Annotated in this window: 57 protein-coding genes, 4 tRNA genes and 1 riboswitch (1 of these 62 cut by a window edge); of the genes, 21 read left to right on the forward strand and 40 right to left on the reverse strand. The window is 60.6% G+C overall.

Annotated features, from left to right (window positions below):
* Positions 1-549: 549 nt before the first annotated feature.
* The 9 genes from rplA to CHU71_RS11375 all read right to left on the reverse strand — a co-directional run bounded on the left by rplA (position 550) and on the right by CHU71_RS11375 (position 5266).
* Positions 550-1254, reverse strand: coding sequence for a 50S ribosomal protein L1 (rplA, locus tag CHU71_RS11335; RefSeq protein WP_005527671.1), 705 nt, complete (start codon positions 1252-1254; stop codon positions 550-552).
* Between the two features lie 103 nt (positions 1255-1357).
* Positions 1358-1801: a 50S ribosomal protein L11 gene (rplK, locus tag CHU71_RS11340; RefSeq protein WP_005527670.1), complete on the reverse strand. Its 444-nt coding sequence runs from the start codon at positions 1799-1801 to the stop codon at positions 1358-1360.
* A 206-nt stretch (positions 1802-2007) separates the two neighbouring features.
* A complete protein-coding gene (gene nusG / locus CHU71_RS11345) occupies positions 2008-2853 on the reverse strand; it encodes a transcription termination/antitermination protein NusG (protein ID WP_147761120.1) in 846 nt (281 codons plus the stop codon).
* 194 nt (positions 2854-3047) lie between these two features.
* Positions 3048-3380 carry a preprotein translocase subunit SecE gene (gene secE / locus CHU71_RS11350; protein WP_100088040.1) on the reverse strand — a complete coding sequence of 111 codons (333 nt, stop codon included), beginning with the start codon at positions 3378-3380 and terminating at the stop codon, positions 3048-3050.
* Between the two features lie 25 nt (positions 3381-3405).
* Positions 3406-3481: transfer RNA gene (locus tag CHU71_RS11355), tRNA-Trp, on the reverse strand.
* 132 nt (positions 3482-3613) lie between these two features.
* Positions 3614-3685, reverse strand: a tRNA-Met gene (locus CHU71_RS11360).
* A gap of 31 nt (positions 3686-3716) precedes the next feature.
* Positions 3717-3792: transfer RNA gene (locus CHU71_RS11365), tRNA-Thr, on the reverse strand.
* A gap of 289 nt (positions 3793-4081) precedes the next feature.
* Positions 4082-4163: transfer RNA gene (locus tag CHU71_RS11370), tRNA-Tyr, on the reverse strand.
* 98 nt (positions 4164-4261) lie between these two features.
* The gene (locus tag CHU71_RS11375; RefSeq protein ID WP_147761121.1) at positions 4262-5266 is read right to left on the reverse strand and encodes a polyprenyl synthetase family protein; all 1005 of its coding nucleotides are present in this window, start codon (positions 5264-5266) and stop codon (positions 4262-4264) included.
* 99 nt (positions 5267-5365) lie between these two features.
* Here CHU71_RS11375 and CHU71_RS11380 point away from each other — a divergent pair, with 99 nt between their 5' ends.
* Positions 5366-6625, forward strand: coding sequence for a geranylgeranyl reductase family protein (locus tag CHU71_RS11380; protein WP_147761122.1), 1260 nt, complete (start codon positions 5366-5368; stop codon positions 6623-6625).
* Between the two features lie 205 nt (positions 6626-6830).
* Here CHU71_RS11380 and CHU71_RS11385 read toward each other — a convergent pair whose 3' ends face one another.
* The 7 genes from CHU71_RS11385 to CHU71_RS11415 form a co-directional block, all read right to left on the reverse strand.
* A complete protein-coding gene (locus CHU71_RS11385) occupies positions 6831-7523 on the reverse strand; it encodes a demethylmenaquinone methyltransferase (RefSeq protein ID WP_005527665.1) in 693 nt (230 codons plus the stop codon).
* An 11-nt stretch (positions 7524-7534) separates the two neighbouring features.
* Positions 7535-8731: a glycosyltransferase family 1 protein gene (locus CHU71_RS11390; protein WP_147761123.1), complete on the reverse strand. Its 1197-nt coding sequence runs from the start codon at positions 8729-8731 to the stop codon at positions 7535-7537.
* A gap of 15 nt (positions 8732-8746) precedes the next feature.
* A complete protein-coding gene (locus CHU71_RS11395) occupies positions 8747-9268 on the reverse strand; it encodes a DUF3592 domain-containing protein (RefSeq protein WP_147761124.1) in 522 nt (173 codons plus the stop codon).
* A 27-nt stretch (positions 9269-9295) separates the two neighbouring features.
* Positions 9296-10921 carry a 2-succinyl-5-enolpyruvyl-6-hydroxy-3-cyclohexene-1-carboxylic-acid synthase gene (gene menD / locus CHU71_RS11400; protein ID WP_147761125.1) on the reverse strand — a complete coding sequence of 542 codons (1626 nt, stop codon included), beginning with the start codon at positions 10919-10921 and terminating at the stop codon, positions 9296-9298.
* A gap of 31 nt (positions 10922-10952) precedes the next feature.
* Complete coding sequence (locus CHU71_RS11405; protein WP_049151528.1) at positions 10953-11582, reverse strand: hypothetical protein; 630 nt, start codon at positions 11580-11582, stop codon at positions 10953-10955.
* Positions 11583-11640: 58 nt separating this feature from the next.
* A complete protein-coding gene (locus CHU71_RS11410; protein WP_147761126.1) occupies positions 11641-14067 on the reverse strand; it encodes an excinuclease ABC subunit UvrA in 2427 nt (808 codons plus the stop codon).
* Between the two features lie 162 nt (positions 14068-14229).
* On the reverse strand, positions 14230-15249 hold the full coding sequence (locus CHU71_RS11415) for an o-succinylbenzoate synthase (protein WP_147761127.1): 1020 nt from the start codon (positions 15247-15249) through the stop codon (positions 14230-14232).
* Positions 15250-15420: 171 nt separating this feature from the next.
* Here CHU71_RS11415 and dcuC point away from each other — a divergent pair, with 171 nt between their 5' ends.
* The 9 genes from dcuC to menE all read left to right on the forward strand — a co-directional run bounded on the left by dcuC (position 15421) and on the right by menE (position 23295).
* On the forward strand, positions 15421-16839 hold the full coding sequence (gene dcuC, locus CHU71_RS11420) for a C4-dicarboxylate transporter DcuC (protein WP_147761128.1): 1419 nt from the start codon (positions 15421-15423) through the stop codon (positions 16837-16839).
* 60 nt (positions 16840-16899) lie between these two features.
* Entirely contained in the window at positions 16900-17880 is a 981-nt protein-coding gene (locus CHU71_RS11425; RefSeq protein ID WP_101504655.1) for a 1,4-dihydroxy-2-naphthoyl-CoA synthase, read from the forward strand.
* Between the two features lie 15 nt (positions 17881-17895).
* Positions 17896-18045 carry a hypothetical protein gene (locus CHU71_RS12890; protein ID WP_187272082.1) on the forward strand — a complete coding sequence of 50 codons (150 nt, stop codon included), beginning with the start codon at positions 17896-17898 and terminating at the stop codon, positions 18043-18045.
* 90 nt (positions 18046-18135) lie between these two features.
* Positions 18136-18474: a DoxX family protein gene (locus CHU71_RS11430; RefSeq protein ID WP_147761129.1), complete on the forward strand. Its 339-nt coding sequence runs from the start codon at positions 18136-18138 to the stop codon at positions 18472-18474.
* A gap of 114 nt (positions 18475-18588) precedes the next feature.
* Positions 18589-19755, forward strand: coding sequence for a metal ABC transporter substrate-binding protein (locus tag CHU71_RS11435; RefSeq protein ID WP_147761156.1), 1167 nt, complete (start codon positions 18589-18591; stop codon positions 19753-19755).
* Between the two features lie 6 nt (positions 19756-19761).
* Positions 19762-20448 carry a metal ABC transporter ATP-binding protein gene (locus CHU71_RS11440; protein ID WP_147761130.1) on the forward strand — a complete coding sequence of 229 codons (687 nt, stop codon included), beginning with the start codon at positions 19762-19764 and terminating at the stop codon, positions 20446-20448.
* Positions 20445-21278, forward strand: coding sequence for a metal ABC transporter permease (locus tag CHU71_RS11445; protein ID WP_255456444.1), 834 nt, complete (start codon positions 20445-20447; stop codon positions 21276-21278). The genes CHU71_RS11440 and CHU71_RS11445 overlap by 4 nt, the downstream gene beginning before the upstream one ends.
* Positions 21278-22105 carry a metal ABC transporter permease gene (locus CHU71_RS11450; protein WP_049062513.1) on the forward strand — a complete coding sequence of 276 codons (828 nt, stop codon included), beginning with the start codon at positions 21278-21280 and terminating at the stop codon, positions 22103-22105. Before CHU71_RS11445 ends, CHU71_RS11450 begins: the two co-directional genes overlap by 1 nt.
* Positions 22106-22161: 56 nt before the next feature.
* Complete coding sequence (gene menE, locus CHU71_RS11455) at positions 22162-23295, forward strand: o-succinylbenzoate--CoA ligase (protein ID WP_147761131.1); 1134 nt, start codon at positions 22162-22164, stop codon at positions 23293-23295.
* Here menE and CHU71_RS11460 read toward each other — a convergent pair whose 3' ends face one another.
* A complete protein-coding gene (locus CHU71_RS11460; protein WP_147761158.1) occupies positions 23296-23967 on the reverse strand; it encodes a metal-dependent transcriptional regulator in 672 nt (223 codons plus the stop codon).
* Between the two features lie 215 nt (positions 23968-24182).
* Between CHU71_RS11460 and CHU71_RS11465 the strand changes: the two genes are divergently transcribed.
* Positions 24183-25073 carry a 1,4-dihydroxy-2-naphthoate polyprenyltransferase gene (locus tag CHU71_RS11465; protein ID WP_147761132.1) on the forward strand — a complete coding sequence of 297 codons (891 nt, stop codon included), beginning with the start codon at positions 24183-24185 and terminating at the stop codon, positions 25071-25073.
* Between the two features lie 576 nt (positions 25074-25649).
* Positions 25650-26879, forward strand: a complete 1230-nt coding sequence (locus CHU71_RS11475; protein ID WP_049146071.1) for an MFS transporter — start codon at positions 25650-25652, stop codon at positions 26877-26879.
* 17 nt (positions 26880-26896) lie between these two features.
* On the opposite strand, the gene CHU71_RS11480 is transcribed toward CHU71_RS11475, so the two are convergent.
* A complete protein-coding gene (locus CHU71_RS11480; protein ID WP_005527641.1) occupies positions 26897-27226 on the reverse strand; it encodes a DUF4229 domain-containing protein in 330 nt (109 codons plus the stop codon).
* A 41-nt stretch (positions 27227-27267) separates the two neighbouring features.
* Between CHU71_RS11480 and CHU71_RS11485 the strand changes: the two genes are divergently transcribed.
* A complete protein-coding gene (locus CHU71_RS11485; protein WP_147761133.1) occupies positions 27268-27552 on the forward strand; it encodes a hypothetical protein in 285 nt (94 codons plus the stop codon).
* Between the two features lie 162 nt (positions 27553-27714).
* Here CHU71_RS11485 and CHU71_RS11490 read toward each other — a convergent pair whose 3' ends face one another.
* The 7 genes from CHU71_RS11490 to hemL all read right to left on the reverse strand — a co-directional run bounded on the left by CHU71_RS11490 (position 27715) and on the right by hemL (position 34189).
* Complete coding sequence (locus CHU71_RS11490; protein ID WP_005527639.1) at positions 27715-27972, reverse strand: helix-turn-helix domain-containing protein; 258 nt, start codon at positions 27970-27972, stop codon at positions 27715-27717.
* The gene (gene ccsB, locus CHU71_RS11495) at positions 27972-29012 is read right to left on the reverse strand and encodes a c-type cytochrome biogenesis protein CcsB (RefSeq protein WP_147761134.1); all 1041 of its coding nucleotides are present in this window, start codon (positions 29010-29012) and stop codon (positions 27972-27974) included. The genes CHU71_RS11490 and ccsB overlap by 1 nt, the downstream gene beginning before the upstream one ends.
* Before the next feature lie 84 nt (positions 29013-29096).
* On the reverse strand, positions 29097-30740 hold the full coding sequence (locus tag CHU71_RS11500; protein WP_187272083.1) for a cytochrome c biogenesis protein ResB: 1644 nt from the start codon (positions 30738-30740) through the stop codon (positions 29097-29099).
* 33 nt (positions 30741-30773) lie between these two features.
* Positions 30774-31583, reverse strand: coding sequence for a cytochrome c biogenesis CcdA family protein (locus CHU71_RS11505; RefSeq protein WP_070420083.1), 810 nt, complete (start codon positions 31581-31583; stop codon positions 30774-30776).
* Entirely contained in the window at positions 31584-32186 is a 603-nt protein-coding gene (locus CHU71_RS11510) for a TlpA disulfide reductase family protein (RefSeq protein WP_070420082.1), read from the reverse strand. It lies immediately after the preceding gene.
* A gap of 9 nt (positions 32187-32195) precedes the next feature.
* Positions 32196-32804: a histidine phosphatase family protein gene (locus tag CHU71_RS11515; RefSeq protein WP_049146043.1), complete on the reverse strand. Its 609-nt coding sequence runs from the start codon at positions 32802-32804 to the stop codon at positions 32196-32198.
* A gap of 59 nt (positions 32805-32863) precedes the next feature.
* Entirely contained in the window at positions 32864-34189 is a 1326-nt protein-coding gene (hemL, locus tag CHU71_RS11520; RefSeq protein WP_147761135.1) for a glutamate-1-semialdehyde 2,1-aminomutase, read from the reverse strand.
* A 164-nt stretch (positions 34190-34353) separates the two neighbouring features.
* On the opposite strand from hemL, the gene CHU71_RS11525 reads away from it, so the two are divergent.
* Complete coding sequence (locus CHU71_RS11525; protein ID WP_147761136.1) at positions 34354-34890, forward strand: cell envelope integrity protein TolA; 537 nt, start codon at positions 34354-34356, stop codon at positions 34888-34890.
* Between the two features lie 74 nt (positions 34891-34964).
* Here CHU71_RS11525 and CHU71_RS11530 read toward each other — a convergent pair whose 3' ends face one another.
* Positions 34965-35279 carry a multidrug efflux SMR transporter gene (locus tag CHU71_RS11530; protein ID WP_147761137.1) on the reverse strand — a complete coding sequence of 105 codons (315 nt, stop codon included), beginning with the start codon at positions 35277-35279 and terminating at the stop codon, positions 34965-34967.
* Between the two features lie 10 nt (positions 35280-35289).
* Positions 35290-35355, reverse strand: a riboswitch (guanidine-III (ykkC-III) riboswitch).
* Between the two features lie 46 nt (positions 35356-35401).
* On the opposite strand from CHU71_RS11530, the gene CHU71_RS11535 reads away from it, so the two are divergent.
* From CHU71_RS11535 to CHU71_RS11560, 6 genes are all read left to right on the forward strand, one after another.
* The gene (locus CHU71_RS11535; RefSeq protein WP_147761138.1) at positions 35402-36241 is read left to right on the forward strand and encodes an NAD(P)-dependent oxidoreductase; all 840 of its coding nucleotides are present in this window, start codon (positions 35402-35404) and stop codon (positions 36239-36241) included.
* Between the two features lie 107 nt (positions 36242-36348).
* Positions 36349-36924 (forward strand): ATP-binding cassette domain-containing protein, encoded by a 576-nt coding sequence (locus CHU71_RS11540; RefSeq protein ID WP_070420076.1) that lies wholly within the window; start codon positions 36349-36351, stop codon positions 36922-36924.
* On the forward strand, positions 36921-37970 hold the full coding sequence (locus CHU71_RS11545; protein ID WP_147761139.1) for an ABC transporter permease: 1050 nt from the start codon (positions 36921-36923) through the stop codon (positions 37968-37970). Before CHU71_RS11540 ends, CHU71_RS11545 begins: the two co-directional genes overlap by 4 nt.
* 120 nt (positions 37971-38090) lie before the next feature.
* Entirely contained in the window at positions 38091-39596 is a 1506-nt protein-coding gene (locus CHU71_RS11550; protein ID WP_147761140.1) for an ABC-F family ATP-binding cassette domain-containing protein, read from the forward strand.
* Positions 39597-39702: 106 nt separating this feature from the next.
* The gene (locus CHU71_RS11555; protein WP_147761141.1) at positions 39703-40071 is read left to right on the forward strand and encodes a GntR family transcriptional regulator; all 369 of its coding nucleotides are present in this window, start codon (positions 39703-39705) and stop codon (positions 40069-40071) included.
* The gene (locus tag CHU71_RS11560) at positions 40068-41186 is read left to right on the forward strand and encodes a DUF5808 domain-containing protein (protein ID WP_147761142.1); all 1119 of its coding nucleotides are present in this window, start codon (positions 40068-40070) and stop codon (positions 41184-41186) included. The genes CHU71_RS11555 and CHU71_RS11560 overlap by 4 nt, the downstream gene beginning before the upstream one ends.
* 69 nt (positions 41187-41255) lie before the next feature.
* On the opposite strand, the gene CHU71_RS11565 is transcribed toward CHU71_RS11560, so the two are convergent.
* The 9 genes from CHU71_RS11565 to CHU71_RS11605 all read right to left on the reverse strand — a co-directional run bounded on the left by CHU71_RS11565 (position 41256) and on the right by CHU71_RS11605 (position 50744).
* Positions 41256-42647 (reverse strand): protoporphyrinogen oxidase, encoded by a 1392-nt coding sequence (locus tag CHU71_RS11565; protein ID WP_147761143.1) that lies wholly within the window; start codon positions 42645-42647, stop codon positions 41256-41258.
* The gene (gene hemE / locus CHU71_RS11570; protein ID WP_147761144.1) at positions 42647-43687 is read right to left on the reverse strand and encodes a uroporphyrinogen decarboxylase; all 1041 of its coding nucleotides are present in this window, start codon (positions 43685-43687) and stop codon (positions 42647-42649) included. The genes CHU71_RS11565 and hemE overlap by 1 nt, the downstream gene beginning before the upstream one ends.
* An 87-nt stretch (positions 43688-43774) precedes the next feature.
* Positions 43775-44326 carry a tellurium resistance protein TerC gene (locus CHU71_RS11575; RefSeq protein WP_147761145.1) on the reverse strand — a complete coding sequence of 184 codons (552 nt, stop codon included), beginning with the start codon at positions 44324-44326 and terminating at the stop codon, positions 43775-43777.
* The gene (locus tag CHU71_RS11580; protein WP_147761146.1) at positions 44323-45084 is read right to left on the reverse strand and encodes an MFS transporter; all 762 of its coding nucleotides are present in this window, start codon (positions 45082-45084) and stop codon (positions 44323-44325) included. The genes CHU71_RS11575 and CHU71_RS11580 overlap by 4 nt, the downstream gene beginning before the upstream one ends.
* Before the next feature lie 73 nt (positions 45085-45157).
* Positions 45158-46135: a porphobilinogen synthase gene (gene hemB, locus CHU71_RS11585; RefSeq protein WP_147761147.1), complete on the reverse strand. Its 978-nt coding sequence runs from the start codon at positions 46133-46135 to the stop codon at positions 45158-45160.
* A gap of 89 nt (positions 46136-46224) precedes the next feature.
* Positions 46225-47904, reverse strand: a complete 1680-nt coding sequence (locus CHU71_RS11590) for a uroporphyrinogen-III synthase (RefSeq protein WP_147761148.1) — start codon at positions 47902-47904, stop codon at positions 46225-46227.
* 215 nt (positions 47905-48119) lie between these two features.
* Positions 48120-49007, reverse strand: coding sequence for a hydroxymethylbilane synthase (gene hemC / locus CHU71_RS11595; protein WP_147761149.1), 888 nt, complete (start codon positions 49005-49007; stop codon positions 48120-48122).
* A gap of 15 nt (positions 49008-49022) precedes the next feature.
* Positions 49023-50390 carry a glutamyl-tRNA reductase gene (locus tag CHU71_RS11600; protein ID WP_147761150.1) on the reverse strand — a complete coding sequence of 456 codons (1368 nt, stop codon included), beginning with the start codon at positions 50388-50390 and terminating at the stop codon, positions 49023-49025.
* Between the two features lie 111 nt (positions 50391-50501).
* Positions 50502-50744, reverse strand: a complete 243-nt coding sequence (locus CHU71_RS11605) for a glutaredoxin family protein (RefSeq protein WP_147761151.1) — start codon at positions 50742-50744, stop codon at positions 50502-50504.
* A gap of 153 nt (positions 50745-50897) precedes the next feature.
* Between CHU71_RS11605 and CHU71_RS11610 the strand changes: the two genes are divergently transcribed.
* Positions 50898-51914 (forward strand): HAD-IB family hydrolase, encoded by a 1017-nt coding sequence (locus CHU71_RS11610; protein WP_174775838.1) that lies wholly within the window; start codon positions 50898-50900, stop codon positions 51912-51914.
* Between the two features lie 69 nt (positions 51915-51983).
* Here CHU71_RS11610 and CHU71_RS11615 read toward each other — a convergent pair whose 3' ends face one another.
* From CHU71_RS11615 to CHU71_RS11635, 5 genes are all read right to left on the reverse strand, one after another.
* On the reverse strand, positions 51984-52085 hold the full coding sequence (locus tag CHU71_RS11615; RefSeq protein ID WP_003855542.1) for a 30S ribosomal protein bS22: 102 nt from the start codon (positions 52083-52085) through the stop codon (positions 51984-51986).
* A 255-nt stretch (positions 52086-52340) separates the two neighbouring features.
* Positions 52341-52529 carry a helix-turn-helix domain-containing protein gene (locus tag CHU71_RS11620; RefSeq protein ID WP_005527601.1) on the reverse strand — a complete coding sequence of 63 codons (189 nt, stop codon included), beginning with the start codon at positions 52527-52529 and terminating at the stop codon, positions 52341-52343.
* Positions 52530-52789: 260 nt separating this feature from the next.
* Positions 52790-53581, reverse strand: a complete 792-nt coding sequence (proC, locus tag CHU71_RS11625) for a pyrroline-5-carboxylate reductase (protein ID WP_005527600.1) — start codon at positions 53579-53581, stop codon at positions 52790-52792.
* Between the two features lie 141 nt (positions 53582-53722).
* Positions 53723-54673 (reverse strand): cytochrome d ubiquinol oxidase subunit II, encoded by a 951-nt coding sequence (locus CHU71_RS11630; RefSeq protein WP_147761152.1) that lies wholly within the window; start codon positions 54671-54673, stop codon positions 53723-53725.
* 9 nt (positions 54674-54682) lie between these two features.
* On the reverse strand, positions 54683-55273 hold the 3' portion of the coding sequence (locus tag CHU71_RS11635) for a Ppx/GppA phosphatase family protein (protein WP_080548581.1). It continues 339 nt past the right edge of the window; only the last 591 of its 930 coding nucleotides appear in the window; its start codon lies beyond the right edge, outside the window; the stop codon is at positions 54683-54685.

The following is a 55273-nucleotide window of genomic DNA, read 5'->3' on the forward strand; positions in this document are numbered from 1 at the left end:
CAAAAGGCATTCCAGATGGTGTCTACTTGAGATTTTACAGAGCCAGTAATCATGTTCACGAGTCTAAAACGAGGACCATACGTTCTTGGGTTCCCGCTCCGGCGAAGCCTCGAACGGACATGCTAGGTCCTGGTTGGTCCTGGCGGGCGCTGGAACGGGCGGGACTAGTCTGGGCAGTGGGCTAAATGGCGCACCTCGTCACCAGCCCGGCTTACAAAACCACGAAAACACCGTGGGCCCCGACCTTCTGGTCGGGGCCCACGGTGTCTCTCTATGCGCTTTGGCTATCGCAACGGTTTCTCAGGCCGTCGCGCCCTGCAAAGCTCAGGGTGTTCTCTCTATCTCTCATGCGCCTCTCTCAAACGCACAACATAAGTATGGGGCATGGAACTTGCTAGACAATAAAATAAACCTGTAAGTCGCCTGAGTGTTCCTGCGAGTTTCCTGGCATCTGGGACTCATAAGGGAAAATAAAGAAGGCTCCGACCAAGAGTCGGAGCCTTCGGCAGTCAGCGTCTCGCACAGTGGCGAGTGCTATTCACGCAAGAATTACTCTGCGTAGTTCTTCTGAACAGAAGCGTCAACCGGGATACCAGGACCAGAGGTGGTGGAGATGGTTACCTTCTTGACGTAAACACCCTTGGAGGAGGACGGCTTCAGACGCAGGATCTCGTCGTACAGAGCGCCGTAGTTCTCAGCGATCTTCTCTGCGTCGAAGGAAGCCTTACCCAGAATTGCGTGCAGGTTGGAAGCCTTGTCAACGCGGAAGGAGATCTTGCCGCCCTTGACGTCGGAAATAGCCTTTGCAACGTCAGCGGTGACGGTGCCGGTCTTCGGGTTCGGCATCAGACCACGCGGGCCGAGGACGCGAGCAACGCGGCCAACCTTAGCCATCTGGTCCGGGGTAGCGATAGCAACGTCAAAGTCGATATTGCCCTCGTTGATAGCAGCGATCAGCTCGTCAGTGCCGACGATGTCAGCGCCTGCAGCCTTAGCGGCCTCAGCCTTTTCGCCCTCAGCGAAAACTGCGACGCGAACGTCCTTACCGGTGCCGTTAGGCAGGGAAACGGTGCCGCGAACCAGCTGGTCAGCCTTACGTGGGTCAACGCCCAGGCGGAAGACGACGTCGACGGTAGCGTCGAAGTTCTTGGAGGAGGTCTCCTTGGCCAGCTTGGAGGCCTCGAGCGGAGTGTACAGACGGGACTTGTCGACGAGCTCTGCTGCTGCCTTGTAAGCCTTAGACTTGGTGCTCATTTAAGCAATTCCTTTTCTTGGATTGATGTGGTGTTGGCGGGCCGTAGCTGGCCCTACCACGAGCGACCACACGAGATGGCCGCTCACTTTTTGATGAAGTTGTTTACTTGGCCGGGATGCCATCAACGGTGATGCCCATGGAGCGAGCAGTACCGGCGATGATGCGTGCACCGTTGTCGATGTCGCGTGCGTTCAGATCCTCGAACTTGGTCTGTGCAATCTCCTTGCACTGTTCCCAGGTCACAGAGCCGACCTTGTCGGTGTGAGGAACGCCGGAGCCCTTCTTGATGCCAGCAGCCTTGAGCAGCAGCTTTGCAGCAGGCGGGGTCTTCAGCTTGAAATCGAAGGAGCGATCCTCGTAAACGGTGATCTCAACAGGCACAACGTTGCCGCGCTGGGACTCAGTCGCAGCGTTGTAAGCCTTGCAGAACTCCATGATGTTAACGCCGTGGGCACCCAGTGCCGGACCAACCGGCGGAGCCGGGTTAGCAGCACCAGCCTCGATCTGCAGCTTGATGAAGCCAGAAACCTTCTTCTTCGGAGCCATCGAATTACCTCTTTCCTGTGTTACCGGTGCGCTGCCACGATGAATAACAGCGCCCGTCCGGATGCTCACCTGCAGTGGGCCACCGGGGAGAAACGTTTAATTGGTCGTGCACGCAAAAGGCGCACGGCGTTTCATCTTAGAACACCGTGCGCCCTGCTACCAAATCGCGTAGCATGCCATTTTCCCAGGCTACGCGGCAACTGGTTTTAGGAGATGCGCTCGATCTCGGTCGGGGAAAGCTCTACCGGAGTCTCACGGCCGAAGATGGAAACCAGGCCCTGCATCTTGCCAGTCTCTGGGTCGATCTCGGAGATGGTTGCGGAAACGGATGCGAGCGGGCCAGACAGGATGGTGACTGCCTCGCCGACCTCGAAGTCGTGCGCGTAAGCCTTCGCAGCAGCCTTCTCCGGCATTGCGACGACCTGCTCGCCGTCTTGGTCGCCCGCGGAAGACTTTGCCTCCGGTGCAGCCTCGTTAGGCATGAGGAACTTTGCGACGTCGCGGATCTTGACCGGGGTGGCATTGCCCTCGTTGCCCACGAAGGAGGTAACGCCGGGGGTTTCGCGGACGACGGACCAGGCGGCGTCGTTAAGCTCCATGCGGACCAGGACGTAGCCCGGCAGCAGCTTGCGCTTGACGATCTTCTTTTTGCCGTCCTTGTTTTCTAGGATCTGCTCGACCGGAACAACAACCTCGAAGATGGAGTCCTCAACCTCGAGCGTCTGCGCACGCATGTCGAGGTTGGTCTTCACCTTGTTCTCGTAGCCGGAGTAGCACTGGATGATGTACCACTGGCCCGGCTGCTTCTTCAGCTCGCGGGTGAACTGGCGTAGGCGACGGCGGTAGTCATCGTCCTCGGCAGAAACGGCCTCGGTGGCCTCAGCAGATGCAGCTTCCTCCGCCGGAGCGGACTGATCCTCGGCCTCTGCGTATGTCTCTTCGGTAGCAGTCTCAGACTCAGCCACTGCTTCTGCTGCCTGCTCCTGGACGCTGCCGATAAGAGCAGCTTCGAGGGAGGTCTCTGGGGTTTCGACGTTGTTCTCGTCGCTCATGGTCTCTACTCCATCTTGTCGCGCGCGAGCTTGAAGCAAGCAAGCGCTCTCAATTTTCTGCGCCCCAGCCTACCTGTGGAATGCCGGCGTGACCGCCAGCACCCCGCAAGCACACGAGGGCAAAAAGTATCCCGCCGTTTCCCTCGCCCTTGCGAGTGAAATCAGCGGGATAAAAGCTTCTGCTAAGCAGGTTACTAAGGAGTGAGGATCTTCTCAACTCCGAGGCCTGCCAGCGTGTCGACGCCCCACACAAGGGCAGTCAGGATGATGAGGAAGGCGAAGGTAATGAGGGTGTACTGCACCATTTCCTTTGTGGTTGGCCAGACAACCTTCTTCATTTCGGATGCGACTTCACTCGGGAAAGCGGCCACGCCGCCGCCAACGGTGGCGTCATCTTTTTTGCCCTCTACGCGTACAACTCGCTTATCGGCATACGACTGGGAAGAGGTGGTAGCTACACCGGAGAGCTGACGCTTACCGGTGGGGCGTGCAGCGCCAGACTTAATCGGCTGCTGTTCATCGCTCACAGCTGGTTCCTCCTTGGAAAAGTTTTGGCAGGGGCGACAGGACTCGAACCTGCAACCTACGGTTTTGGAGACCGTTGCGCTACCAATTGCGCCACGCCCCTATGCATTTGTCTACCAAAGACAGCATGCACAACCCTACCAGAACGGCGATTTACTTAAGAAACCGCCAGCCCTTGGGCCGGAGTCGGTAGTAAAAAAGCACCCGCACAATCACGGGCGCCTTTCTTTCCCGGTAGCGATGGCGAGAATTGAACTCGCGACACAGCGATTATGAGTCGCTTGCTCTACCACTGAGCTACACCGCCATAATCATGTGCACCAAGGTGCAGAAATGATTGGAGCCCCCTGACAGAATCGAACTGTCGACCTTTTCCTTACCATGGAAACGCTCTGCCGACTGAGCTAAGGGGGCACAGCCTCTTTGAGTAACGAAGTTTTCTTCGCTGCGCTCTCGTTGAAGCCTTGAAAAGATTAACCCGATTTACTCTAGTTACACAAATCGCCAGCTTAATCCACAAAAAATGGGGCTTTTTAAAGCTTTAGATTGCACACTTTTCGCGCTTTCCATAGGCCTTGAACGAGCACTACGCTTGACGACGCCGCGACGGAAGAAGGCGCGGTCCCTGGATTCTGCTCCCTGGAATCTGCCCAGCGCTAGCAAAACCACGAAACCCCGTGGTCGAAACCACGGGGTTTATCTGTGCCAGGTAGAAGATTCGAACTTCTGAAGGCAATGCCGGCGGATTTACAGTCCGCTCCCTTTGGCCGCTCGGGCAACCTGGCGTGCACTTGAGGTGCGATTAGGTACTTTACTACGAAGCCCCCGTTGTCGTGCAAATCGGCAGGACACGGGGGCTTTCGTAGCGTTAATACGAAGGCAGCTAGCCGACGCGGCGCACGGTGTAGTCAGCCAGCTGACGCAAAGCTTCGCTAGCTGCGCATTCCGGCAAGACGGAGAGCTGTTCCTCGACCACTCGCAGGTAACCGTGGACGTCGTTCATAGCCTTCTCACGGCCACCAGACTGACGCAGCAGTTCAATGGCACGTGTGACGGAAGCGTCGTCGCCAAGCGGGCCCGTAAGCAGGCCGCGCAGCTCGTCACCCACGGCGCCCTCTTCCTCCAGCGCGTAGAGGACTGGGAGGGTAAAGACGCCCTCGCGCAGGTCAGTCCCCGGAGTCTTTCCCGATTCCTTGGAATCAGAGAAGATGTCGATGATATCGTCGACAATCTGGAAGATCATGCCGATGGCGCCGCCAATCTGGCGCAAAGCCGCAGCCTGCTCCGGCGTAGCACCTGCATGATAGGCACCCAGATAACCCGCGGAAGCAATGAGAACCGCAGTCTTCTCACGGATAACCGCCATGTAGTGATCCACGGCGTTGGCCTCACCCGCACCGATGGTTTCACGCATCTGACCGGTCACGAGTTCCTCGAAGGTTTCAGAGAAATGCTCGACGGTATGTGTGTCCAGCTGGGACATCAAGCGTGAAGCGTGGGCGAGCAGGACGTCGCCAGCCAAGATGGCCACCGAGTTAGTCCAGCGGAAGTTTGCGGATTCCACGCCGCGGCGACGCTCGGCTTCATCCATGACGTCGTCGTGATAGAGGGTTGCAACGTGCACCATCTCCACCACCGTGGCGGCCTTAACCACCTCGGGGGAGCCCGGACGCGCGCCAAATTCCGAGGCGAGCAGCGCCATCATGGGGCGGAAGCGCTTTCCGCCGGCGCTCGAAAGGTGGCTGACCTTCTCTTTGACGAAGTCCTGCCCACGATCGATCTCGTGGTGCAGCAGTTCCTCGACGGCAGCTATTCCAGCACTAATGCGCTCGCTTAGCTGCGGGTCACCCAAGTCCACATGCGTGGCATGAGTTTGGCCGTGAGACATTAACAGCGTTCCTTTAACTCAAAAATGCGAGTGATAATCGATTACTTACCGTAGTCCATACCACGGCCCTAAACACACTCAAGGTGGATAACCCGTGCAATGATAGTGCGTATGTCGGAGCATATCGATAACACAAAACTCGTAGATGTGGCGATCATTGGCGCAGGGCCAGCAGGTTCCGCGGCCGCGATCCACGCGACCAACGCAGGCTACGACGCCTTGCTTATCGACGCCTCCCCCTTCCCCCGCGACAAAACCTGCGGCGACGGCCTGACCCCGCGCGCTATGCATCAGCTGGATCTATTGGGCTTGGACATCAATTCGTCTTATCGCAATAAGGGTTTGAAGCTCCATGGCTATGGCGGGTCCGTCACTGCCCCTTGGCCGTCCAGCTACCCCACCGCTGTGGGAATGGCACTGCCGCGCCACGAGTTCGACAACCTGCTTTTCGAAGCCGCTCGCACGGCCGGGGCCACGGTATGGACGGGCACCCCCGCGACTGCCCCTGAGCTCGCAGGAAATCGCGTGACGAGTTTCCGCGTGGGTGAGCAGACCGTGCGCGCAAAGTGGGTCATCGTGGCAGACGGCGTGCGCTCGACGTTTGGCAAGTTGTTGGGCCGCAAGTGGCATCAGGATGAGGTCTACGGAATCGCGGCGCGCAGCTACGCCACGTCCACCTCTGCGGGCGAGCCGTGGATGCACTCCCACGTAGAACTCAAGGATCAGGACGGAAATGTGCAGCCGGGCTATGGCTGGATATTCCCGCTTGGCGAAGAATTGGGTCAGGTCAACATTGGTTTGGGAGCTTTGTCTACCGCGCAGCGCCCGGCCCGCATCAATACGAAGAAGCTTCTTACCCACTACGCCGAGAGCCAGCGCGCCGACTGGGGCTTGGGCGACATCGAGAAGGTGGCCTCTGCCCTGCTTCCGATGGGTGGCGCGGTGTCCAACGTGGCCGGCGCCAACTGGATGCTCATTGGCGACGCCGCCGCCTGCGTCAATCCCCTCAACGGCGAGGGCATCGATTATGGCTTGGAGACAGCCCAGCTAGCCGTCTCCTTGCTGGGTACCAAGGATTTCACGCTGGCGTGGCCGGATCTTTTGCGAGCCCACTACGGCGAGGCCTTCGTCCTGGCGCGCACCGCGGCGCGGCTTTTGACCTATCCACAGTTCCTGCCCTTCGCGGGGCCGGTGGCGCTGCGCGGTCCGGTGGGCCGAATGCTCATGCCTGCCGCGGCGCGACTGATGGGCAACCTAGTCACGGACGAGGACCGCGACGTCATCGCGCGCGCGTGGCGCCTGGTTGGCCGCGGCGTAGCGGCAGCGCGGCGCGATACGCCGCTGTGGAACTCGCTCTAGGCCCGCGCTCCTTTCCAGATGGTCCCTTTGATCGGGTCCGTTTAGGGGGTAAAGAAACCATTTGGCGGCATTTTTAGCGCCTAAAACCGCCAAAGGGACCACCCCAAAGGGACCTTTTGCGGGGGAGCCTGGCGAAAGCTCAGCAGAGGGCTCAGTGAGTGCTCGGCAGAGAGCTCGGCGGGGCCGGAGCCAGCGTTGCTGGGGCCTAGTGCAGCGGCTTCGTGGCCGAGTGCAGGGCCACGATTCCGAGGGTCATATTCTTCCAGCCGGCGCCTTCCCACCCATTGCGGTTGATGGCGGCGGCCAACTCTTCCTGGTCCGGCCAAGCGCGGATCGACTCAGCGAGGTAGACGTACGCCTCTGGGTTGGAGGAAACCAGCTTGGCAATCGGCGGCAGCAAGCGGGTCAGGTATTCCTTGTAGACGGTGCCAAAGACCGGGATGATCGGCTTGGAGAATTCCGCCACTGCCAGACGGCCGCCCGGCTTGGTCACGCGGGCCATCTCACGCAGGCCGAGCTCAAAGTCGTGAATATTGCGCAGACCATAGGAGATAGTCACCGCGTCAAAGGTATTGTCCGCGAAAGGCAGTTTCATGCCGTCGCCCGCCACCTTGGGCACGTCACGCGCAGCACCAGCCGCCAGCATTCCACGAGAGAAGTCGCAGGCCACGCACCATGCGCCGGACTTGGACAGCTCTTCGGTGGACACCGCAGTGCCTGCCGCTAGATCGAGGACCTTCTCCCCTGGCTTAAGGTCCAAGCGCTCACGGGTGCGTTTGCGCCAAATCCTATCCTGGCCGAAGGACAACACCGTGTTGGTGATGTCGTACTTGGCACCGACGGCGTCGAACATCTGCGCAACGTCGAACGGCTTCTTATCGAGATCTGCCTTTGACATAAATAGCTAGTTTAGGCTACTCGCGCACCGAGGGCACGCGCCGCCCACCGCGGCAGCTCGGGGCGCTGGCCCAGGATGGTCAGCGGCACGCGGCGGGTGTCTTCCAAGACTTCCTCGTAGTAGCCAACAAGCTGCTCGCACAGTGCCTTCCACGTTTTATTTGAGATGGACTGCCGGGCGTTTTCGCGCAGCTCCTCGTGAATTTCTGGATTCAGCAGCGCATCGACGGCGTTGGGTAGATCCTCGACAAAGGTCGCGACGTCGAGAAGCAGCCCGTTGTAGCCCTCTTCAATGAGATCGACTGGGCCGCCCGCGCGCGGGCCGATGGTCGGAACGCCGGAAGCCTGCGCCTCCTGAATGGCCTGGCAGAAGGTCTCGAACTCACCCGCGTGTACAAAGACGTCGAGGGAAGCATAGGCCGCGGCGAGTTCCTCGCCACCCAGCGCACCGGTAAAAACTGCGCTGGGCAGCTGCACCTCGAGTAGCGGGCGCTCGGGACCATCGCCGACGATGACCAGCTGGATATCTTTTCTGTCGTTGAGCGAAGCCAAGCGGTGCACGCCCTTCTCCGCAGCCAGACGACCAACGAAGCCCACGACCAACTTGTCCCCCACGCCCCACTTCTGGCGCAGCGCTGCGGAGCGCTTCGACGGGTGGAAACGCTCGGAGTCCACGCCGCGACCCCAGTGGCGCACGTTCTTGATGTGGTGCTCTTCCAAGTCCTTGATGGTCAGGGAAGACGGGGCCAAGGTCATCTGGCACGCGTTATGAATGGTGCGCAGCCACTCCCATGTGGCATAGGCCAACGCGGAGGCGTGGTACTTGGTGGCGAAACCGGCAACGTCGGTTTGGTAGAGGGCCACAGAAGGAATGCGCAGCTGCCGCGCCGAGAAAGCTCCTGCCGCACCCAGCACAAAGGGGCTGGCCAGGTGGATGATGTCCGGCTTGAACTCGCGCAGGGCCTCATCCACCGCCGTGGTGGGCACGCCGACCGGGAGCGAGTCGATGAGAGGAATGCGCACGGTTGGCACGCGGACGATGGGGAACCCAAGGTAGTCTGCGATTTCTTCCTGGCCTTCACGGGCACCTGGAGCAATGACCAGAGCCTCATGGCCGGTGTCCGCTAAGTGCTCCAACACTCGCAAGACAGAATTTGTCACTCCATTGACGTTTGGAAGAAAAGACTCAGCCACGATCGCAACACGCATGCGTTCCATCATCCCCTATTCCACTGTAGATTCTGGTGAAGCGTGCGGAAAATCTTGGTTAACATTTTCGTTTACTTGCATCCGGCGCTCAGCTGCACGGGTGCTCACGCCCACCGTCCACCATGCACCGGCGGCGATGAGGCTAGCCACAAACATCGAGGACAGCGCGGGAATCAGTGAAAGCGTCCACTCGCGCCCCTCCACCTTCACTAGGTCGGGGTTCGCGCGGGAGTACAGCACCCACACCTGCTGGCCCTCGCCCAGTCCGGTGGGATACAGCAGCCCCGATTGAGGCGAATGATAGATGCCCTTGTTGTCTTGGAAGTCCACGGAGGTACGCGTGATTCCGACGTCAGTAACCGTGGCCAGCGCGCGCCCCGGGTTTGATTCAATGGAGCGGTCGTTGAGAAACGCGCCCACGATCATTCCAAGCATACCCACCAGCGAGGCCACATACAAAGCGATGATGAGCTGGTGCAGCCGGCGGCGATACACGGCTGGCGTATATCGCGGGACCACCGCCGCCTTGGGGGTCATCGGCGGCCTTGCGGGTGTAGCGCCCACCTACTTGCCGACCTTCGCGGTGATCTCAGCCTGCAGCTGGCGGCGCGTCTCACGGGTGGTGTGCGCCTCCACCAAGGTCACGCCCGCGGAGGTCTCCTTCAGCTCAGCCAGGGTATCCAGCAGCTCCTGCGCGGTATTAGCCTCGCGGTAGTCTGCGCCAAAGGCTTCCGCCAGCTTGGCGACGCCCACCCCATGCGGCGTTCCAAAAGCCTTCTCGAAGGAGGCGCGATAGGGCTCCGCACCCTGCTCGAGCAGCTCGAAGATGCCGCAGCCGTCGTCGTTTGCCACGACGATGGTGAGGTTCTCCGGGCGGGCCTCGTCCTGCGGGATGAGGAGGGAGGTGGCGTCGTGGAGGAAGGTGACGTCGCCAAGCAAGGCGACGACGCGCGGGGCACGCCAAGCGTCTGCGTCGCGGGACTGGGTGGCCAGTGCCACGCCCATTGCCTGTGCGACCGTGCCGTCGATGCCGGCGGCGCCGCGGGGCGAGTAGGTGTCCACGCCGTCGAAGGGCAGGCCTACCAGGGAGGCGTCGCGCACCGGATTGGAAGCGCCCAAGACCAGGGTGTCCTCGACAGACAACGTGTCTCCCACCGCTGCCGCGACGTGCAGTCCAGTAAAGCCCAGCTCGGGATTTTCGAGGGTCTCGCGGACGGCGTCGGAAGCCATCTGCGCTGCACCCTGGCAGATCTTCAGCCACTCGCGGGAAGGCTCACCGCTAACCTTGACTGTGGTTCCCAAGGTTGCGGCATCACCGCGTGGGTTGGTGAAGTCGGCGGTGCGGGAGAGCACGATGAGGTCGATGTCTGGATCGTTGATAAGGGCCAGCACGCTGCGGTGCAGCGTGGGGTGTCCGACCACGATGACCTGCACGACCTTGGTGTTGACCACGTAGTCGTTGGCGGAGACCTGGGCGCGGCGGAAGATGTGCGCCGCTGCCGGGTGCACCGGGTGATACGGTGCGGGCGCGGTCGGCTCAGCGATGGTGGGAACGTCCTCGAGGCCTTCGACCTCCCAGGCTTCGTCGCCGGCGATGACGAGGGTGTTCTTGCTCAAGTCCACGGCTACCTCGCCGTGGTTTAGCGGGCGCGGAAGCGGGGCTTTGTGTTGCGTGAAGTCGGTGGGGGTGGCGGGCAGTTCGGCGTCGAGAAGCGGCATGTCAAACGCCACGTTGATGTGAACCTGGTGGTCTTTGGTGAAACGCTCAGCCACCGACGGGATGTCCTCGACCTCGGTGACCTGGGTGGTCTCGGCGTAGACGCCGAAAATACCCTGCTGCTGAATAGTCTGGGAGGCGCCGGTGCCCACGAGGCGCGCAGGGCGGTCCGCGCTAATTACGGCCAACGGTGTGTGAGAATGCGCGGCCTCGACCATCGCGGGCAGTGCATTGGCAACGGCGGTGCCGGAGGTCATCACCACGCCCACGTGGCGGCGCTGCACGCGGGCCATGCCCAGCGCGGTAAAAGCGGCGGAGCGCTCGTCGAGGCGTGTATGAACGCGAATGTCCTGGCGAGCAAGCAAGGCCAGCGAGAGCGGTGCGTTGCGGGAACCAGGACAGATAATGACGTCAGTAAGGTGGCGCGCGAGTTGAGCGGCCACCGCCTCGGCCAGCTTCATGGAGTCAGTCATGCTGCCCCATAGTACTAGTGGCGTTTAGGCCTTAGGCACCCCGGCTATTGCCGTTGCCGTTGTTACCGGTGGCTCCATTCAAAAGCTCATCCAGAAGACCTTCAAGACCCTGGCCGCCCTGTTCGAGCTGGTCTTGGATATCCGGCGGCAGCTGGGTCGGCAGCTCTTCGATTGGGTTCGACGGCGCTTCCTCGGTGACGGTCTCAGTCACAGTGGTGGGCTTTTCCTCAGTAACAGTGGCCGTGGTGGTCACGGCCTCAGGCTGCGATTCTGCATCCGAGGTGGCGTTGCGCCACATGAAAAACAGCGCGCCAGTTGCGATGACCGCGATTGCTGCAATCGCGGCAAAGACCCCAGTCAGGCCGCTGCCGCCACTCTTGTGGGAGCGCTCCGGCTCCACCTCGTAGCTCGACGGAACCGGGTCATAGTTGTGCTCCGGGCCTGGGTTGTAGCCCGAGTTATAGCCGCTGGGCTGGCCATAGCTGCTCGCAGCTGGCTGCGAGGCACCCGGGAACACCTGGCGCGGGCGGTCATCCGGCGCACCGAACTGGCGAGTGGCGTCGTTGTTGTCAAAGCCTGAGCCGTAGCCCGTCACGCGGCCAATCTGGCGAGTCTCATCGTCAGAGTAGTTGCCGGAATTGTTGCCAAAGTTATTTGCCATGTCCCTAGAACTACCCTATTTCCCTGTGAGTTCGCAGGGAGATACCCGGAAAGTCTCGTTAACTCTTTCGCGCCAAGGCCCGACCGGTAGGCGTAGCCTGCTTAGCCACATCACCCGGCGCGCCCATCGCCACGATTTCTCCGCCCACGGCGCCTGCCCCGGGACCTAACTCGATGACGGTGTCTGCCTGCGCGATGACCGAGAGATCGTGCTCGACCACGATGACGGTCTGTCCGGCGTCGACAAGCTTGTGCAACTCTGCGTTAAGCAACGACACGTCCGCCGGATGCAGGCCAGTGGTGGGTTCGTCGAGGAGGTAAACCGTGTGGCCGCGGTGGGAGTTGCGCGAGCGCTGCAGCTCCGTTGCGAGCTTAATGCGCTGGGCCTCCCCGCCGGAAAGCTCCGGCGCGCCCTGGCCGAGGCGCAGGTAGCCAAGACCCACCGCTTGAAGCGTATCCAGCGCGCGGCGGATGGCCGTGACCGCGGAGGAGGTTTCTACCTCTGCGAAAAGCTCGGCAGCCTCGTCCACAGTCAGCTCGAGGACCTCAGCGATGGTACGGCCTTCCCATGACACCTCGAGGGTCTCCGGGTTATAGCGCTTGCCCTGGCAATCGGGGCACAGCGTATAAGAGCCCGGGAGAAAGACGAGCTCCACCTCGATTTGGCCCGCGCCGCCGCAGGTTGGGCATTGCCCCTGTTTGACGTTGTAGGAAAAGCGCGAGACCGTCCACTTCCGTTGTTTGGCTTTTTGCGTGTTGGCAAAAAGCTTGCGCACGTGGTCGAACAGGCCGGTGTAGGTGGCCAAGGTGGAGCGTGGAGTACGCCCGATGGGCTTCTGCGTGATCTGCACTAGGCGCGTGACCTTATCGAGGTTCTCCACTTCTGACACACTCCACGGCTTGTCTAGTGACTCCTCCTCCGTTGCCTCGTCGGTAACGGCCGTGACAGATTCCCGAAGCAGGCCGGCCAACACGGTGGAGACCAAGGTGGACTTACCCGAGCCCGAAACGCCCGTGACGGCACTGAAGGTCCCGAGGCCGAAACTCACGTCAAGACCTCGCAGGTTGCGGGCCTGCACCCCGCGCAGGGTGAGCTCGGCGCTCGGGGTGCGTCGAGTGCTGCGGGGCGTGAGCTGCCGCTGAGCCAGCGCGTGGGCGGTGGGAGTATCGGCGAGGTAGTCGACTACTGGGCCCGAATAGATGACCTTGCCGCCGCCCTCGCCGGCGAGGGGGCCGACGTCGACAAGCCAGTCTGCCTGGTCCACCAAGTCCATGTCATGCTCCACCAACAGCACGGAGTTGCCGCCTGCGACGAACCTGCGGCAGATATCCATGACGGCCGCGCGTTCCTCGGGGTGCAAGCCTGCCGACGGCTCGTCAAGCACGTACGCAACACCAAACAGGCCGGAGCGCAGTTGCGCCGCGAGCCGGATTCTTTGTAATTCGCCGGCAGACAGGGTCTCCGTGGGTCGGCCAAGGCTCAGGTGCGCCAGGCCCAGCTCCAGTGCGGAACGTAATGCGGGAAGAATCTGTTTGAGCAGCAGATGCTCGGCGCTGTTTTCCTCGGGCTGCTGTTTGTCGAGCAGTGCGAGGAGTTCGTCGAGGGGCAGCTCGTTGAGGGCGTCGATAGGCAGCCCGGCGTAGGTCACCTTCAGCGCGTGGGGGTTGAGGCGGCGGCCGTCGCAGACCTCGCAGGTGTGTGACTCCATGAATTGGAGGGTGCGTTTGCGGAGGGTATCGGACTGGGTTTCGGCAAGCGTCTTATTCAGGTAGCTCGCGACGGAGCGCCACGTGCCCTCGTAGTTGCGCTGAATCTGGTCGGCGCCGCGGAGCGGCTTGACGGTGACCACGGGGCGCTCCTCGGTAAAGAGAATCCAGTCTCGATCCTCCTTCGGCAACTCCTGCCAGGGCGAGTCGAGGTCATAGCCCAGATTCAAAAGGATGTCGTGGAAGTTCTTGCCCGCCCAGGCTCCCGGCCAGGCGGCGATGGCGCCGTCCTCGATGCTGAGGCTGGGATCGGGGACCATCGACTGCTCCGTGGCTACGTGCACGATGCCGGTTCCCTGGCAATTGGGGCACATTCCCTCGGGCGTGTTCGGCGAAAAGGAATCCGAATAAAGGCCCTCGGGGTTGTCCCCGGCGCGCGAATAAAGAAGGCGCACCGAATTTGAGATAGCGGAGATGGTGCCCACCGTGGAACGGGCGCCGCCGCCGGAGGTGGACTGCTCTAGGGCAACAGTGGGCGGCAGGCCCTCAATCTGGCTGACCTGCGGATCCACGGCGGAACCGATGAGGCGGCGTGCAAAGGGTGCCACGGATTCGAGGTAGCGGCGCTGGCCCTCGCCGTGGATCGTACCGAAGGCGAGGGAGGACTTGCCCGAGCCCGAAACGCCCGTGACAGCCACGACCTTTCCGCGCGGGATGTCGACATCGACATTCCTTAAGTTGTGGAGGTGGGCATCGCGGACACTGATAAATCCAGTCATGAGTTCCACCGTACCCACGGCGTCTCTGCGGGGTGAAAAGTGCGCATTTTGCCAAATATGGCCAGGAATCTTCGAAGAATCCAGCTCCTATTTGGCAAATTGTGCGCTGCTAGCGAGAAGGTGCCCCGTTAGCGAGAAGGTGCCCCTCCGCTAGCGCGAAATCTAAAGGTACTGCCAGCACTCGCGGACGCGCTCAAACCACCAGTCGCGGCGCTCGGGCGCGGCTGCGAGGTCAGCCAGGCGCGCGGGATCTGGGATCGCCGGAGTGGCTTCCAAATGGCCATCGATAAGCGGGCGCGGCTCGGTGACGTCCTCTATAAAGAGCGAGCCGGTGGCCAGGCCCGCGGCGGCGGGAGTGACGTCAATGTCTTCGTCGTCAAGAATCTTCGGCAGCGCTGCGACAGCCGCCAGCCCCATGCCGATACCCACGGATGTATCCAGGGCCGAGGCTACGGTGATGTCCATGTGGCGCGCACGCAGTTGCTTAGCGACATCCAGCACCCTGCGCACTCCGCCCAAAGGCGCGGGTTTGACCACCGCGACGTCGGCAGCCTGCAGGTCCGCGACTCGGAAGGGATCCTCGACCTTCCGGATGGACTCGTCGGCGGCGACGCGCACGAAGAGGCCGTTGCGCATTAATTGGCGGCGAACCTCCGCGAGTTCTTCGGCGGTGGCGCACGGCTGCTCCATGTAGTCCAGGGGCATTAGGGCCTTGGCCGCCTCAATGGCTTGTTCCACGCTCCAGCCGCCGTTGGCGTCGACGCGCAGCACCGGAATGCGGCCCTGCGCGGTGATGTACTCACGCACTGCCTGCACACGGGCGACGTCGTCTGCAAGGCTCTGTCCCGGCTCTGCCACTTTGATCTTGAAAGTGCGGCAGCCCGGGTAGCGCTCCATTACCTCGGGAACCTGCGCGGCGGGTACGGCAGGGATGGTGCCGTTGACCTCGACGAGGTCGCGAACAGGTTCGGGGAAGCCTTCGTAGGCAGCCTCCAGGCCTGCGGCGAGCCAGTGTGCCGACTCCGCAGCTCCGTACTCTAGGAAAGGCGAGAACTCGCCCCAGCCGGCGGGGCCCTCGATGAGTAAGGCTTCGCGGGTGGTAATGCCGCGGAACTTCACCGCCAAAGGCAGGGCAACAACGTGGGAGCGGGAGAGGACATCATCAACTTCAACCTGGGACATGGAATGTAGCGTACCTGACCAAGTTTTAGCTGCTGCTTAGTTCGCTGCCCGTCACAACAGCTGTTAGAGTAAGAACAGAGGTTATAACAACCGCGGTTAGCCTTTAAGCCCTGCATAAAGGGCATATTTCTACATATCTTTTCTCCAGCAAAAAGGCAGGTCAAAACCCGCATGCTTTACCTCATTATTGCCTTGGCGGCCATCGTCGCAGTGATGTGGCTGATTTACAAAAAGGTTCATGCCGCCGCAGCCATCTTCGGTGTCGGCGTCCTCCTCCTCATGATTGCCGCTCTCACTAACCGCGCGGATATGCGCACCGTAGAAATCGAAGCCACAGGCAATGCTTTTTATGACCAACTTTTGGTCGTAGATGCCCTGTTCAAATCCCGCTTTAGCGGCATCGGCATGGCCATCATGGTTTTGTTCGGCTTCGTGTCTTATATGCGGCACATCGGCGCCGATGCCAAGACCGTTGTCGTATTGTCTTCGCCCTTGAAACGCTTCCGCGGTAGCTACTGGCTCGTCCCGGTAGGTTTTCTTATCGGTTCGCTACTCTCACTGGTGATTCCCTCCGCCGCTGCGTTGTCGTTGCTGCTCGTCGCCACTCTCCTACCCGCCCTTATCGCCGCTGGTCTCACGCCTTTAACGGTGGCCGCGCTGGTAGTGACCTCGTCTACCATCATCCCGACGCCCCTTGAGGCAGGTCTGATTCAAGGCGCGGATCTGACAAACATGAGCGTGACCGAGTTTGTGTACGGCTCGGTTGCCCGCGCTACCGTCCCGGCGCTTCTCATTACCGCATTTGTCCATATGTGGTGGCAGAAGCATTGCGACAAAGTAGATGCACGCAAAGCCCACGCTGACGACGCCACCGCAGGCTCCGATACTCTGTCCGAATCCGACCGCGCCACCCGTGAAGCACTTGAGCGAGCAAAGGGACTGCCCGGTTTCTACGCCGTCCTTCCTCTTATGCCACTGTTGCTGATTATTGTTTCGGCAATCTTGAACCGCACCGGCGTCATCCCATTTGAAGCAGATATCCTGCCGGTGACCGTGGTCTCGCTGTTTATCGCCATGTTGATTGAGGCAATCCGCATCCGCTCCATCACAGAGTCGATGGATTCCACCGCGCACTTTTTCAAGGGCATGGGCGAAGGCGCCGCTGGCGTGGTTGCCCTGCTGGTTGCGGCAGCGGTCTTGGTCGAAGGCATCACCCAGATGGGCGTCATCGACATGCTCGTCAATGCTGCCGAGGGCTCTACTGGCGCCGCCGTAATTATTGTTCTCATCTTCGTCGGCGCTACGGCACTGATGGCAGCGTTGACAGGTTCCGGCACAGCCCCTTACTTTGCCTTCTCTGAGGTTGTTCCTGGCCTGGCCGCCCACACCTCGATTAATGCACCACAAATGCTTACTGCCATTTGGGGCACCTCGAACCTCATACGTCAGGTCTCGCCGGTCAACGCCGCAGTTCTGATCGTTTCGGGTGCAATCAACGTCAACCCCATCCGCCTGGTCAAACGCACCTGCGTTCCGATGATCGCCGCAGCTGTGCTCAACGTGGTTTTTTCCTTCTTGTTCATCGGCTAAAAGCTAACCCGCTCTCTACCAACCGCCGTGGCTAATCGCTGCGGCGGTTATTGTGTACCTATGACTTCCCAGGCAAAGGCAACCTCTAAATACAGCACCGACAACCCTTTCAAGGCCGAACTGTGGGCCCCAGTGGAAGGCTTCTCGGATCTCACCGATATCACCTACCACCGGCTCATCGGAGACAAGCGCGAAGACGGCATCGTCCGCATCGCGTTTGACCGCCCGGAGGTGCGCAACGCGTTCCGCCCGCACACGGTGGATGAGCTCTACCGCGCGCTCGACCATGCACGTCGCACTCCTGATGTCGGCACGGTGTTGCTCACCGGCAACGGCCCCAGTGAGAAGGACGGAGGCTGGGCATTTTGCTCTGGCGGCGACCAGCGAATTCGCGGCCGCTCCGGTTACCGCTACGCCACCTCGCACGAGCACAACGATGCCGAGGCAGATGCCTCCACCGTGGACGAGGCACGCGAGAAGGTCGAGGGCGGACGCCTGCACATCCTCGAGGTCCAGCGCCTCATCCGCACCATGCCCAAGGTGGTCATAGCCGTGGTCAACGGCTGGGCGGCTGGCGGTGGGCATTCGTTGCACGTGGTCTGCGACATGACCATTGCGTCCCGCCAGGAGGCGCGCTTCAAGCAGACCGATGCCGACGTGGGCTCCTTTGATGCTGGCTATGGCTCGGCCTACCTGGCCAAGATGGTGGGCCAGAAGTACGCCCGCGAAATCTTCTTCCTGGGCCGCACTTACGACGCCCAGCGCATGTACGAGATGGGCGCCGTCAACGAGGTTGTGGATCACGTCGACCTTGAGGATGCCGCCATCCAGATGGGTCGCGAAATCAACGGCAAGTCCCCGACCGCGCAGCGCATGCTGAAGTTCGCGTTCAACCTCACCGACGACGGACTCATGGGCCAGCAGGTCTTCGCCGGCGAGGCAACGCGCTTGGCTTACATGACCGACGAGGCCGTCGAGGGCAAGGAGGCGTTCCTGGAAAAGCGCGACCCGAACTGGGAGCAGTTCCCGTACTACTACTAGTCAGGAGTTGGCACGATGTGGATTTTCACCATCGGCTTGGCCACACTTGCACTGGCGGGCGTCATCGGCTCGCGAGTGTGGATGCTCAAGCACATCCAGGATGCGCAGGACCGCGGGGAGCGGCCTTTCGACCAGGAAGATGAGCTGCGAAACCCGTACATCTAGGGCAAACGTGACACAAAACACTTAAACCCTTAAGTGAGGCATCACCGGCAATTGTGGACGCGTAAACACTTCATGCGTAAAGTGTCCAGCATGAAACTTGCTAACTCATTCGCCATGCTCGCAGCCCGCGTCATCCTGGGCGTCATCCTTATCGCCCACGGTTGGCAGAAGTTCTCCGAATGGGCCATCGACGGCACCACTCAGCTCTTCGAGGGCATGGGCGTCCCAGCCGCTTCCATCGCAGCGCCAGCTGCAGCCATCATTGAGCTCGTCGGCGTCATCGCCGCAGCGGGCCTCATGCTCGTCGCCGCCGGCCCCGGAATGCACTCCCTTGACCAACTCTTCTTCAGCAAGAAGGCAAAAGTAGCAAGTAAGGCCACCACCTCCCAACCTCTCGCTTCACCCATTGAAGTGAGAGGAATTTTTTAATTTCAGCGACTCAAAGAGGAGATAGGGCTACCTAAGTTCATAGTATTGAACAATCCAGTTCAGTGGTGCTAGTGTTTGTTGAGTTCACTTCTCCCAATGCAAAGGAAGTTCATGATGAGCTCAAATCACAGCACCCCACGCCGGCCCCTACAGCGCATTCTCGCAGGCACCTGCGCCCTAGCACTCGGCGCCAGCCTCGCCGCTTGCAGCGCCTCGAAAGAATCCACCGACGCCGCAAAACCGAAGGACGGCGACACCGTCAAGGCCGTGGCCACGACTACCCAGATCTGCGACTACCTCACCCAGATAGCCGCCGGCGGCGTCAAGCTCCACAAGGTCGACTCCCAAGGTGCAGAGACCACCTCCGGCGAGGGCCCAGTGACCCTCGACCTCACCTGTTTGCTCGCCCCCAACGCCAGCGCCCACGAGCACGAGATGACCCCACAGCAGATGCAGGCGCTCTCCCAGGCCGACTACATGTTCGTCAACGGAGTCGACCTCGAGCACTTCCTCGACCAAGCCGTGGACTCCTCCGGCTTCCACGGCGTCATGGCCGTGACCTCGGGCGTCAAGAGCGAAGGCATGAGCGATGGCAACGGCAAGTACACCATCGACGAGGGCATCGAACACGTGAGCCCGCGCCCGTGGCCTTTCCCGGGGGAGGACGGCGAGGCCCCAGAATTCAAGTACGACCCGCACGTGTGGACCTCCCCGAAGCAGGCCAAGATTCAGGTCGACAACATCGTCAACACGTTGTCCCAGGCCTCCCCGCAGGCCAAGGACGCCTTCACCGCCGCCGGCAAGAAGTACACCGACCAGCTGGAGGACCTCGACAAGTGGGCCAGCGATTCCATGTCCGCAGTTCCTGAGCAAGACCGCGTGCTCTTCTCTTCCCACGACGCCTTCGGCTACTTCTCTAACGAGTATGGCGTGAAATTCATCGGCTCCGCACTGTCTGACTTCAACCACCAGCAGGACGCCACCTCAAGCCACATCGACGAGCAAGCAAAGCAGGTCCGCGAGTCCGGCGCCAAGGCCATCTTTGCGGAGAATTCCAACAACTCGAAGTCCATCGAGGCCATCGCCCGCGCCGCAGGCGTCAAGGCGGTTACATCCGACGACGCTTTGTACGGCGACTCGCTAGGTGTGCCAGGCAGTGAGGGCGAGACCTACATCGGATCCATCGTCCACAACATCAACACCCTGGTCAGCGCCTGGGAATCCAAGCAGCAACCGTTGCCAGAATCGCTGCAGGAATTCGACTTCGCCAAGCGCAAGTAGCTCTTTATGTCTTCCCCATTAGTCACTCTGCACAATGCCACCTGCGGCTATGGCGCCCGGGATATCCTCACCGACGTTGATCTTGAGATCCGCGCGGGCGAGGCCGTGGCGCTCCTAGGTTCCAACGGCACGGGCAAATCTACCTTGCTCAAGGCAATCACTGGCCTGGCTGCCTTGCGCGGCATGGCCACCATCGACGCCTCGCTCGGATACGTCCCGCAGTACCAAGACTCCGACCTGAGCTTTCCCGTCACGGCTTACAAGGTCGTGGAAATGGGCCTTTTGCCCTCAGTGAGCTGGTGGCACAGGTGCACGAGCATGCGTAGCTACCGCGACCGCGTACTCAATGCCCTGCGACAAGTGGGGATGGAGCACCTCGCCGAGACGCGGTTTGGCCAGCTCTCGGGTGGGCAGCGCCAGCGCGTACTCATCGCGCGCGCGTTGGTTTCGGCCCCGGAGCTGGTGCTTCTCGACGAACCCTTCAACGGGCTTGATCAAGAAAGTCGCCGAATCCTGATTCAGATCATTGCGGATCTCAAGGAAGCAGGAATCGCCCTGCTCGTCTCCACTCACGACCCCATCTTGGCGCAGCACACCTGCGACTGGGCGGCGTTTGTGCTCGACGGCAAGGTCCACACCATGGGAACCGAGGAAGCAGTGGAAACCTATATGGAGCAAGGCGCGCGACTGTGATAGAGCAGATTCTCTTCGCCCCGTACCTGCGCAATGCCTTTCTCTTCCTGCTGTGTCTATCGATTGCGGGAGCTGCCATTAGCGTCCTCGTTAATCTTCGCCGCATGGAATTTACGGTGGAAGCCCTCGTGCACTCGGTTTTTCCGGGCATCGTGGTAGGGCTCATCGTGGGCGGCATCCCGGGCATCGTGCCGGGTGCGGCCGCGGTGGCCACGGTGACGGTGCTGGTGCTGGCTTCTCTGGGTTCTGGGCGGGGCCAGTCAGCGCGGAAGCTGGATATGGAAGCCGGAACGGCCGTGGTGCTGACCTTCATGTACGGCATCGGCGTGGTCATCAGTTTGGCCTATGGCGACAAGTCCGGGCAGCTGGAGGCCCTCATGTTTGGCCGGCTTCTCGACGTCACGCAGTCCAGGCTGGCAACCTCCGTCACGCTCTGCGTGATTGCGGCACTGCTCATCCTGACAACCTGGCGCATGCAGATTCTCGTCGCTTTCGATACCACAGCGGCCCGCGCCATGGGCATCAACGTGGCGGCTTATGAGCTCATTGCGAATATCGCAGTTGGCCTCATCGTGGTGGCGGCTAGCTCGGCAGTGGGTGTGTTGCTGGTTATCGGTTTTATTGTCATTCCAGGCCTCTCGGCGCGCTTGATCGCAGGATCCCCGCGCAGCATGTGCTTCTGGGCTGCGGGTTTGTCCACGCTGGCAGTGGTCGTGGGATTTGCCATCATGCTGTCCCAAACCACGCACCAGATTTCGCCGCAGGCAATCGTCAGCTTGATGCTGGTTGCCACCGTGCCGCTAGCGGGCTTGAAGGGGGTATTTAGCTAATGGGACTTTCTCATCTTGATCCAGAAATCCTGCGGCTGCCCCTCCTTGAGGCCATCGCTGTGGGATGTTTATCTGGCTTGGTTGGAACCTTGATGGTCATGGGCAAGCGCGTCTTTTTCGCCGAGAGCCTGTCGCACGGAATCTTCCCCGGCGCGGTGCTCGGTGTAGTGGTGGCCAACCTTCTGAGCTTGGATCTCTCTACGGGTTTGATGGTGGGCGCGGCACTGTTCTGCCTGCCTTTGGCCTGGCTTATGCGGTGGTTGAGTACCGTCGAGGGCATTTCTTCGACTGCTGCCGCCGGCGTGACGCTCACCCTGGGGTTTTCCCTGGGCATCTTGTTGCTGCGCTGGTTCCAACCGCTACCTATCCACGTGGATAGCTTTCTCGTGGGCTCGCTGACCACTGTCAATGCGCAGGATGTCTGGTTTGTCGGCGCCCTGGTGGTGGTCAGCCTTGGCGTGCTGGTGGCATTTCGCCGGACGTTGGTCTCCTTCTACTTCGACCAGACGTTCTTCCGCGCACAAGGCGGAAAGCCCGGCCGCTATGACTTGCTTACTCTCACGCTTATCAGCGTGACCATGGTGGTGGTGATTCCCGCGGTGGGCACTATCTTGTCCCTGGCGCTGCTGGTAGCCCCGGCGGCGGCGTTGCAGCCGTGGATCAAGCGCCCGACCCAGCTCATGCTCGGTGCCGGTATCGCGGGCATTGCGCTGGCATGCGGCGGGCTCTGGCTGGCGGCCGCCCTCAGTTTGTCGGCGGGCGGCTGCATCGCGGTGCTGGCGGGTGTGTTCTATTTGCTCAGCATGGGGCTACGCGCCTTGCTTTAAACGCCCGGCGCGCCGCCTCCCGGGACGAGCGATATGCCCGGGTAACCTGACTATTCGTGACTCATATCCTCGCCCCACTCCCAGTCGATCCCCGCAATCCCGCAGCTATTTTGGATGAGCTCGAGAGGGCCATCGCTGGGCAGACCACGCTCTTGCCCCTTCCCGCAGCGGACCGCACGCGGGCGGAATTGCTGCGCAACCACATGCGCGCGGGCGAATCGATTGCTGAGGACATTGCTTTGGTGGTGGCCACCTCGGGTTCCACGGGCACACCGAAAGGTGCGCAGCTAAGCCCGCTTAACCTGGTGGCGAGTGCGGATGCCACCCATTCTTTCCTGGGTGGGCCCGGCCAATGGCTACTGGCCATGCCCGCCCACCACATAGCAGGCATCCAAGTGCTCGTGCGTTCGTTGGTGGCGGGTGTGGAGCCACTGTGCCTCGACCTGTCCCAAGGCTTTAACATCGCCGAGTTCGCCCGCGCAGCAGAAGAACTCGCCCACACTGAGGACCGCATGTACACCGCGCTCACGCCGATGCAGCTGCACAAGGCACTCGATTCGCTGGACGGCATCCAAGCGCTGCGCCGTTTCAACTCCATCCTGGTGGGTGGAGCAGCGCCGCATCCCCAGCTATTAGAATCTGCGCGCAAGCTCGACATCACCGTGGTAACCACCTATGGCTCCTCGGAGACTGCGGGAGGGTGCGTCTACAACGGCACTCCCCTGCCCGGCACTGAGGTGCGCATCGGGGAGGATAACCGCATTTTCCTGGGCGGGCCGACCATTGCGCAGGGCTACCGCAATGCGGAATCACGCGACTTCGTCGATGGCTGGTTCGCCACTTCCGACGCCGGGGAGCTCGACGCCCACGATCAACTCACCGTCACTGGGCGTCTGGACAACATCATCAACTCGGGCGGCCTGAAGTTGCACCCAGAACAGCTGGAACAGCTCTTGTTGCAGGTACCGGGCGTCGAGAGTGCATGCGTGGTGGGCATCCCTGATCCGCGTCTTGGCCAGATGATCGCCGCAGCTTACACCGGCTGGGCCTCGCGTACCGACATCCTCGAAGCGCTCGATGACCTGCCTCGGTGGCAGATTCCGCGCGAGATTATCCGCATTGCTGAGATGCCGCTGACCGGTCCCGGCAAGGTGGACCGTCGTGGTGTCGCAGGGCTCTTTAAGTACTAATTAGGCTTCGTTAGCGCGCACCGTCACGTCGGCGGCCGCGACTTCCGCAAGGGAGAACTCCTTGTCCCCTGCGTGCAGGTTAAGCAGGCCCGCAACGCGGGAATCGACTACGACCTCGACGCCTAGGCCGACGCCGTGGCTGTCGAGGTAGCGCAACAGCTCGGTGTCCCCGTCACATACCCGCTCGATGGTGACAGGGGTGTGAAGGGGGACGTCGTCAAGCGTGAGCGTGCCAAGGTCCTCGATGCTGCCCTGCGCGTCGGGGATGGGATCGCCGTGGGGATCGCGCTGAGGATGGCCCAGGTGTTGATCGAGGCGATCGATGAAGCGATCGGAGCATGCATGCTCGAGGAGATCGGCGTCCTCGTGAACCTCGTCCCAGGTGTACCCCAGCTCTTTGACCAGGAAGGTCTCGAGGAGACGATGGCGGCGGACCATTCCCATGGCCAGTGCCTGCCCCTCTGGGGTCAGCGAAACGCCAGCGTAGCGCTCGTGTTCCACCAGCCCTTGGGCAACGAGACGCTTTACGGCTTCCGACGCCGTGGGCACCTTTTGGTTCAATCGCCCCGCCAGCTCCTTGAGCGCGATGGGTGCGCCGCCGGAGTGCTCGGAGAGGTCCCACAGGGCTTTGAGGTAGTCCTGGGTACGTTCAGGGAGATCGCTTAAGTGCATGACATTCATCGTAGTAAAGGCCTTGCCCTGCGAGCGATTCACATGATAACTTTTAAGAAAGTTCAACGCATTGAACTTTTGCCACGGGTGTGGCCCACAGCCGTCCTTTCTTGGGTACGTACGACGCGCTTTTGGCATACCCGTGGCTTTTATATGCCCGCCGTGTGCGTCCCTTGTGCACAACATGCCCGCGGTGGCGTGGCACAATAACTGACATGCCACTTTCTGCCTATCCCGCAACTGCCCAAGACTGGTTCCAAGGCGCTCGCCCGCACACATGGGCAAATGCTTTCGCCCCGGTTATCGCTGGTACTGGCGCCGCAGCCGCGCTCAATGGCGCGCACTGGGGCCGTGCTTTTCTCGCACTCATTGTGGCGTGGGTGCTCATCATCGGTGTCAACTACGCCAATGATTACTCGGATGGCATCCGCGGCACCGACGACGACCGTACTGGCCCGCAGCGCCTGACCGGCGGTGGGCTGGCGAAGCCGCAGCACGTGAAGTGGGCGGCCTTTGCTTCGTTCGCAGTTGCCGCCGTGGCTGGCATTGCGTTGTCCCTGGCAGCCAACGCAGCCTGGTTCGTACTCGTGGGCTTGGTCTGCATCGCCGGCGCGTGGTTCTACACGGGCGGAAAGAACCCCTACGGCTACCGTGGCCTCGGTGAGGTCGCTATCTTCATCTTCTTCGGTTTGGTGGCCGTACTGGGCACGCAGTTCACGCAGGCTGGCCGCATCAGCCTGACTGGACTGGCGCTGGCGATAGGCATTGGTGGAATGAGCTCCGCAGTCAACTTGGCCAACAACATTCGCGACATCCCCTCCGACACTGAGGCCGGCAAGATCACCTTGGCCGTGCGCTTGGGCGATAAAAAGTCGCGGAACCTATTCATGTGGCTGCTACTTCTTCCGGTCCTGCTAACCATCGTCATCGCCTTCGACTCCTGGCTGGCATTGGCTGCCTTGGCGTACTTCCCGTTCGCACTCCAAGCCGTCCGCACCGTCAACCGCGGCGCCCGCGGCCCCCAGCTCATCCCGGTGCTCGGGATCACTGGCCGCGCAATGCTGGTATGGGCGCTGGTCAGCGCGATTGCTCTTTTTCTCGTCTAAAAATTCTTACTGTCAGCCTTCCCCGTAGGGAAAACGTACGCCGAAGGGCAAGACCTCCAAGCGAAGTTAAAAGTTGCCGATTTAAAATTTTCTGAAATTTAAATCACAAACATTACTCAGGGTGATACACTTCACTCACTTCATTTTATCTGTCCGCCCAGAAAGGTCGAAAGTTGTTTATTTTCGATGAGATTCCAAAAATCGAATCTGTTGGGGGGTCTACCCCATCACGGGTAAGAGGGCGAGAGGCTGTGGCCGAGAGTAAGGTCACAATCCAACTGCCCAATGCCGTAAGTCTGGAAAAGTGTCTCCGACAGCTTGAAATTTCTGACCAAAGACTTGCAAAAATGGGCCCGAATAGACCAGGCGGCCCCTACGATTGGCAATTCGTTTTAAGCGAGTCATTCGACGACGGCAGCGCATGTGTTCACTTTGGCGTTTCTTGGTATGACTTGGAATTTTTCTTAGAAAAGAAAGACAGTTTCCGCGACAACCGGCATAACTCAATACTGCAAAATATAGGAATCGATCCTTCGAGAATGTCCGTAGACCACTGGGTGAGGACCAAATAGAGTGTTGAAAACTCCACTAGGTAATGATGGGTCGAAAGGCAAAGTCTTTAGTCTCGTCATTGCCTACTTTTTTATGTCTCTGTGCGGAGCGATGACTTCGATCGCAATCTCACTCAACTTCGCCACTCGGCCAAACGGTGAAGCACTTGTGGCCACTGTTCTAGTAACAGGGGCCTGCGCTCAGGTATTTGTGTCCCCTCTTTTGACACCATTCTTTGATCGAGCAAATCCTTTTACGGTGGCAAAGCTTGGAACAATATTTGAGTGCCTTACTCTCATTTTCTTGTGCGGCTTTCCATCAACGCTCACTCTCATCGCAGGAAATATCGTAATAGCTACGTTGAGTGGGATTACCATTCCAGCCTATTACGCAATTGCAGATTCAAGCCTAGATGCCTCGGACCAAGCCCGGGCTTTTTCCTACTTGGACACGGCTCGGCTATGTGGCAGCTTCGTAGGCCCTGTACTCGGCGGCGGATTCCTAGACATCGCCTCACTACGCACAGTATTTGCATTGGAGGCCCTAGCCGTCGGGAGCTCAATTATTGTGGTGCAGCGTTTGCAAAGACAAGATTGGCCCCTAGTTCCATCAACTTCCCCCCACACTCTCAAGGCCGAGGCCCCAAGTCCTCTGCACAGCATTGTTGAAGCTCCAAAAATACTTCTTAACAATCCACGTTCGCGTCAGGCGCTGACAAGCATCTGGGCCGCGATTATCTTCACATCGATTTTTAACGTGGCTCTCGTGTTCTTCGCCACTCAGTCCCTGAATACCAGCGGGTTTTTATATGCAATAGTCGCCCAGTGTTTTGTCGTGGGACGGATTTTAGGCGCAAGATTTTCAGCAAGACTTACGAAGGCAAACGCCCTAGCGACCTTGATCAAAAGTGGAATAGGAATGGGGATCTGCATCTCGATCCCAGGCTTTGTGCCCGCGTTATTTCTCTGTATTCCGCTTTTCGCATTGGCTGGAATGTTTAATGGACTCCAAGTGTCTGCTCTAAGAATAGTGGTCGTCAGCGCCGTCGATCCAAAGATTAAGCCCAAAGCGTTAGTAACGATGGGGACGATTAACAATTCGGCAATGCTGGTTGGATACATTGTGGGTGCACCGACGGTATCTGCCGCTGGACCGAACGCTGCATTAATCATCGCCGGCCTCGGCACAGCACTGTTTACTGCGCTTCCTTCGTTATGGAACAAGCTCACAAAGCCGTTCCTCCGAAGTAATTGAATGCCACGATGTGAAAGCTAGCGGCCTGCCAACTCCGCTTGGACCCAGGCCTTATGAGCCTTGCGCTGAGCGGAATACTCAGCCAAGGTCTCGGTGGCTTCTACGCGCCATTTCTTAAACACGAGCATCGACAGCGGCAGCGCCACGAATAGAGCAAGCAGCGCTGCAAGCAGTACGGGAATGGGGAAACCTGCCAGGATGGCGATGAGCTCGATGACCACCGTGAGAAGGATAAAAAGCACCACGCGGGCCAAGCCGTACCTCCAAAGCGCGGCGCGGGAGCGACGGCGCAGCTCAGGGTCCGGCGTCGGCGGCTCTGGGTGGGATGCGGAAGAAGTATCAGTCATGTGGCTAAAGTCTACGCTTTCGATTCCGTAGGATATAACGCATGGGTCGTTTGATTTTACTTGTCTTGGTTGTCCTTGCCGTCTACTTGGTGTGGAAGGCGTTTGGCCCTTCCAGCTGGAAGAAGCCGGAACAGGTCGAGCAGCGCCCAGCCATCAAGGGCCCAGACGACGATGAAGAGTTCCTGTGGAACCTCGAGAAAGAGCGCTTCAAGGAACGCCGCGCCCGCGAAATGCAGGCCGAGCGGGAAGCCGAGGAGCGCCGCCGTCAACAGCGCCGCAAGAGCCACCGCGACGAACCCCCGCGCGGCGAAGCGGACGAGAAGTAGGGCGCATTCTCCGCCGGCGCGGAATGGTCGCCCTCTAAAGGTCCCTCTCTACGGGTAGCTTTAAGAGTGACGGCAACCCTGAAAACGCGCTTCATGGTCCCATTGCCCCACAAAGGGACCTAAGCAATGGGACCATGAAGAAAGTGATGGATAGCTACGCCGCTAAGTGCGCGGCTGGAAGCTCATCTCTAAGCCGAGAGCCTCGGCCACCGCGGTGACCTTCTCCCAGCGCACGCCGGTGCCGCCATGCTCGATGGTGTGCAAAGTGGAGCGAGATACGCCTGCGGCATCGGCCAGTTGCTGCTGCAGGATGCCTAACTCGCGGCGGCGAGCCGCGAACTCCGCTCCGATGGCCAGCAGCTGCGGGTTATCACCCGCCGGTTTGCCCTGTTTATTACGTGGCTTGTGGGTATCCGGCATTAGTTCAGCCCCGCGTAGGAGTGCAGGCCGGAGACAACCATGTTGATGAAGAACAGGTTGAAGACCATCAAAGACATAGCGGCGATGTTGATCCACGGCGAGAACTTACGCCAAGACGGCGTCGCGCGAGCGTGCAGGTAAGCGGCGTAAAGAATCCAGGTCGCGAAGGAAACGGTCTCCTTCGGGTCCCAGCCCCAGAAGCGGCCCCATGCGGACTCCGCCCAGATAGCACCAAGCACGATACCCAGCCCCAAGGTCGGCAGCGTCACGATACCCAGACGATATGCCAGCTGGTCCAGCTTCTTAGCCGAAGGCAGTGGCTTTGCCACCGTTCCAAAGAAGCCATGCTCCTTGCCCTTCGGCTGCCACACGCGCAGCATGCTCAGCAGCGAAGCGATACCGGAGATGATGCCGATAGAAGCACCAAGGGAAACCACGGTCACGTGGATGGGCAACCAGTGCGACTGCAGCGCCGGAACCACCGGTGCCGACTCCGCATACAACTTGGTGGAGCCGTAGAACATCAGCGCCAAGATCGGGGTCAACATCCATGGCCACAGTGTGCGCCACTCTTTACGCTGCATCGCGATGTTAGCCACGATCAGGACACCGGCCGTGACCATCAAGACGTACTCGTAGAGGTTGCCGAATGGGAAGCGGTGCGTTGCCAGACCGCGCAGCACAATCGCGGTTACGTGCAAGACAATGCCGAGCCAGATGAGCATCTGGGTCATGCCGCCGAGCTTGTCAGCCTCTTCCTCACGCACGCGGGCTTCATCAGCGTGGAAAACGGAATCGGAGGTGTCGGCAGGGGTGGCGTCGGCAAGCGCGGCGTCGTCCTCAGGCGCATAAGCGCTGCCGCCCGCAAGCACTGCCTGCTTGGACTCCGCCTTCTTGGCGGCTGCGGCGCGGCGGGCATCGATGACTCCCTGCATGCGACCGTAGTACACCAGCGAAATGAATAGCGCGATGGCGTAAATGACGAAGGCCGTTTGCACGGCAATGTCGGAGAAATTCGACAAATTCTGATCAATCAGCATGTAAAACCTTGCGCTTTAGCTCTCAATAGTTCCTGCATACAATACTCTCGTACGCTATCCACCTCAAACTTTTGGCGGATAGCTTTAATCCTCTACCCAGATCTCGTCTTCTTCGACCTCGTCTGGATCCGGCAGCTCCAGCAGTGCTCGGTGGACTGCGTAGAACTCCTCGGACCAACCAGCACGGTCGGTGCGCGCCAGTCCACCCATCTGGATGTCGGTGCCGCCGTCAGCGGCAGGGCTGATGCGTACCCAGATGCGGCGGCGCTTGATAACTAGCGAGCCCACCAGGGAAACCAGCATCACCAGTGCCGAGACCAGCACCCACTTCTGGAATGGGTCATAAGAAATCTGGTAATTCGCAAACTGGGAGGCACCGTTGAAGGTGACCTTGGTGCCGTCGTCCAACGTCACGGACTCGTTCTGGCTCAGGTTCACGCGGTCAATCTTCTGCAGCTGGCCCGAGTGCACCAGGGAGGAGTCCAGATCGAAGATGGACTGCGCGGTACCGGTATCCAGGCCGGCGTCGCCGCGGTAGATGTCAATGGCCAGTGCCGGATCGGTCAAGCCCGGGTAAGCAGAGGTGAGCAACTGGCCGTTCTCACCGGACCACTGTGCGGTCGGCGCGAAGAGACCCTGGATGGCGATCTCGCTCTGGCGGCGCTCAAACAAGTCCGGGTACATGCCGGCCGGCGGGTCGAAACGCATGACGCCAGAAGAAAGGAAACGAACCATGTCATCGGGGCGGAACTGGATGGTCTGGGTGCGCTTCTCACCGTTGGGCCACTCCACCGTGACGGTCGGCGCGTAGCCGTGGCCCTGCAGGTAGACGCGGTTATGGGAAAGGCGCAGCGGGTGATTCACGCTGAGCTCATAGTCCTTCCAGGAGGAATGATCCGTGTAGATGTCATCGCCCTCCGCGTAGGACACGTTGGAGGTGAACATCTCGGCTTGGCCGTTATCCAGGTAATCCGCGGTGAAGTCATGCGCCACGAAGCAGAACGGGTGGAGCCCGGTGCCATCGAAAAGCGAGCCCGCGCGGAAGGAGTCATAGTTCGAGGTCGAGGTATTGCAGAACTCAGTGGACTGCTCGAGGCTGGCTTCCTTGTCCTGGGAGCCCGACTCGGTCACCACGATGACCTGGCCTTCATAGTTGACCAAGCGGCCCGCGGCCACGGTCACCAGGATTGCCACGAGAGCGATGTGGAAGATGAGGTTGCACAGCTCGCGGGCGTATCCGCGCTCCGCGGAGAAGGATTTGAGGCCGGCGCGGTCATCTGCGGCGCTCGTCTCCGAAACGCGCCACCTTTTCAGCAGCTTGCGGGTGGCCTCTTCGATCTCTTCCGGGGAATGCTCAGAGTGGCCTTCTGCATGCAGCGGCATCTTATCCAGGTACTTCGGCGCACGGGTAGGCGGAGTCTTCCATGCCTTGTAGTGCTCCCAGGAACGCGGGATGATGCAGCCCACCAGGGAAATCATTAGGAGGATGAAGATGGCCTGGAACCAGATGGAAGAGAAGACGTCGAAAAGCTGCAGCTTGTCGTAGATCTCCGCTACCTTGCCGTGGGACTCGATAAAGTCCGTGACGTTGGATTCGTTGAGTTCACGCTGCGGCAGCAGCGAACCGGGGATTGCGGCCAGGGCCAGCAGGAACAGCAGCGCCAGCGCGGTTCGCATGCTGGTCAGCCAATGCCATGCTTTACGCAGATAGCTCACTATAAGTTTCATATCTCTCTGTGCCTTCTAAGCCTTATATGCCTTCTAGATCAGCGTCGCGCCGTACTCGACAGTCCACTGACGAATGAAGTTGATGAAATTACCCCACATGCCGGTAACCAGCGCGAGGCCCACGAGAATCATGGCGATGCCGCCGATGATCTGAATGGTACGAGAGTGCTTGCGCATCCACGAAATGGTGCGCATAGCGCGGGCGGAGCCCAAAGCAACGAGGAGAAAGGGCAAGCCAAGGCCCAAGCAATAACCAATGATGAGCAGGGTGCCGCGCACCGCGGTCATGCCCTGCGTGCCGACGGAAACGGAGATGATAGCCCCCAGAGTAGGGCCCAAGCACGGGGTCCAGCCAAGCGCGAATACGCCGCCCAGCAGCGGTGCGCCGAGCCACGTGGTCCAGCGGCGCGGAGCCATGCGGGTATCCTTCTGCAGCACTGGAACCACGCCCATGAACACCACGCCCATGAGGACGGTGATCACGCCACCGACGCGCATGAGCATCTCCGAATTCAGCGTGAGCGCGGAGATCGCACCAAAGACAGAAACGGTAGCGAGCACAAAGACCACCGTGAAGCCCAGGATGAACAGCAAAGCTGCTGCCACCACGGCCCATTGCCTGCGCTTTCCGACGCCCACCCCCAGCTCCGCGTCGTAGCTCACCTCACCACCGACCACGCTGGCCAGGTAAGAGATGTAGCCCGGAACCAAGGGCACCACGCAGGGGCTAGCAAAACTGACCAAACCCGCTGCTGCTGCGGCAAGAATTCCCAGCAGAAGCGGGCCGGCTGCGACGGTATCCGCAAAGGCCTCACCGACACCGGCGGCGAGAATGTGCTCCATTTATTCCTTCTCCAATGAGTCCACGACTGCGAGGACGTCCTTATCGGTGATTTCCCTCAAGAAAACTGCGGCTGGGCGATGCTGCTTGTCCAGCACGATGGTGGTGGGCACCACCGAGGTGGGCACACCGCCGAGAGCCGCCGCGGTCTTGAATGGCGGGTCATAGATGGACGGGTACTCAAGGCCGTTGTCCTCGAGGAAGTCACGCGAGATTTCCGGGTTGAAGTCGCGCACGTTGATTCCCAAGACCGTTCCGGTGCCGCGCTTGGCCAGCTCGGCATGGACGTTCTGGAGGTCATCGGACTCGGAGCGGCACGGCGCGCACCACTGTCCCCACGAGTTGAGCACGACGATCTGATCGGAAAAGTCATCCAGGGAAATTGTCTTGCCCTCGTTGCGGAGATCTTCACCGGTGAAAGACTTCAGCGGCTTGCGCTGATCCGGCGCGTACGTGATTTCCTTCTGACCGCCTGGGGCAAAGAACTCGAAAGTACCGCCGGTAGCTACGGCATTCTGCGCGTTATCGGCATCTTGACCGCAGCCCGCAAGAGTGGTCGCTGCAACGAGTACAGCTGCCGCCACGGGGAGGAATGTGTTTTTCAAAGCTCTGCCTTAAATCGCCTGTGCAGGTGAAGAATAGAAGATGTCGATCAGCTGGTCGTCCTGGAACACCAGGGAGGTGACCGAAGCCAGATCGCATTCGCGATCCCACGGGGCGTGCGCGAGGCGCTTGCCCAGTGCGGTGCGCTGCACCATCACGATGGGCAGCTGGTGAGAGACGATGATGGCCTCGTGGCCTTCTGCCTTCTGACGTGCGCGCTCGACGGCGTTCATCATGCGCGCGGCAATCTCTTCGAAGGGCTCGCCCCAAGAAGGCTGCAGCGGGTTACGCAGCAGCGGCCAGCGCTGTGGGTTCCACAGCTGGGAGTTCCAGCCCTTGGTGCGCAGGCCCTCGAAGCGATTGCCGGACTCAATGACGCTCTTGTCGACGTCCACATCAAGGCCGGTCACCTTCGAAATCGGCTGGGCGGTTTCCTGCGTGCGCTGCAGCGGGGAGGCCACCAGGTAGGTGACGTCGTGGCCGCGGAATGCCTCTGCCGTGCGCGCCGCCATGGAGTGTCCACGGGAAGACAGGTGGTAGCCCGGAATGCGCCCGTAGAGGATCTTGTCTGGGTTGTAGACCTCACCGTGGCGAACCAGATGAACGATGGTCGTCGACATAAATGTTCCTTTCGCTCTTTACGTGAGCTGCTGCGCTAGTGCGCAGGTAGACTAGCGCACTACTGCGGGCGAACTGCCGCTGCTGCTGCCTGCGCTGCCGGAGCAAGCGCCTTTTCGATTACCTCAAAATCATTGTCGGTCAGCGCATCGGAGACAAACCAGGTCTCGAACGCTGACGGCGGAACGTAGACGCCGCCCTGCAAAAGCTCGTGGAAGAACGGTGCAAAGCGCCAAGTATCGGCAGCCTTCATGTCGTCGAAATTATTGCCCTGCCCCTCTGCGAAGCGGATGGAGAACATCGACGAGGCACGCTGGATGTTGTGGGCCACGCCTTCCTTATCCAGGGCAGCGGAGATAAGGCCGGTGAGGCGGTCTGCGTTAGCAGCCAGACGTGGGTAAAGCTCTTCGTTTGCCAGCTCGAGGGACTTCAGGCCAGAAGCCATTGCCACCGGGTTACCGGAAAGCGTGCCCGCCTGGTACACCGGGCCAACCGGTGCGAGATAAGCCATGATGTCGGCGCGGCCGCCAAAAGCTGCTGCGGGCAGGCCACCGGAGACAACCTTGCCGAAGGTGACCAAGTCTCCCGCCACATTGTCGACGCCGAACCACCCCTTGTGGGAAGTGCGGAAACCAGTCATGACCTCGTCGAGGATGAGCAGCGCGTCGTCGGCATGCGCGATGTCCTTCAGCGCTGCGTTAAAGCCTTCTACCGGGGCGACGGTGCCCATGTTGCCGGCCGCTGCTTCAGCGATGATGCAGGCGATTTCGCCTGGGTGCGCGGCAAAAGCCTCGCGCACGGCAGCGAGGTCGTTGTAAGGGACCACGATGGTGTCGGCAGCGGAAGCGCCGGTGACACCCGGGGAGTCAGGAAGGGCGAAGGTGGCCACACCAGAACCAGCAGAGGCCAACAGGGCGTCGACGTGGCCGTGGTAGCAACCGTCGAACTTCAGCACCTTGGCGCGGCCGGTGTAACCGCGGGCTAGGCGCACTGCGGACATGGTGGCCTCCGTGCCGGAGTTGACCAGGCGGACCTGCTCTACTGCGGTGCGCTCCACAATGCGCTCTGCCAGCAGGGTTTCCGCCTCGGTCGGCGCGCCAAAGGAGAGACCGTCGACTGCTGCCTTCTGAACAGCCTCCACGATTGCCGGGTGGGCGTTGCCGTGGATCATCGGGCCATAGGAGCTAACCAGGTCGACGTACTCGTTGCCGTCGACGTCCCACAGGCGGGAAGCTTCGCCGCGTGCGATGACGCGGGCCTGGCCGCCGACCGAGCCGAAGGCACGGACCGGGGAGTTCACACCACCTGGGGTGACCTTGGAGGCGCGCTCGAACCACTGGGTGGACTGGGAAACTGGCTGCTGACTCGTATTAGGCATAGCCAACATTGTAACTGTTTTAGCACCATACAAAAGTTGGAGTCTCCTGTGCGTCTTGCAGCGCGTTCGCACACTCGCCGTGCGGGCTGTTCACAATGCGGTTACACTGATGGCACCACAAGTTCAGCGCAGGGGGTTGCGCTGGCAAACGTCACAACTTCGGGGGAAGAATTATGCGTTCGCGCTTGCTTATCTGCGTATTGGGTTTGGGCACTACACTGTGCGTTTCCTGCACAACACACGAGACCACTCCAGTAGCCATGCAAGAGGACAAGACGGCTCGACCAACCACCTCAAGCGCCACTGCGTGGGATCCCGGCGCGGCTCCGCAACCCATCACCCGCTTGGCACCAGAGACTTCCGCCACAACGGCACCGGAAGTAGCGGCACCAAACCAGGAGCTGCAGTCTGCCGAGAATGCACTCGGCCAAGGCCAACTAGACCAGGAGCACCTGCCTCAAGCTCACACTGTCACCGTCCGCGCCCCGGCCCCTGCGCCGCGGCCGGCTCCACGTCCAGCGCCTGCGCCGGGACCTGCCTTTCCGCAGATGCCCAAGCTGCCAGAATTTCCCGTGCCGGCTCTCCCACCACCGCCAAAGATTCCAACAGCAATCCCGTTACCGCCCGAGGTACAGGGCGGTATCGATCAGATCCCTAAGCCACCACCGCTGCCTCGCCCTGAGGACATCTACATTCCGTTGCCTCACTAACCGCATTAGCGAACTTCGCTAATGCGGTTAGTGATGTGGTGCGTTTTAATGCACCACATTCAGGCCCACGATGCTTAATGCACCACTTTCAGACCCACGATGCCGCCGATGATCATTGCTAGGAAAAGGATCTTCCACACGGTAGCGGCTTCGTGGCCGGCCAGGATTGAATAACTGACAGTGACCACGGCACCGAAGCCGGCCCACACCGCATAGGCGGTGCCCACGGGGATGGTTTTCATGGCCCAGGCCAAGCCACCCATAGAGATGAAACACGCGACGACAAAAATGACTGACGGCCACAAACGGGAGAATCCCTCGGATTTGTCGAGGGCCGCCGCCCATACGGCTTCGAAAGCACCGGAGGCGATCAGAATGAACCAAGCCATAACTTTTCCTTCTGGCCGTCTTGTCGCGCTACCGGGTACGGCTCCCTCGTCCGGAACGCACAGGCTGCGCGTCTGCGCCTAATCATGGCACACCTGCGCCGGGTAATGGCACACTGGCAGCCATGAAGATTGCATTCCTTGGAACCGGCCGCATGGGCAGCGAGCTTGCCCGCCACCTCATCCCTAACCACGACGTCACCGTGTGGAACCGCACTGCCGAGCGCGCGCAACCGCTTGTCGACAAAGGCGCTACTCTCGCCGCCACCCCGGAGGATGCGGTAAAAGATGCTGAGGTCATCATCACTTCGCTGTTCGGCCCAGATGACATCCGAGAGCGTGTTATCGACACCAACCTCATTCCGGAGGGCGTGACCTGGATTGATACCACAACCGTCTCCCCGGAGGCCGCCCGCGAGTTCGCCGCGGCGGTGGAGTCCTACGTCCATGCCCCGGTAGTGGGCTCCCTCGGCCCGGCGCGAAATGGTGAGTTAGGCGTTTACGTGGGCACGCCTGACGACGACCGTCGCGAACAGGCCATGGACCTGGTTGAGCCGTGGGCTGGTAAGGACAAGCTCATCGGTGTGGAATCGGCCGCCACCGCGGCAATTGGCAAGCTGCTTGCCAACTTGGCACTCGCTGTTACCACTGAGGGCCTGCTCGAGGCTCTGCAGCTCGGCGAGTCCGAGGGCCTCGACTCTGAAGTCGTTCTGGAGATGCTCGACATCACCGGCTTGGCATTCATCAAGAACATGAAGGGCCCGTTCATCACGGGTGAGCGCAACACCACTCCGGGTGACTTCACTGTCGACGCCCTGTGCAAGGACGCCAAGCTCATGGAGGCTACCTCTTCTAAGCCGCTGCCAGCAGTGCACGCCGCCATCGAACGTTTTGAAGAGCAGCAGTCGATGGGCCACGGCGACCAGGACTTCTCTTCTATCTTTGTATTCCGCAACAAGGGCTAGCACGAGCTAGCGGTTGCCGACGATTTCGCGCAGCACCCGCGCCAGCTGCGCGTTATCGCCTGTGTCCTGGCAAAGCCTGCGAGCAGCCGAATTGATAGCCTTGCCATATGCTGAACATCGATGCCACTTACGGACACACCGCAGCCCTCGGCCATCTTGCCCGCGAGTTTGCCTCGGGGCGCATGTACGGCCTCAAGGGAGCTAACGGCTCAGGCAAGTCGACGTTGCTCGCCACTCTCGGTGGCGAGCTCGCAACTCTCGAGGGCACCGTCCGGGTTGATGGGGAGGAGGTGGGAACGAGGGCGTCGGCAAGCGCGGTGCTCACCGTGGCCGACCCCATCTTCCTACCGGACCTCACCGTGGGCGAGCACATCGATCTCATCGCCCGGACCACTGGCGTTGACTTCGCTGAAATCATCGAATTGTGGGCGCTTGAGGAGCTCCTGCCCCACCCCGCCACGCGTTTGTCCGCGGGCCAGCGCCAGCGCGTTTTCCTGACCATCCAGCTCTACCAGCCCGCGCAAGTACTGCTTATCGACGAACCCGAGCGCCACCTCGACGCCGAGTGGACGCAATTCCTCAGCAGCGAACTGCGCCACCTGGCGAAAGAAGGTCGCTGCATCATCGTGGCGTCCCACTCGCCTACCGTCACCGATGCGTGCGATGAGTTGGTGGAGCTATGATGCCTGACACCAACTCTCGTACTGGCATGACACGGGCCCTGTCGAAGTTCGGTGACGTCGTTGGAGCGATCGTCATGTTTGGTTGTCTCCTAGGCGTACTCTTTGGCGTGTGGCAATACGCCGCCGACTATTTGCCTTTCGTTGTAATTCGCGCCGACGTTGCTCCTCTACAGATAACGGGCGGCATCCTGGGGCTGCTGGCGCTGATTGTGCTTCTGGAGGCGCTGTTCCCGCTGCGTGGGATGCCAGGCCCCCGGTGGGTTTACTACCTCCGCCCACAAGGACGCCTGCGGGGCATGGATTCAATTTCAGTTCTGCAGCTGCTCGGGGTCACTGCACTCGTGTTGCTGCTTTGCGTGTCCCTCGGTACATCTCCTCTATTCGCGCTGGCAGCGCCAGCATTACGCATGGCCGTAGGCTGGCGTTCCTTCACCGTTGCGTCACTGCTCGCCGCTGGCCGTTCCCGCCAGGTGAGCAGTTCAGGTGTGAACCTGCTCGACTCTGAGGTCAGCTCCGACGCCCTGGCCAGCCAAAGCATGTGGTTGAAACCGCGGATCGGTTCGTCTGCTTCTTTAGCTGGCCTTTTCGCGCGCCGTCTAAGCAGGCGTTGGTACATCGGCGTCGGCGCACTGGCAGTTGCTGGTTTGAGCCTCGGGTTCGCACCGCACCTGGGTTCGCTGGGCATTCTTGCATTTGCCGCCGCTTGGTCCATGGTGGGTGCGGCCGTAAGCCGCGCAGGTTCCTTTGGGCGGATCGTGGAAGGACCTTGGGCAGAGTGGGGTCTTCCTATGAGCGCTGCGATAGGCACAGCGATTATAGGAACGGTCTTTGTTGCCATCGTGTGGCAGCTTTCACTTGCCGCACTTGCAGTCATCGCGGTAGGCCTGGCGTGGGCCGGCTACACTAGGTCCCGCCCTGCCCGCGTGACGCAAATGAGCATGGTCGATACGGGCGGTTTCGGTGCTTCCTTTTCTCCTGAAGTGGTGGGCTACTTAAGCCGTGGTTGGAAAGGCCTCGCAGTAGTGGCAGTGGCGCTTTTCTTGTAATCTCATTTCCCCACAAACTATGGACAGCACGCAGGCACGCTGCTACCCTTCCTTGCCATGAAGATCCGCTCTTAATTCGAAGCTCACATCAACACCTCTGACTCGAAGGCGGATCGATCCATGCCTATTTCTTTCACTGACCTCACCATTGTGTGGCCCGATGGTAAACCCTGTTTCTCGAATCTCAATGGGACTTTTAGTGCACAGTTCACCGGACTCGTTGGCACCAACGGCTCGGGCAAATCAACGCTGGCCAAGGTGCTGGCCGGGATACTCGAACCAACCTCAGGTACCGTCAGTGCCCCTAGCGTCGGGTACCTCGACCAAGACTTAGGTCTAAAAGTCTCCGATACTGTTGCCGACGTGTTCCACGCCCGTGAAGTATTGGAGGCCATCGAGCAAATCGAAGCGGGACACTACACCGACGAGCTCGTCGAGGTCGTCGGCGAGCATTGGGACCTCAAGGAAAAAATCAGTGCTGCGCTCGCGGCGTCGGAATTGCCCATTTCCTTGGATCGCACAATCGGTAGCCTATCGGGCGGCGAGGCCGTTACTGTCGCGCTTACTGCGCTCTTTTTCTCCGAACCTGACGTGATCATTTTGGATGAGCCCACAAACAACCTTGATGCGCAGTCCAAGGAACTTCTCCTTAGCTTGATCGCTGACTCGCCGGCCCAGGTTTTGGTCATTTCACACGACCGCGATCTACTCAATCACGCAGATTGCATCGCCGAGCTCTACCACGGCTCGTTACGCATGTTTACTGGGAACTATGCCTCCTATGAGGAGGCTATTGACCAAGAGCAGGACGCCGCGCTTGCCGACGTCCACCAGGCCAAGGCCGCCTTACGCAAAGAAGTCCGCCAGCGGTCAGCAATGCAAACGCGGCTAGCCCGGGATGAGCGTCGCGGAAAGAAATACGCGGCCTCCAAGCGCAAGCCACCTCTCGCAATGGGCCTGGACAAGAATCGCTCTCAAAACACAGCTGCCAAGCGCTCGCACGAAGCAGCCCAATCAGTGGCAAGCGCACAGCAGGAGTACGACAAAGCTCAGCTGCGGCTACGCGACGATTCTGCCGTCCATATCGAGCTTCCGAGCACTCAACTGCCTAACGCAACCCACGTTCTCCGCAGTGAGCTACTCAGCATCGTGGGCCCTGAGCACGTCCGACTCGCAGGCCCCAACGGTTCCGGAAAGACAACGTTCCTCAACCGCGTGGCAAACGGCGACGTCGACTACGCACTAGCCTGTGGCTACTTGCGTCAGCGCATAACGCTTCCCGGCAATAAAAGCGTGTGGGAGTTAGTGACCGAGTCCAATCCTCACGCTGCGCCGCAGTATCTGCGCAATCAGCTTGCGCAATTACTGTTCCAGAACGACAGCGTACACGCTCCGCTTTCCCAGTTATCAGGCGGCGAGCGCTTTCGGGCCGAATGCGCCCGGGTCTTGTTGTCAGACCCAGCGCCGACGTTTCTACTCCTCGACGAACCCACGAACAACCTCGACATTCCCACCGTGGATTGGCTTATCGACGTCCTCTCTGCATACTGCGGGGCAATGCTGGTGGTGAGTCACGACGAACACTTCTGTGCACGCTTGCTTCTCGATCGCACCGTTGAGCTTTAGGTAACTAGTTTCAGCCCAAGTTTGTATCATTGACACCAATACAATCTGTGCTATATTTACTAATACAACGTTGTATTAGTAAGAAGAACACAGAAAGTGAGGGTGCATGTTCATCACCCTTAGCCCGGGCTCTGACGTCCCACTGTTTAAACAAATCCACGACGAGATAGTTGCGGCCATCGCTCACGGTCAGCTCCGTGACGGCGACAAGCTTGATCCAGTTCGCCGTCTCGCAGCCGACTTCGGCATCAACCCGGCCACGGTCAAGAAGGCCTACGACCAGCTCGTAGCCGACGGCCTCGTAGAAACCGCTGGACGCTCCGGCACCGTGGTCCGCCCAGGCGCCCGCACTGCAGCCCAATCCCAGCAACTCGACGAGGGCCTCACCCGCGTCGCCTGGCTTGCACGCGCGCAGGGCTTCACCGTTTCCGAAATCCGTGACCATCTCGACGCCAGCCTGAAGGAACTACCATGATTTTCGCATTATCAATGGCCGCGGTCACCTTAGCTGTGACGTGGGCCCTGGCGGCAGCACCGGCGATGGCCGTCTTGCCCCTTGGCGTTTCAGTACCCCAAGACAAACGCGCTGAGCCTGCAGTAACTGATGCCATTAAGCACTACCGCTGCCTCGTGTGGGCGATTGGTATCGCCGCCACCCTAATTTCAGTGGCCACATGGAAGTGGCCAACAATCGCAGCGCTGCCTTCCCTTATCGTCATCTTTGGAGCACTCTTTGCTTACGTTAAATCGCGTCGCCGCATCATCGAGGCCAAAGCCGCGGGCGGCTGGTATGACGATGTCGAAACAGCCATTTCCGCACAGATAACTGCCACACCGCTGAGCAACAGCGCGCTGGCCAACCTCACCGCCCAGCCCCGCTTTCCCTGGATTTGGGTCCTCGGCTCACTGCTCATGACCGCAACTTCCGCGGGCATCGTTGCCCAAGGCTGGGACACGATTCCCAAGACCATCCCTACGCACTGGGGCGCCTCCATGCAGCCCGACGCCTGGAGCGACAAAGGCATCGGCACTGTATTCGGGTTGACCTTCGTTAACCTCGGAATGATCGCAGTCTTCGCACTCATTTTTTGGTTCATCTGCACCTCATCGGTCCATTCACGTTCGGACCGCTCCATCAAGGGTCAGCTGCGAAACCGCGCGGTAATGGACGCAACAAACCAGGCAACAGGTTTCTTGCTCTTTGTAATCTGCCTACCCATGTCGCAGATTCAGGTTGCCTCCGCATTGCCTCGCTACGCCGGCTGGCTGCCTGTGGGATTCATCGGCGTTATCGTCATGAGCCTGGTCGGGGTCATCGCCCTCATCATGATGATCCTGCGCGCACAAACGCGCATCGATGATGCCCTGCGGGGCGTGAATTTCCCCGACGACGGCAAAGACTCCCCCGATAATGACGAGTTCTACAAGTGGGGCATGTTCTATTACAACCCTGACGACCCAGCCATCATGGTAGACAAGCGCTTCGGCGCCGGCATGGACTTCAACTACGCCCGCTGGCAGGCGAAGGTTTTCATGGTCGCCGTTCTGCTACTGCTCATAGGTTCCGTCGCTTTGCCAATTTTGCTCTAGCAGCTTGTCGGTGGAGGTTTTTCGTAGGCGGCCTGGCTGGCGAAAGGCGAGGGGTTTCCGGCTCTCTAGCTACGCGAGCAGGCGCTGCGCAGCCGCGCGGGCATCGGCGATGACGGCTGGCACACCCACGCCGCCGGACCAGGCGCCGGTGGCGTCGATACCGGGGACGTCGGCAAGCGCGGCGTGCGCCGCGGCAACCGTGGCCAGATGGGTCTCGTCGTAACGCGGGATGCCACCGAACCAGCGCTGGGTGAAGATTTCAGAAACGCCCGCCGCGCGGCCGTCGAAACCAGTGATGTGCTGGAGGTCGTCCAACGCGTAATCCACCAGCTGATCTTCCTCAGCGCGCAGCAGTGCGTCGTCGCCATAACGGCCGAAGGAAGCGCGGACCAGGGCACCGCCGCGCTCAGCTAGGTGTGGCCACTTTCTCGAAGACAGCGTAAACGCTTTAGCGTTTACGCCCTCTTGATCCGTGCCCACCAGGATTCCGGTGTTATCGGGCAAGCGGTTGCCTTCCGGATCAGTATCCGAGTCGAACTTGAAGCCCACAACTACGGAGCCGGCCAGCTTCACCTTCTTCAGCGCGGCAGCAGCCGCAGGAGAAAGCGCTGGGAGTAGGCGCGCGGTGGTCGGCGCCGGGGTGGCAAAAAGCACGCGGTCATAAAGGCTGGTCTCGTTTGGTGCGCCCTTCACGCGGAAGCCTTCGCCCTCGCGGGTCACGCCGGAGATGAACGAATCCAGGTGGATAGCGGCGCCGGACTTCTCAGCCAATGCCTCGTAGACCTCGGCGTAGCCGCCGCGGAAAGTTTGGAACGGTGCTCCCTTGCCAGGCGTGCGAGGTCGGGCCTCCTCCATCGCCTTGACTGCGGCGGAAAGGGTCACGGGCCCCTCTGCGGCGAGCTTGTCCAAGGTCGCTGCCAACGCCGGGATGGTGGCGCGCAGCCCCAGGTCGTCCGCGGTGCATGAGTACACGCCGCCCAATAGAGCGGAGACCACGTGCTCGACGACGTCGTCGCCGAACTGCTGGCGCACCAGCTTGCCCACGGACACGTCGCCGCCGATTTCCCATTCAAAGGGCTCCTCGTTGTCGATGCGCTTCGCCGTCTCTTCGGAGACCAAAGGTGCAATGGTGGCCGAGGAAGACGGGATGCCCATCATGCCGCCGGAGGGCAAGGACTGCAGCTTCGAATCCACGTAGACCAGCGGGGAAAGGCCCGATGGGGAGACGAAGGAGTCCGCCAAGCCCAGCTGGGTGAAGAAGTCCACGACCTCAGCGTTGCGGGCGAGGAAGGCCTCCGCGCCCATGTCGGTGGGGCCGTCGTTGAAAGGCACGGTGTAGAGCTTTCCGCCAATACGGCCCTCTGCCTCGTAGACGTCGATCTCGTGGCCCTCGTTGCGGGAAGCGATCTCCCACGCGGCTGTAAGGCCCGCCAAACCTGCACCAATAATTGCGATCTTCATTAGCCCTCCTCGTGGATGATGGCGACGGCGCGGGTGACAGCGTCGGCGTCGGTGGTAGGTAGTACTCCGTGGCCCAAGTTCCAGATATGCGTATCGATGTCGCCGGCCGCTTGGGCTGCCGCGACCTCACCCTTGATGGCGCGCACTGCGCCGCGGATGGCGTCGTCGCCAGCGAACAAGAGCGCAGGATCCAGGTTGCCCTGCAAAGTGCGGGCGCTCACGCGCTTGGCTGCGGCATCCATGGAGACGCGGTAGTCCACGCCCATGACTTCAGAGCCGGCCTCGGACATCGCGCCGAGCAGCTCGCCGGTTCCCACACCAAAGTGGATGCGTGGCACGCGGCCCTCAGCAGCCGCGAGGATGCGCGTGGAATACGGCAGCACGAACTCGCGGTAATCACGCTCGTTGAGGTAGCCCGCCCAGGAGTCGAAGAGCTGCATCGCGTCGATGCCCGCCTCCATCTGCAGCTCCAAGAAGGAGATGATGGTGGGTGTCAGGCGCTCCATCAACGCGTGCCAAGTCTCCGGCTCCGCGTGCATGAGGGCCTTGGTTTTCTCGTGGTTCTTGGACGGGCCGCCCTCCACGAGGTAGCTGGCCAGAGTGAAAGGCGCACCAACGAAACCAATGAGCGCCTGCTGCGGGTTCAGCTCGTCCAGGATGATGCGGATGCCTTCGCGGACCTCGGGAACGTCCTGGTCCAGGATGGGCAGGTTCTCCACGTCCTGACGGGTGCGGATGGGCGCGTCCATGACTGGGCCGCGGCCGGGAACGATGTTCACGCCTACTCCTGCTGCTTTGAGCGGAACGACGATATCGCTGAACAGGATGGCGCCGTCGACGTCGTGGCGGCGGACCGGCTGCAGGGTGATTTCGGCGAGCAGCTCCGGCATAAAGCAGGAGTCGAGCATGTCGATGCCCTCGCGTGCTTTGCGGTACTCAGGCAGCGAACGTCCAGCTTGGCGCATGAACCACACCGGCGGACGAGAGGGAGTGCGGCCAGTGGCAGCGTCGATAAGCGGGGCGTTGTTGAGTCGTGACATGGTCCTCATTATGAATCAAAAGTTGGATACGAATCTAGTTAGCCACACCTTCGCTAGCGGGCCCGCGCATGCGATCCCACGCAAAAGCTAGAAGCGCGGGTTGTGCTCGCGAATGAACTGGTTGGAATCAGGGCGATAAAGCAAGAGCAAAGCCACCGCCAGAACCACTGGAATAACGATGAGGATGAGTCCACCCACACCCAGCGCCATCGCGGCGACGTTGACGAACAGCGTCACCGCAATCGCGATGGTGATGATGCGGCGCGACCACTTGGAACCGTGCGCTAGCTGCGCGGAGCAAACAGCCATGATGATGGCGCACACGATGTTGGAAAAAGCTACGAAGTTGCGGTTGCGGGAAAGGTACTCAGCCACTTCCGGGGAGGCAGCGACTTCCTCAGCGCCGGAGTCGCCGAAGAGGCCCACCATGCCAGAGACCAGCATGATGACTGCAGCAATGACGAGAACCCAGTAGGAAAAGCGCAGCGAACGCGGCCACCAGTTTGCATGGTTCGCTGCCGCAGCAGAGTCTTCCGCGCCCTTCTTCTTGCGTCCTGCACGGTTGTAATCAACCGGCCCCGGCCGGGATGGGTCACCTTTGGGTTGGCCGTTTCCTTGGCCCGGGAACATACTTGTCATCGCCGTGGCTCCTGGTCATAGCGACCGGAGTCGCGCGGGGCATCGTGTTCTGAAGTTTTCTGCTGCTTTTCCAACAGCTCTTTGCGTTCCTGTTCTCGGCGCTCGCGTTCTTTGTCGCGGCGTTCTTGCGCCAGTTCCTGCTCCAGCTTGCGCATTTCCTCGAGCTCGCCGGTGTAGTCCAGGGTTTCTTCCTTCACGGAGAATATTAGACCCATTACCGCAGCTACGCCGACCAAGATCTGCACGGTGCCATCGACCATGATGAGCCAGTCCTGCGCCTCGCTGCCGGCCGGGCTCGAGAGGAAGACGAGCAGCGTGCGAAAAGCAAAGAACAAGGAGAACGCGAACCACAGGCGACGTCCCGTGCCCGCAGACTTCTTGTTCTTGTTCAGCAAGTACAGCATCACCGCAAGGACCACGATGATGACCAAAGAAATCAGGCTGGAGAAGGCCACCGAGCCATAACCGATGATGCTGATCAAGGAGTCGGAGATTTCCTGCCCCGAATCCTTCGCGGCTTCCTCAGCAGTCTTGCGAGCCTCGGCAAACAGCACCGAGCGGTTGAGGAGCGTCATCACCACATTCAGTATCTGGTGAATGACCTCAAAGCCCAAGGCGCCGGCCCACAGCTTGAGCATGAGGCTTACTGCCTCAGGGCGCTCCTTTTCCGGTTGCGGAGCTTGTGGGGCTTGCGGGGCCTGGGCAGCAGTTGGAGCCTGCGGGGTCTGCTGAGGGGACTGAGGAGCCGGGAATGTCACAGATATCCTTTTGAAGGTTCGGTCGCTGTTTGAAGCTGGTGGGCCAAAATCACTTCTGAACTTAGTTCAGAAACTACTTCAGAAGTCGCGCTGCGTCGGTGGCGAAGTAGGTCAGAATCTGATCCGCACCTGCACGCTTGAATGCAGTCAAGGACTCCAGCATAACGGCCTCACCGTTAATCCAGCCATTCTGCGCAGCCGCCTTAATCATGGCGTACTCGCCAGAGACCTGGTACACGGCCACCGGCACGCAGGAGTGCTCCACCGCTGCCGCCAGCACATCGAGGTAAGGCAGGCCCGGCTTGACCATGACGAAGTCCGCGCCCTCTTCGATGTCGAGGTCGATCTCCAGCAGGGACTCGCGGAGGTTGCGCGGATCCTGCTGGTAGGTGCGGCGGTCGCCCTCCAGGGAGGAGCCCACGGCATCGCGGAACGGGCCAAAGAACGCAGAGGCGTACTTGGCCGAGTAGGCCATGATGGCGACGTCCTCGTGGCCGGCCTCGTCAAGGGCCTCGCGGATGGCGGCGATCTGGCCATCCATCATTCCAGATGGGCTAACCATGTGCGCGCCAGCGCGGGCTTGGGAGCGAGCCATGTCCTGGTAGAGCTTCACCGTCTCATCATTCTTGACGCGGCCCTTGTCATCCACCACGCCACAGTGTCCGTGGGAGGTGAACTCGTCCAGGCAGGTGTCCGCCATGACGATGAGGTCATCGCCGAATTCACGGCGCAGCTCCTCGATGCCGCGGTTCAGGATTCCCTGCGGATCCCATGCCACGGAACCGGTCTCATCCTTATCCTCGTCCAGCGGCACGCCGAAGAGGTCCACGCACTTGACGCCCGCATCGAGCGCCTCATGCGCGGCGCGCTTCAAGGAATCGAAGGTGTGCTGATAAACCCCCGGCATGGAGGGGATCTCGCGGGGCTCGTCAATACCGTCAACGATGAACATTGGCAGAATCAGATCTGCCGGGCGCAGTGTAGTTTCCGCAACAAGCTCGCGGAAAGCTGGGGACTGGCGCAGACGGCGGGGGCGACGAATAAGATCCATAATGAATTCTCCTTTGGGCTCACCCTGTCACAGGCGAGCACGCGTGAAGGCTTTTTCTTTTGCCCCGCTAGTCTACTCAGTCGCAGCGTCTACGCAGACTTGGCGCTCGTCTTACGCTTGCGACGTTTCTTACGCGGCGCAGGCAGGTTGCCAGCGGCGCGCAGTGCGGCGACGTGCTCAGCGAGGGCGTCGATAAGCGCAGGCACCTCAGCGACCTCCGGAACCACATCAACGCGCAGGCCCAACTCCTCAGCCGCGGCCTTCGTGGACGGTCCGATGCAAGCAATGATGGTGCGAGCGTGCGGCTTGCCAGCGATGCCCACCAAGTTGCGCACGGTCGAGCCAGAGGTAAACGCCACGGCGTCAAAGCCGCCCGACTTGATCATGTCGCGCACCTCAGCCGCAGGCGGTGCTGCACGCACGGTGCGGTAAGCCACGACGTCGTCGACCTCCCAGCCCAGCTCCTCCAGGCCGGTCACCAAGGCGTCGCCAGCGATGTCAGCGCGCGGCAACAGCACGCGGCCCACAGCATCGATGTCCTCGACGTAGTTGGGGAAGACCTCAACCAGGCCCTCGGCGTTCTGCTTGCGCTTGTTCGGCAACAGCTCCGGGACCATGCCCTTGGCGCGGATGGCGTCGGCGGTCTTGCTGCCCACCGCTGCCAGGTGCACGCCTGCGAAGTCGCGGGCATCCAGGCCCAGATCGGCGATCTTTTCCCACACGGCAGAGACTGCGTTGACAGAGGTAAACACGATCCACTTGTAGCGGCCTTCCACGATGCCCTTGATGGCACGGTCCATCTGAGCCGGGTTACGCGGCGGCTCCACCGAGATGGTGGGCACAGACTGCGGGATAGCGCCGTAGCCAGCCAGACGCGCGGACATGGCAGCCGCCTGCTCCTTGGTGCGCGGCACGAGCACGCGCCAGCCGTACAGCGGGCGATTTTCCCACCAGGAGTACTTAGAGCGATCGTCGAAGCTGCGGCCCAGGGTCACCACGAGGTCGCCCGGCAGCTCGGCGTCGAGCTTGCCCAAGGTGCCCAAGGTGGTCTCGTGGGTGCGCTGCAGGCGGGTGGTGCCATGCACGGTGACGTAGGCTTCCATGTCCGCGGACATGCCACGGTCGATGAGCTCGCGAGAAATCAGCGGCAGGTCCTCAGCAGTAGCCTGCAGTACGAGCGGCTGCGTCGCACTTGCCAGGGAGTCCCAATCAGCGCCTTCGGTAATGTCCGCCTCGGTGTAGGTCGCGCCCAGCGCCAGACCTGCAAAGGAGGGGACGGTGGAAGGCAAGGACATGCCCGGAACAACCTGGAACTCCAGGCCTGCCGCGGCCACGGCGGAAATCTCCGCTTTGATGGACTCGCGGTTGAGCGGGTTGCCGCTTACCAGGCGGATGACATCGAGGCCGTCGGCTTCAACCAGCGCTTCACGCATTTGCTTGACGACGTCTCCCCCCTCCGGGGCATAAAAGACAGCTGCGGTAGGCGCGGCAGGACGCGACGGCTTGCGGCGTGCGCCAGCCTCCTTGGCCTCGGCGCAGATGCGTGCGTACTCGGCCTCGGCGGCGTCGAGAAGCTCCTGCGGCACGGGGACCGCACGGGCGACAACGTCGCGCACTCCGGAGGAAACCTCGGCGTCGACAATAGCGATGGCGTTCGCCTCGAGAACCTCGCGGGCGCGGACGGTCAACAGCTCAGGGTTGCCTGGGCCGGCGCCAACAAATACGACTTTGCCCAGTTCAGACTGGATGTCCGGCACAGCGTTGCTCATAAGGTTCTTTTCTACGTTTGGGTCTCAGGCGCCCCGCACGGACATGATCGTGCGCAGCGTTTTCCCTGCTACCAGCGGGCGGTGTTCTTCACAGCGTATTAACGGCCAAAATCCCAGGCCAGAAGTCCTGGGATCTGTTTAAGGGGGGCCAAATCATTGGAGGCCAATGATCGTGTGCTAGATACACCTTAAATTATCAAGGCCTAAACAAAAAATTAGTTGCCCAGCAGCTCGGCTGCACCGCGGGAGAAAAGCTCCTCGGAGACAGCGCTACCCAGCTGGGCTGCATCGCTCAAAGGTCCCGTTGCGGAAGCCAAAAGCTGACGCGATCCGTCTAGGGCGAAGACGCCACCGCGCACGGTCAGCTGACCGTTCTCTATGGTGGAGGTTGCAGCCACGGGCGCGGTGCAGCCTGCCTCCAGGCGGGAGAGGACAGTGCGCTCGCCGAGGGAGGCGGCGGAAGCCTGCTCGTCAATCAAGGTCTCGATGGCACGGGCCGCGGCGGAGTCGTTGACTGCCTCAATGGCCAGCGCGCCCTGCGCTGGGGCCGGCATGAAGGTGTCCGGGGCAAAGACCTCGCTGGCCATGTCCTGGTAATCGGCACGGACTAGGCCCGCGTAAGCCAAGACCACGGCGTCGAGTTCACCGGAGGTCACCTTGCCCATACGGGTGTCGATGTTGCCGCGCAGCGGCTGAATGTCGAGGTCTGGGCGCATCGCCTTGAGCTGGCTAATACGGCGCGGCGCCGAGGTACCCACGCGGGCCCCCTCGGGCAGCTGCGCTAAGGTCAGGCCGTCGCGTGCCACGAGGGCTTCGCGCACGTCTTGGCGCTCCGGCACGACGAGGAGGAAACGCTCGTCGGCCGCGGTGGGAAGGTCCTTGAAGGAGTGGACCGCGATGTCGCACTCGCCACCGTACAGCGCCTCGCGCAGGGCCTGCGTAAACACGCCCACACCGATGCGCTCGACGGGCGCCATGCTGACGTCACCATGGGTGGTGACGATGTGCAGCTCTGACTCAAAGCCGTTGGCCTTCAGCCAGTCGCGCACGTGGCCCGACTGCGTGGTGGCCAGCTTGGAACCGCGAGTACCGATCTTGAACATAAAAAGTTTTTCCTCTTACTTGGCGTTGTTCTCTTGGCTCTTTTTGACTTCACTCAAGTCGGGCAGCTGGTCGACGTCGACCGCCACACCTGTGCCTTCAATCTGCAGGCCAAAGAGTTCCTGCAGGGCCGTCTCGTGGCTGACTGTACCGGAGTTAGCAGCCAGTTGCTTCGCACGAACGGTCGGCTCGTGCAGGAGCTTGTCCACCACGCGCTTCAAGGCGCGGTTGACGTCATCCATCTGCTTATCATCGAGCTCCGGGTGCTTCTGGGTCAGGCGCGCAACCTCGCACTCGACGAGGTCGGCGGCGCGGCGTCGCAAAGCAGAAACCGCGGGCACCACGTCGCGCACGCGTTGTGCGGAAGCGTAGGCCTCGAGCTCCTCGTTCACGATGCGGCGTGCCTGCGCGTGCGGGCTCGTACCAGCAGCGATGTCGGTATCCGCAGCTCTCAGGGAGCGGCTCAGGCGCTCAATGTTGACCAGATCCACACCTTCAGCCTCCGCAGCTGCGTCCTCGATGTCACGCGGCAGGGACAGGTCAATGAGCATGAGGGTGCGGCCGGTGACGCCATGCTTGGCGACGTCGTCTGCCTCAATGGTGAAGTTCTGTGCACCGGTAGCGGAGATGGCAAGGTCTACCCGGCTAAGCGCACGGGCGCGGTCTTCAAAGTCGATGACCTCGGCGTGAACCCCAGCCTCATGGGCATGGGAAGCCAGGCGCTCTGCGCGCTCGCGGGTGCGGTTAGCGATGATGAGCTCCGCGCCCAAGCGGCCCGCATGCGTTGCCGCGAGGGAAGCCATGGCCCCTGCCCCCAGAATGAGCGCGGTCTTGCCGTGGAGATCCTCTACGCCCATGCGCTGGGTGGCCTGGTCGAAGGCAAAGGACACCATGGAGGAACCGGCCTCGTCGATCTCGGTTTCGGTGTGTACTCGCTTGCCAGTGTGCAGCGCGGACTGGGCCAAGGCGTGGATGCGCGGGCCCACAGTTCCTTGCTCAGCCGCGGACTGGTAGGCGGTGCGCACCTGGCCGATAATCTGCTGCTCGCCCATCACCATGGAGTCAAGACCGGAGGTAACCGTCATGAGATGTTCAGCAGCCGCGTCGGCATAGCGCACATACAGATAACCGCGCAGCTCATCTTCTGGGACACCAGAGACCTCGGTCAGGACGTGCACGACGTCTTGGACTCCGGTGTGGAAGGAATTGGTGACCGTGTATACCTCCATGCGATTGCACGTGGAGATAATCATGGCCTCGGACAAGGATTGTGCAGAAACCAGCTCCCCGCAAGCGGTCGTTTGCACCGCGGCATCCATGCTTAGCTTCTCCAGCAGCGCTACTGGTGCCGACTGGTGGGACATGCCCACGACGAGCACACTCATGCACAATCCTCCACTTTCAGATCAACCCTTTGATTGATGCAAATCAACCAAAAGACTACTAGTTGGTTCGGAAAAATCCGAACTAAGGCAGTACTAATTCGCCTGAATCAATTAAGAAGCGAGCTCCGCGGCCAGCTCATCGTCGTCGACTTCCCAGCAGGAGAACTCCTCGCCGTCAATAACCACAACGGGCACGCGGTCGCCATATTCCATGGCCAGCTCTTGATCCTCATCGACGTTGCGCACATTAAATTCGGCGCCAGCAGCCTCCACGACCGGAGTGATTTGTTCCCGGACTCGCTTGCAGGAACCGCAGGTAGTACGGACCATCAACTCGACGACTCGGCGCGACATATAACTATTTTCTCCTGACTTAGGCGCTCGAAAAGACGCCATTGGCCTAAAGGTTTACTATGGACACGATAGTCCGCCACACCGTCGAAAGCTGCATGCGTGTCCGCATCCTCTAGTTCCCCTGGGTCCTCCCAGCCCCCTACCCCACCGATAATGCCCAATTCTCCGCGCGACTTCCTGGCAAACTGGACAGCCAGCCGCGGCAATCTCCGCAACTTCTTGGAGAACCAAGCCTTTGCCCCGCTTGATGATGAGGCGCAAAAGGCAGCAGGTGAGGCCGCTGCCAGCGCGGCAGTGGACAGCATCTTCGGGCTGGACCTTAAGTCCTACCACTCGGGCGTGGTCTCTGTGCAGGGCTCTTTCGAATCCGCTGGGGCAAAGAAGATCACCCAGCCGGACCCCGACATCCCGCAGGACGCCGGCGCGGCCGCCTTCTTCGACGTGGACAACACGCTCATTCAAGGCTCCTCGCTCGTGGCCTTTGCCTTCGGGTTGTACCGCAAGCGCTACTTCAAGCTACGGGAGATTCTGCCGATTGCGTGGAAGCAGCTGAAATACCGCGTCTCCGGCAGTGAGAACGCCGACGATATCGCCGCCGGCCGTGTTCAGGCCTTGGAGTTTGTCAAAGGCCGCACAGTGGAAGACATGGTGGCACTGTGCGAGGAAATCGTGGACGCCTCGCTGGCTCGCCGCGCCTACCCGGGTACCAACCAGCTGGCGCAGATGCACATCGCGGCCGGCCAGCAAGTGTGGCTGGTGACCGCGACCCCGGTTCAGCTAGCCCAGGTTCTGGCAAAGCGCTTTGGCTTCACTGGCGCTCTGGGTACGGTCCCTGAGGTTGTCGATGGCAAATTCACCGGCCGTCTCGTGGGCGATATCCTCCACGGCCCCGGCAAGACCCACGCAGTCGCGGCATTGGCCACGATAGAGAACCTCGACTTGGAGCGCTGCACGGCCTACTCTGACTCCGTAAACGACGTTCCCATGCTCTCGATGGTGGGGACCCCCGTGGCCATTAACCCGGACTCCAAGCTGCGCGACGTGGCTGAGGACAACGGCTGGCTCATCCGCGACTACCGCTCGGTGCGCAAGGCAGTACGCACCTACGGCCTGCCTGCCATGGCCACAGCTGCCTTCTCCTACGGCAGCTGGCGTTTGATGCGCAAGTAAGGAATCAATCAACATCCAGAATTAGGAACAAAAAAGCCCTGACTCCCAAAGGAGCCAGGGCATTAATGTTTACTTGCCAAGCTTACGACGCTGAACGCGGGTACGGCGCAGCATCTTGCGGTGCTTCTTCTTGGACATGCGCTTACGGCGCTTCTTGATGACAGAACCCATAGTAGGTTTCCTCACTTTCGAGATCAGTACGTACTAAACCTGCCAGCAACAGCCTGGAAATGGCCGCTAAGGTGCACTTCTCAGCAACCCCGCACTCTCCTAGGAATGCTCCTCGGAAAAAGCGGAAGACGCAGGACCGCTGGCACGAATGGTCACTATCTTACCCAGAGTGCACCTGAGCACCAAAAAGGCAGCGCCCACCACCGCAGACCAAGCTGGTCAACAGAGGTGGGCGCTGCAAAGGCGCGAGTAAATTTAAGCTCCGTAAACGGAAGCCTCAAGGTACTCGTTAACAGCAGACTCGTGAACACGGAAAGAGCGTCCAACGCGAACTGCCGGCATCTCGCCTGCGTGAACCAAACGGTAGACAGTCATCTTGGAGACTCGCATGATCTCTGCGACCTCGGCGATGGTCAAAAAGGTTCCCTTATCTTCATTAGCCATAGTTAATCTAACCCTTCAGCCCGTGACGCGCTGTAGGCTTCCCCTCCCACAGGACATTCACGCACGTGCTTGTACTAGCCTAGCGTGAAACCTGTGACTAATGCGACCCAAGAGCCAAATTTTTTCTCAGGTGTCCCCCAGCTAACCTCAAATTCCCCGCACAACTGGTGTCACACCAGGATCACGCCATGAAAAACTTGGTCCACTTAAGGGGACACCCGCATGACAACGATGTCGTTTAGGGCCACAAAAGTCGGGTTCTAGCCAAGCTCCTTGGCGCGCTGCGCGCAGGCCTCAGCCGCGCGGTAGAAAGCACCGCGGATACCCGACTCTTCGAGCTCGCGGATCGCAGCAGCCGTAGTGCCACCAGGAGAGGTCACTCCGGCGCGCAACGCCAGCGGTTCGCGGCCTGAGCCCACGAGCATTGCTCCCGCGCCCGCTGCGGTCTGCGTGGCGAGCTTGGTAGCGACGTCGCGTGTAAGGCCCAGCTGCACACCCGCATCAATCAGAGACTCCACCACGAGGAAGAAGTACGCCGGTGCCGAACCCGCCAGCGCGGCAGCAGCGTCGATGTCTTTCTCGGCCACCACAGCCACTTCACCGACGGCCTCCAAGAGCTTGACGACGCCCTCAAACTGCTCATCGCTCACGTGGGTCCCCTTAGTTGCCGTACTCATGCCCTTTCCCACGAGCATCGGGGTATTTGGCATAACACGCACCACCGGTACGCCCTCGCCAGCCGCGGTCTCCAGCTTTTCGAGCTGAACGCCTGCCGCAAGTGACACAGCGACGGCGGTCTTGGGCAGCTCGGCCTCCGCAAAGACTTCTTCGATGGCATAAGGCTTGACGCAGCCGAACACGAAGTCCGCATCCTGGGCGGCTTCCTTGTTATCACTGGCCGTCTTCACGCCATAGGTCTTCTCCATCTCGGCGCGACGCTCCTCGCGACGATTAGTCACCACGATGTCTGCGCCGTCGTAGCCCGCATTCACGAGTCCAGAAACGAGCGCCTCACCGATTTGTCCTCCACCAAGTACTGCAATCTTTGTCATGGACACCACAGTGCCAGAAAGCCCGAAGTCTGGCCAAAGCCCACTGTTGGCAAACAAAAAGCGCGCCCCCGTTCTAGTGAACGATGGGGCGCGCTGTGCGTTAAGTGTGGCCGCTCAACCTTGGCGATGAGCGCGGTGGTGCTACATCACGATGAGCAGCGGGCCGAAGGTCAGCACGAGGCCAACGAATGCAGCCAGCGTCATCGAAATGCCGTCGCGGTTGGTGCGCAGTACGTGTACGAGCGCCACCATGAGAGCAGTAACCGCAATGGCGAGAATTGCCACGACAGAGCGGGAGAAGCTATCCCACAGGATTTCAAAGCCCTTGAAGACGACCGCGCCAAGAACGATGCCGATGAGTGCAAGGAGAAGTACGGAGAACGGGTTGAGCTTCTCGTCCTCTTCCTCGAAGTCCTCCTCGGTCTCGACAACGTCAGTCTGGTCCTTCTTGTCCAGCTCCTTCTCGCTTGCCTTTACCGAGACACTAGCTTCGGTTGCGCCATCGGTGGGCGGGGTCAGGGCGTCGTCAAGCTTGGCGTCGGATTCCTTCTCCGCAAGCGTGGCCTCAGCCTTGTCCTCTTTCTCCGCGTCGCCCTTAGCGACGCCGCCCTTAGCGACGCCGCTCTTAGCGACGCCGCTCTCGGCAGCGTCGGACTTAGCTGTAGCGCCCGCGCCTGCTGCTGCCGCAGCAACGCCAGCACCGGCCGCAGCGGACTGCTTAGGCGCGGACTTCTCGTCCACGCGCTTGATGACGTGAGTGTCCTCAGTGGAAGGCTGGAATGCACTCTCCGTCTTAGCGTCCTTGACCTTGTCGCTCTCCGGCGCTTCAGCCTTCTTGGAGTCTTCTTCCTGCTTCGGTGCAGGAATGACCGGTGCGGTCTCGTCGATGGAAACGCTGGAGTGCTTCGACTGGGCCGGGGTGGCCGTTACCTTCTCAAGGTTGCCGGTAAGTTCGGCAACGGACACGCCACCGTCTTCCAAGCTACGGCGGCGGCGACGACGGCGCGAGCCGCCCTCAGATTCAGCACCAGCGTGCTCCTTCGCATTACGTGCGAGGAGCTCCGCTACTGTCAACTGTTTTTCATCAGCCACGTCTAATTCCTATTCCAGTCCCTTATCGGTGCGTCGCAGAATCACGCCTTCACGGAGTGCCCACGGGCAGATCTCCAGCTTCTCAATGCCCAAGGCGCGCATGCTTGCCTCGGCCACCAATGCGCCTGCGACGATTTGATGCGATCGGTTAGAACTTACTCCTTCAAGGTCCGCTCTGTCTGCTGCAGTCATGCGGGAGATGAAGGAAATGAGCTGTCGCAGACCCGGTGCGGTCAGCGTACGCTTCACATACGGACCCGCCGAAGAAGGCGCAGCACCCGTCAATCGGGCCAGCGTACGGAAGGTTTTCGAGGTGCCCACCGCAAGGCCAGCTTCGCCCATGGCACGCATCTGCGAAGTCGCACTTACCAATTCAGCATCGATATAGTCACGGAGCATATTGACCTTAGCCTTTTCAGGCGGATCGGTATCAAACCAATTGTGGGTCAAGCGGCCTGCACCCAAGTCAAGGGAAAAGGCCAAGTCAGGGTGTTCATCGGCACCCGTGGACAGCTCCAGGGAGCCACCACCGATATCGAGGTTAGTGATGCGGCCAGCCGACCAGCCATACCAACGGCGAACCGCGAGAAACGTCAGGCG

Source organism: Corynebacterium sp. LK14, from assembly GCF_008042215.1.
Taxonomy (GTDB): domain Bacteria; phylum Actinomycetota; class Actinomycetes; order Mycobacteriales; family Mycobacteriaceae; genus Corynebacterium; species Corynebacterium striatum.

Excerpts from the sequence above, each read along its gene's own strand:
- rplA (WP_005527671.1), bottom strand. The coding sequence starts at position 1,254 with ATGAGCACCAAGTCTAAGGCTTACAAGGCAGCAGCAGAGCTCGTCGAC.
- rplK (WP_005527670.1), bottom strand. The coding sequence starts at position 1,801 with ATGGCTCCGAAGAAGAAGGTTTCTGGCTTCATCAAGCTGCAGATCGAG.
- nusG (WP_147761120.1), bottom strand. The coding sequence starts at position 2,853 with ATGAGCGACGAGAACAACGTCGAAACCCCAGAGACCTCCCTCGAAGCT.
- CHU71_RS11375 (WP_147761121.1), bottom strand. The coding sequence starts at position 5,266 with ATGTCTCACGGCCAAACTCATGCCACGCATGTGGACTTGGGTGACCCG.
- CHU71_RS11380 (WP_147761122.1), top strand. The coding sequence starts at position 5,366 with ATGATAGTGCGTATGTCGGAGCATATCGATAACACAAAACTCGTAGAT.
- CHU71_RS11385 (WP_005527665.1), bottom strand. The coding sequence starts at position 7,523 with ATGTCAAAGGCAGATCTCGATAAGAAGCCGTTCGACGTTGCGCAGATG.
- CHU71_RS11390 (WP_147761123.1), bottom strand. The coding sequence starts at position 8,731 with ATGCGTGTTGCGATCGTGGCTGAGTCTTTTCTTCCAAACGTCAATGGA.
- CHU71_RS11395 (WP_147761124.1), bottom strand. The coding sequence starts at position 9,268 with ATGACCCCCAAGGCGGCGGTGGTCCCGCGATATACGCCAGCCGTGTAT.
- menD (WP_147761125.1), bottom strand. The coding sequence starts at position 10,921 with ATGACTGACTCCATGAAGCTGGCCGAGGCGGTGGCCGCTCAACTCGCG.
- CHU71_RS11405 (WP_049151528.1), bottom strand. The coding sequence starts at position 11,582 with ATGGCAAATAACTTTGGCAACAATTCCGGCAACTACTCTGACGATGAG.
- CHU71_RS11410 (WP_147761126.1), bottom strand. The coding sequence starts at position 14,067 with ATGACTGGATTTATCAGTGTCCGCGATGCCCACCTCCACAACTTAAGG.
- CHU71_RS11415 (WP_147761127.1), bottom strand. The coding sequence starts at position 15,249 with ATGTCCCAGGTTGAAGTTGATGATGTCCTCTCCCGCTCCCACGTTGTT.
- dcuC (WP_147761128.1), top strand. The coding sequence starts at position 15,421 with ATGCTTTACCTCATTATTGCCTTGGCGGCCATCGTCGCAGTGATGTGG.
- CHU71_RS11425 (WP_101504655.1), top strand. The coding sequence starts at position 16,900 with ATGACTTCCCAGGCAAAGGCAACCTCTAAATACAGCACCGACAACCCT.
- CHU71_RS12890 (WP_187272082.1), top strand. The coding sequence starts at position 17,896 with ATGTGGATTTTCACCATCGGCTTGGCCACACTTGCACTGGCGGGCGTC.
- CHU71_RS11430 (WP_147761129.1), top strand. The coding sequence starts at position 18,136 with ATGAAACTTGCTAACTCATTCGCCATGCTCGCAGCCCGCGTCATCCTG.
- CHU71_RS11435 (WP_147761156.1), top strand. The coding sequence starts at position 18,589 with ATGAGCTCAAATCACAGCACCCCACGCCGGCCCCTACAGCGCATTCTC.
- CHU71_RS11440 (WP_147761130.1), top strand. The coding sequence starts at position 19,762 with ATGTCTTCCCCATTAGTCACTCTGCACAATGCCACCTGCGGCTATGGC.
- CHU71_RS11450 (WP_049062513.1), top strand. The coding sequence starts at position 21,278 with ATGGGACTTTCTCATCTTGATCCAGAAATCCTGCGGCTGCCCCTCCTT.
- CHU71_RS11460 (WP_147761158.1), bottom strand. The coding sequence starts at position 23,967 with ATGCACTTAAGCGATCTCCCTGAACGTACCCAGGACTACCTCAAAGCC.
- CHU71_RS11465 (WP_147761132.1), top strand. The coding sequence starts at position 24,183 with ATGCCACTTTCTGCCTATCCCGCAACTGCCCAAGACTGGTTCCAAGGC.
- CHU71_RS11480 (WP_005527641.1), bottom strand. The coding sequence starts at position 27,226 with ATGACTGATACTTCTTCCGCATCCCACCCAGAGCCGCCGACGCCGGAC.
- CHU71_RS11485 (WP_147761133.1), top strand. The coding sequence starts at position 27,268 with ATGGGTCGTTTGATTTTACTTGTCTTGGTTGTCCTTGCCGTCTACTTG.
- CHU71_RS11490 (WP_005527639.1), bottom strand. The coding sequence starts at position 27,972 with ATGCCGGATACCCACAAGCCACGTAATAAACAGGGCAAACCGGCGGGT.
- ccsB (WP_147761134.1), bottom strand. The coding sequence starts at position 29,012 with ATGCTGATTGATCAGAATTTGTCGAATTTCTCCGACATTGCCGTGCAA.
- CHU71_RS11500 (WP_187272083.1), bottom strand. The coding sequence starts at position 30,740 with ATGAAACTTATAGTGAGCTATCTGCGTAAAGCATGGCATTGGCTGACC.
- CHU71_RS11505 (WP_070420083.1), bottom strand. The coding sequence starts at position 31,583 with ATGGAGCACATTCTCGCCGCCGGTGTCGGTGAGGCCTTTGCGGATACC.
- CHU71_RS11515 (WP_049146043.1), bottom strand. The coding sequence starts at position 32,804 with ATGTCGACGACCATCGTTCATCTGGTTCGCCACGGTGAGGTCTACAAC.
- hemL (WP_147761135.1), bottom strand. The coding sequence starts at position 34,189 with ATGTTGGCTATGCCTAATACGAGTCAGCAGCCAGTTTCCCAGTCCACC.
- CHU71_RS11525 (WP_147761136.1), top strand. The coding sequence starts at position 34,354 with ATGCGTTCGCGCTTGCTTATCTGCGTATTGGGTTTGGGCACTACACTG.
- CHU71_RS11530 (WP_147761137.1), bottom strand. The coding sequence starts at position 35,279 with ATGGCTTGGTTCATTCTGATCGCCTCCGGTGCTTTCGAAGCCGTATGG.
- CHU71_RS11535 (WP_147761138.1), top strand. The coding sequence starts at position 35,402 with ATGAAGATTGCATTCCTTGGAACCGGCCGCATGGGCAGCGAGCTTGCC.
- CHU71_RS11540 (WP_070420076.1), top strand. The coding sequence starts at position 36,349 with ATGCTGAACATCGATGCCACTTACGGACACACCGCAGCCCTCGGCCAT.
- CHU71_RS11545 (WP_147761139.1), top strand. The coding sequence starts at position 36,921 with ATGATGCCTGACACCAACTCTCGTACTGGCATGACACGGGCCCTGTCG.
- CHU71_RS11550 (WP_147761140.1), top strand. The coding sequence starts at position 38,091 with ATGCCTATTTCTTTCACTGACCTCACCATTGTGTGGCCCGATGGTAAA.
- CHU71_RS11555 (WP_147761141.1), top strand. The coding sequence starts at position 39,703 with ATGTTCATCACCCTTAGCCCGGGCTCTGACGTCCCACTGTTTAAACAA.
- CHU71_RS11560 (WP_147761142.1), top strand. The coding sequence starts at position 40,068 with ATGATTTTCGCATTATCAATGGCCGCGGTCACCTTAGCTGTGACGTGG.
- CHU71_RS11565 (WP_147761143.1), bottom strand. The coding sequence starts at position 42,647 with ATGAAGATCGCAATTATTGGTGCAGGTTTGGCGGGCCTTACAGCCGCG.
- hemE (WP_147761144.1), bottom strand. The coding sequence starts at position 43,687 with ATGTCACGACTCAACAACGCCCCGCTTATCGACGCTGCCACTGGCCGC.
- CHU71_RS11575 (WP_147761145.1), bottom strand. The coding sequence starts at position 44,326 with ATGACAAGTATGTTCCCGGGCCAAGGAAACGGCCAACCCAAAGGTGAC.
- hemB (WP_147761147.1), bottom strand. The coding sequence starts at position 46,135 with ATGGATCTTATTCGTCGCCCCCGCCGTCTGCGCCAGTCCCCAGCTTTC.
- CHU71_RS11590 (WP_147761148.1), bottom strand. The coding sequence starts at position 47,904 with ATGAGCAACGCTGTGCCGGACATCCAGTCTGAACTGGGCAAAGTCGTA.
- hemC (WP_147761149.1), bottom strand. The coding sequence starts at position 49,007 with ATGTTCAAGATCGGTACTCGCGGTTCCAAGCTGGCCACCACGCAGTCG.
- CHU71_RS11600 (WP_147761150.1), bottom strand. The coding sequence starts at position 50,390 with ATGAGTGTGCTCGTCGTGGGCATGTCCCACCAGTCGGCACCAGTAGCG.
- CHU71_RS11605 (WP_147761151.1), bottom strand. The coding sequence starts at position 50,744 with ATGTCGCGCCGAGTCGTCGAGTTGATGGTCCGTACTACCTGCGGTTCC.
- CHU71_RS11610 (WP_174775838.1), top strand. The coding sequence starts at position 50,898 with ATGCCCAATTCTCCGCGCGACTTCCTGGCAAACTGGACAGCCAGCCGC.
- CHU71_RS11615 (WP_003855542.1), bottom strand. The coding sequence starts at position 52,085 with ATGGGTTCTGTCATCAAGAAGCGCCGTAAGCGCATGTCCAAGAAGAAG.
- CHU71_RS11620 (WP_005527601.1), bottom strand. The coding sequence starts at position 52,529 with ATGGCTAATGAAGATAAGGGAACCTTTTTGACCATCGCCGAGGTCGCA.
- proC (WP_005527600.1), bottom strand. The coding sequence starts at position 53,581 with ATGACAAAGATTGCAGTACTTGGTGGAGGACAAATCGGTGAGGCGCTC.